The organism is uncultured Veillonella sp. (assembly GCF_937981445.1).
GTDB lineage: Bacteria > Bacillota > Negativicutes > Veillonellales > Veillonellaceae > Veillonella_A.
The window spans coordinates 1-57,671 of record NZ_CALJON010000040.1 but is presented as its reverse complement, the minus strand read 5'-3'; the positions used below and the strand labels follow the sequence as shown (position 1 = coordinate 57,671).

The following is a 57,671-nucleotide window of genomic DNA, read 5'->3' as shown; positions in this document are numbered from 1 at the left end:
GCCAGGTTGTTGTATTTGGCGATGGTTATAATGATTTATCTATGTTTAGTCCTGATTGGTTCAAAGTAGCCATGGGGAATGGGCGCGATGAATTAAAGGCAAAGGCCGATTATGTGGCGGATGATTGTAAACATGATGGCATTTATAAAGCCTGTAAGGACTTAGGCTTTATATGATGTGCTAGAGATTGTTCGTCTCAAAAGGCTGTAAGCTTCACATGAGGTATTAACAGCGTTCTCTTTTTAAAAGAATTTCAGCTTCATATGATGTACTAATAGATTGTTTTTTCAAAAGGGGTTAAGCTTTATATGAGGTGCTAACCGCTTGTTATTTTCAAAATGTGAAAATGCAAAGGGTTGGACAAAATAACTTTATATGCTATAATTAAATGTCAAGAATACCGCTCATGATTTGTGAGCGGTTTTTATATATGATATGGTGTATATTTTAGATAGAGGCAAATATGAAACGACGTAATGAGAATAAAATAGGACGTAATGAGAGACGGGCAGTGCGTAATACATCGTTTACACGATTTCGCTGGGTGATTATGGCCAGTTTATTAATTGTATTAACAGTTGTGGGCGCTTGTAGTTTTACGCAAACAGACTCTAGTGCAGCTAATACAGCTAGAGCAGAGCAAACAGAAAGCAAAGCACCTAGTTTTGATGCGACCCCTATTAAAGATCATTATGCCATTTTTGAAACATCTGAAGGTACATTTAAAGTTCGCTTATATGGCTCTAAAGCGCCCATTACGGTGAAAAATTTTGATTATTTAGTTAAATCAGGCTATTACAATGGCTTAGATTTTCATCGTGTTATTGATGATTTTATGATTCAAGGCGGCGATAATGGCAAAGGCGGCCCTGACTATACAATCCCTGATGAATCTTCTAATGATTTACATTTTAATAAAATGGGATTATTGGCCATGGCAAACCGTGGACCTAATACAGGTAATGCACAATTCTTTATTACCTTAGGGCCCACCCCTTGGTTAGATAACAAACATACAATTTTTGGTGTTGTTACCCAAGGAATGGATGTAGTGGCCAAAATCGGTAAGGTGCCAACAGATAAAAAAGACAAACCATTAACCCCAGTTACTATTAAATCTATTACATTAGAACCGCTGGGTGAGGATGGCAAATAAAGCATAAGAGTGTACGTATTAGAAAATAAGGCGAGTGCCTATGTTTAAAGTAGAGTTATGAAAGTATATTTATAATATAGTTAGAGATTATATAAAGAGAGTTTGAGTTTTAGGAGGGGGCCCATATGGAAGAGAAAAAAAGCGAACAGTATTATACCTATATGGTTGAGTGCGCTGATGGTTCTTTGTACACTGGTTGGACTATGGATTTAGACCATCGCGTGAAGGCCCATAATGGTGAAGTCCCTGGTGGTGCTAAGTATACAAGGGGGCGGCGACCGGTCACGTTGGTGTGGTATACCAGTTTTTCTAAAAAGCAAGATGCCCAATCCATGGAGTATCAAGTGAAGCGTATGCCACGGGACCAAAAAAGAGCCCTTAAGGCAGCCTTTGCAGCACAGAAAAATCCTTAAATTTCAAGCTTAAATATGGTATAATTAACTGATTGAAACATTGAGATGGAGGAACGCAATGAGGCGCGTTTTAGTAGGGCTAAAAAGCATTCAGCGTGATGCGAGTGGCAAGGATACGGTGGTGGAATTAGTATCACCGGGCGAGTATCACGAAAAAAACAATGTGAAATACATTTTATATAATGAAAGTGAAGTTACAGGCTTAGAAGGTGTACATACGACGATTAAGATTAAACCCGCGTCGATGATACTGATTCGAAATGGCAATTTGTCTATGCGTCATGAATATGTGCTAGGCGAAATGAAGCAAACTGTGGTGGAAACACCTTTCGGAGAACTTCACATGGGGATTAAAACACATGAATTAGATGTGCAAATAGAAGATGGTCTTGGCCAAGTTCATTTGGGTTATGATATTTCTGTTGGTGGAGAATGGCAATTCTACAATCAACTGGACATTACATTAGAGGAGGATACAGAGTATGGAGATGAAAGACAAGCTCAAACAAGGAATTGAAAGCGCCTTACAGGCCGCATTAGAAGCAGGCAAGTTGCCAGCTGGTGAATACCCAGAGGTAGTACTTGAAGTGCCACCACAAAAAGAATTCGGCGATTTTTCCTCTAATATTGCCATGCAATCTGCTCGTGTAGCACGCATGAGTCCAGCAGCGATTGCAGATATTATTATTGAATATATGGATTTTGATTGGCTTGACAAAGCAGAACGAGCTGGTGCGGGCTTCATTAATTTCTTTGTAAAATCAGATTTAGTATATGATACCTTGAAGAATGTATTGATTCAAGGGCCTTCCTTTGGTAATCAGGAGACTCGTGAAGACGATACTGTACAGGTAGAATATGTAAGTGCTAATCCAACGGGGCCACTTCATGTTGGTCATGGTCGTGGCGCAGCGTATGGCAGTGCCTTAGTTAATTTGCTTCGCGCTGCTGGGTACAATGTACAATCTGAATTCTACATCAATGATGCGGGCAATCAGATTGACAATTTAGCTAAATCCATCAATGCTCGTTACTTAGAGTTATTGGACCTTAAAAATGAGTTCCCTGAAAATGGCTACCATGGTCAAGACATTGTAGAAACAGCACAAAGTCTCATTAATTGGCGCGGTGATTTCTTTGCAGTGCTCAATGAAGATGAACGTTTGCCATTTTTTAAAGAATATGGCTTAACTGAAAAATTAAATGCTCTTCGTGTAACACTTCGCAATTTCCATGTCACTTTTGATAACTGGTTTAGCGAACGCTCGGTACATCGTACAGGTGAAGTAAATAAGGCGATTCAGTTCTTAAAAGATACAGGCGATGTATATGAAAAGGACGGCGCTCTTTGGTTTGCTTCGACTCGCTATGGCGATGATAAGGACCGCGTAGTGATTCGCGATAATGGGGAACCTACTTATTTAGCATCCGATATTGCGTACCATCGCAATAAATTTGAACGGGGCTTTAAGAAAATGATTAACATTTGGGGTGCTGACCATCATGGTTATATTACTCGTGTAAAAGCATCCATGCAGGCATTAGGTTATAATCCAGATCGCCTTGAAATTTTACTATTACAGATGGTGTCCTTATATCGTGATGGTGAATTGGTAAAAATGTCTAAGCGTACGGGCCAATCCGTTACACTTGATGAGTTAATCGAAGAAGTAGGTGTTGATGCAGCTCGTTATTTCTTCTTGATGCGTTCTCTTGATAGTCAATTGGATTTCGACATTAACTTAGCTAAATCTAAGAGTCATGAGAACCCAGTATACTATATTCAATATGCCTATGCGCGTATTCATAGTATTTTTGGTCAAGCTAAAGAAGCTGGCATTGCCTTTGGTGATTGGGCTAATGTAGATTTTGGCGCCTTAACTAGCGAAATCGAATTAGATATTATCAAGAAACTGGCTTCCTATCCAGAAGAAATTCGCTCCGCTGCTGAGCATCGTGCGCCACATCGCATTGCGCGCTATTTATATGATTTGGCAAGTTTATTCCATTCATTCTACAAACAAGGTCGTATTATGGGTGTAGAAAAAGAATTACAACAAGCTCGTTTAGGTCTTATTACGGCTATTTCCTTTGTGCTTTACAATGGTCTTGATATTTTAGGCATTTCTGCACCGGAAAAGATGTAATGTATAGAACGGTTTTATATTCATTTGGTTTATCGCTTTGGGAGGAATCATGGCAACAAAGTATATTTTCGTAACTGGTGGCGTTGTTAGTTCCTTAGGCAAGGGCATTACAGCCGCTTCCTTAGGACGTCTTTTAAAAAATCGTGGCCTTAATGTAACAATTCAGAAGTTTGACCCTTATATCAATATTGATCCAGGCACAATGAGCCCTTATCAACATGGCGAAGTGTTCGTTACTGATGACGGAGCCGAAACAGACCTTGACTTAGGTCATTACGAACGTTTTATTGATATTAATCTTGGTAAACGTTCTAATGTAACTGCTGGTAAAGTATACTGGTCCGTTATTAATAAAGAACGTAAAGGTGATTATCTTGGTAGCACTGTACAGGTAATTCCTCATATTACGAATGAAATCAAACAAAATGTATATCGCGTAGGTAAAGAAGACAATGCAGACGTGGTTATTACGGAAATTGGCGGTACTGTAGGTGATATTGAAAGCTTACCATTCTTAGAAGCTATCCGTCAGGTAAAAAAAGATGTGGGCCGCAATGATGTATTGTATATTCATGTAACATTAGTTCCTTATATTAATGCAGCGGGAGAACTTAAAACAAAACCAACGCAACATAGTGTAAAAGAATTACGTAGCATTGGGATTCAACCAGATATTATCGTATGTCGTACAGAAAAGCATATTTCCGATGAAATGAAGGAAAAATTGGCCTTATTCTGTGACATCGATCCAGATGCAGTCATTGAAAACCAAACTTGCAGCACGATTTACGAAGTACCTCTTATGATGCAAGAAGAAGGCTTGGATAGCATTGTAGTGAAAAAATTAAATCTTCCAGAAGTGCCAGCTGATATGACAGCTTGGAAGGAAATGGTAGACAAAATTTTACATCCAACTAAGGAAATTACCGTCGCATTAGTAGGTAAATATGTAGCTTTACATGATGCGTACCTCAGCGTTGCAGAAGCTTTAACTCATGCTGGTATTGCAGCGGATACAAAGGTTAATATTAAATGGATTGATTCCGAAGAAGTGGAAGAATCTGATTGTGATGTAGCTGAGATTTACAAAGATGTAGATGGCATCGTAGTACCTGGTGGCTTTGGTGCTCGTGGTGTAGAAGGTAAAATCCGCACTATTCAATACGCTCGTGAAAATAAAGTGCCGTATTTAGGTCTTTGCCTTGGTATGCAGACAGCAGTTATGGAATTTGCTCGTCACGTAGCAGGTCTTGATAGCGCTAATTCTACTGAGTTTGATGAAAATGGTGCTAATTCAGTGATTGACTTAATGCCAGATCAAGTAGATGTAGATAAAAAAGGTGGCACTATGCGCCTTGGCGTATATCCATGTAAGACTGTGGAAGGAACTAAAGTTCGCGAAGCTTATGGCGAAGATTTAGTATATGAACGTCATCGTCATCGCTATGAATTTAATAATGAGTTCCGTCAAATCTTAACTGATAAAGGTCTTATTATTAGTGGTACATCTCCAGATAATCGTTTAGTAGAATGTGTGGAAATCGCTGATCATCCATTCTTCGTAGGTGTTCAATTCCATCCTGAATTGAAATCTCGCCCAACAAATGCCCATCCTTTATTCAAAGGCTTTGTTAATGCGATCTTAGGCCTTAAAGGGGAATAATTAGATTAAGTAAATAGGTACTGGTAGTAGCAATTTGGTACAAGAAGACATAGTCATTTGAGTAGAGTTGCTGTGCTGATGGTTCTATTTAGGAGATAAAAGGAAGCAGATAGTCTTTAGCTATCTGCTTCTTTCCATATATACTGTGTAATATTACGATAAAAGATGAGGATAATAATTAAAAAGGTTAGGTTAAAATTAAGATAAAGAGGTGATAATGTGAGTAAGCCTAAAAGCATCAAGACAGCCCGTTATTTGCAAATTGCAGCTGATGTGGCTGGTAAAATTGTATCAGGGGGCTATGAGGAGGGGGAAAAGATTTTTGCCCGTTCTGCCTTGTCCGTTCACTATGGTGTATCGCCGGTAACATCGCGGCGCGCTATAGCCTTATTGGCTGATTTAGGTATTGTAGCTGTAACTAAGGGCAGTGGCTGCACCGTCCTATCTAAAGAAAAGGCCGAGCAATTTCGCATGCAATTTAATGATTTCGATTCCGTAGACTCTCTTCATAAAGATGTGATACAACAAATTGACGCGCAGATTGAAGGATTTAAAGAATTAAAAGATACGGTGAGTAAGCTAAATCAATTGGTATCACAGTATCAATATACAAATCCATTGCAGCCCATGAAGATGGCCATTAAAGAGAATTGTAAGTATTTAGATCAATCCATTGGCTCCTTACAATTATGGCAACACACAGGCATTACAGTAGTGGCCATTGAAGGGAAGGACAAAGCTATGACTATTTCTCCAGGTCCCTATGCGACCCTAAAAGCAGGGGAAGAGATTTATTTTGTAGGCCCTATGGAAAGTTGGGCACGCTTAAAACATTATTTATATGGTGATGAATAATATTTTGAAAGCACTTTACACTAATTAAATGCATATGACACGAATTTAATACACTATATATTAATCAAATAGGCTTCATGTTAATTAAATATATTGCTATACCATGGTGAATATCAATAAAAAGCTCCTCTAGTAAGAGGAGCTTTTTATATTTAAAATAATCGATATTTGACTAAAGTAACAACTTTATGTTATTATAAGGTTGTTGATTTTAAGAGGACTGAAATAGTTAAAGCTTAAAAACAATAATTTAATTTAGTCATTACAGGCTTTCAATGTGTCACTATAACGGTGGTACCATCTGAAAGCCTATATTATTTGGTAATTCATATGGATTGGACTTAGGGAGGTCTTATATGATTCAATTTAAAAATATTAAGAAACGCTATGGAAAAAAAGAAGTACTACATGATATAACGCTTACGATTCCAAAAGGTGAAATTGTATCCATCATTGGTGGTAGTGGTTGTGGTAAAACAACGTTACTTAAAATGATTAACCGATTAATTCCTATTTCATCAGGTCAAATTTTGGTTAATGGTGATGATGTGTATAAAATGAATCCGGTTGAATTGAGACGAAAAATTGGTTATGTAATTCAGCAAACGGGTTTATTTCCTCATTTAACGATTCGTAAGAACTTAGATTTAGTACTTGATTTACATAAATTTCCACAAGAAGGTCGTACTGAAAAAATCAATGAAATGATGGATTTAGTAGGCTTACATAGAGATTTGCTAGATCGCTATCCTGTAGAATTATCCGGTGGTCAGCAACAACGTGTTGGTGTAGCCCGCGCCTTAATTGTTGATCCGGAAGTTATTTTGATGGACGAACCATTTTCTGCTATTGACCCAATTACAAGGGTGACATTGCAAGATGAATTGCGCAGTTTACAGGAAAATGTTAAGAAGACAATCGTGTTCGTCACACATGATATGGATGAAGCGATTAAGATTTCAGATCGTATTTGTTTAATGCGTGAAGGCTATGTAGAACAATATGATACACCTGAGCAGATTTTACGTAATCCTGCTACACCTTATGTGGAAAGCTTTATCGGTAAAAACCGTATTTGGAATTCTCCTGAATTTATTAAGGCAGAGGATATCATGGTAGAGGCTAATAATTTAGCTTATCCTTCAGATAGCTTGTTACGCTGTATGAAGAAAATTAAGGATATTCCACAAGATTATCTCATTGTAGTTGATCGTTTTACCCATAATTTCCGCGGTTTAGTTAATGCCCGCATGATTCGTGAGCAAGATAGCTTACAAGGGCCTGTATCAGATATTATGGCGCAGCCTAAGGCCGTGGCACATATAGGGGATTCTCTCATTGATGTACTCAATACGATTAAAACCTTGCATCGTCCACATATGCTTGTATTAGATGAAAATGAATGCGTAGCAGGTGTGATTACGCAAAGTAGCTTATTTGCTACTTTCGGTAGTCATTATTTAGATGAAGCGGAGGTGGTGTAATATGGGTATTTTTGATTATATGATTCAAAACTACAATCAAGTCGGATCCTTGCTACTAGAACATATTCGACTCACTGCTGTAGCCGTAGGCTTAGCTATTTTAGTGGGGGTTCCTTTGGGGATTATGATTAGTTATGTAAAATCCTTAAATAAGCCTATCATGGGAGCCACTAATTTAATTCAAGCAGTGCCAAGTATGGCATTATTAGGTTTTGCTATTCCGCTATTAGGGATTGGTACTTTGCCGGCGGTTATCGTTGTATTTCTTTATTCCTTATTGCCCATCGTTAAAAATACCTATATTGGTATTAGTCAAATTAAGCCTGGCACTATTGAGGCTGCTAAGGGGATTGGTATGACTAGGGCACAAATTTTGTGGCGCGTACAATTGCCTTTAACTTTGCCAGTTCTTATGGCAGGGGTACGAATTTCAGCAGTTACTGCCGTAGGTCTTATGACGATTGCTGCCTTTATTGGTGCCGGTGGATTAGGCTTTTTAGTATTTAGTGGTATTTCCTCCGTTAATAATGGCATGATTATGGCAGGGGCTGTACCAGCCTGTATTTTAGCCCTTTTTATTGACTGGATTTTATCCTATGTGGAAGCATTAGTAACACCAGTGAGCTTACAGCCTAACCTGATTGGCAATAAAGAAAAAGTATTGAGTAGCCGTAAACGTCAAAAATGGATTGTTGGCGTAGTGGCAGCATTAGTAGTGGTATTATTAGGCACTAGCGCATATGGCGCATTGGCAAAAGATAAGAATGTTATTCGCGTAGGTAGTAAACAGTTTACAGAACAGCTTATTTTAGGTAATATGCTCAGTGAAATGATTGAAAAAAATACAGATCTTAAAGTAGAGCGTCATTTAGGTGCTGGTGGCACACAGGTTCTCTATAGTGCTATGAAGAGTGATGACTTAGATGCGTACATTGAGTATACCGGTACTGTGTATGTAGATATGCTTAAACATACACCTAAAAGTGATGCTAAGGCCGTATATGAGGAGTCTAAGGCAGAACTTGCAGATGCTGCTAATATTTCCATGCTAGAGGCCGCTCCATTTAGTAATACCTATACACTAGCAGTTAGTGAAGACTTAGCTAAAGAATATAATTTAACTAAAATGAGTGATTTAGCGCGTGTTGGCTCTAATCTAAATGCAGGGACAACATTAGAATTCTTAAATCGTGAAGATGGTTTAGCCGGTGTTAATAAAGCCTATGGCTTTACCTTTAAAGATGCTAAAGGCATTGATGGCGCGACTCGTTATGTAGCTTTAGAGAATGGTACTGTGCAAGTAGTAGATGCGTTCTCTACAGATGGCCTTTTGAAAAAATATGGTCTTACAGTACTTGAAGATGATAAACAATTCTTCCCTCCATACTATGGCGTACCATTGATTCGTGCTGAAGTTATAGAAGAACATCCAGACTTAGAACCATTAATTAACCAAATGATGGAAAAACTAGATACAAAAACAATGCAAGAACTTAACTATGAAGTCGACGTAGAACATAAAAGCCCTGAAGAAGTAGCTCATAATTATTTAGTTTCTGCAGGATTAGTTAAATAAATTACTCATTAGTCATTGAGTAAGGACGTATAGTCATAAACTAAGAGACTAGTAAATAAGAAAACATTGATTAAAGAAAAGCCCCGAGGAATACCTCGAGGCTTTTCTTTTTGTATTATAATTTTATAAATAAAAAGGCCCCTGACCATAGTCAGGGGCTTTAGTTTTACTGATTAGTTTTCAGCATTAAATTTTTTGCCCGATTCTAAATCGAAACGATCAGAAACGAAGCCATATAAAGTCCAACCGATGAAAGTAACGATGGAACCGTATGTCATAGCTTCGAAACCGGAAGCATATAGAGCATATAAGCTGTATAAGGAGCCGATGAAAGCGATGAATGTAGTAGTGCTTAATTCGCTACCTAATTTATCTGCAGATTTCATAATTACTACAAGAGCACCCATGGATAATAAGTAAGGGATGATGTTAGTAACAACGGCTAAGTTTACAAGAGTTTCGAACTGTTCGTTCAAGGAAGGGCTAATTGTCATTAAGCTCATTAAGGATTGGATAATAGTAATAGTTACCATGCCAACGATTGGAGCGTTTTTAGAAGTTACTTTGCTGAATAATTTAGGGAAGTAACCAACGTCGGAAGATTGTTTGAATACGTTAGCAATAGTGAACTGCCAGCCAAGTAAAGAACCGAAGCAGGACATAACCATAAGGCCCATTACGATTTGACCGATAGTTGGGTTGAACATTTTAGCAAATGCTAAACCGAAAGGAGCAGAGCTATTAGCAAGTTCTGGAGCTGGAACGATACCAAACATAATGTTAGTAGACAAGATGTAGATAATCGCAGCACCTAAAGTACCACCAAGTACGGCTTTTGGTACGTTCTTTTCAGGATTATCAACAGCATCAGAGTTAGCACAAGCAGATTCAAGACCAAGGAATGCCCATAATGTCATTGCGATGGAGTTAGTAGCAGCTTCACCGAAAGGCATGTTGTTAACATTCCAGTTAGCCATGTACATATCGCCAGAGAAGAAGAACCAACCAGCAGTAGAGATTACGAATACTGGTGCAATAACGCCCCATACAGTTACACTAGATACTTTACCAGTGATGCTAGCACCACCGAAGTTAAGTACAGTTGCTAACCAAAGAGTAAAAATAGTCCACATACCAGTCATGAAAGGAGAAAGGTCAGCATTCATAAATGTTGCACCATAACCTACTGCAGAGATTGCAATAGCGATATTAGCAATTAAAAGGGAAACACCATAAGTATAGTTAGCAAGGAAGTTACCAGCTTTACCGAAGGAGTATTCTGCGTAACCACCCATACCGCCGCTACGACGGCTGTACATACCACATTTTGCGAAGGCGTAAGCAAGAGCCATGGAGCCTACCGCTGTAATTAACCAAGAAACGATGGAAAGGGCACCAACTTGAGCAAGTTTAGTTGGTAGCATGATGATACCAGAGCCCATCATGTTAACTGCAGTTAAGATTGTAAGCTGCAGCACACTCATTTTATTTTTACTGTCACTCATTTTATAACCTCTTTAATAGTGAAAATTATATTATTATTTTTTTATGAAAATTACGATATTACTCTTATGAGAATAATGAATAAGCTTAAGAACAAATTGAGAAGGATCCCTCATTGATTAGCAAATCAGAATCCTTCTCAACGAACCTCATTCACTAGTTATGTAATTAGTAAATCAGATACTTATTTGGCAAGCTTACTTTCAAATTCTTTTTTCAATACGTAACCGTAAGCTTTCTTAGTTCCGTCTTCTTGAGTAGTTAAGTAAACGCCTTGGATTTCAGGAGCGAAACCAGGAAGTTTATTAATACCTTCTTCAAGAGCTAAGAAGTAGTCACGTGCAGTTTCAGACCAACGTTCGCCTGGTTGTACACAAAGTACTCCTGGAGGATAAGGTAAAGCACCTTCAAGAGCGATGCGACCTACTGCTTCGGAAAGAGCAACTAATTCGCCTTCGCCACGAACGAATGCAAAGTTTGCTTCTTGAGGAGTAGTTACATACTCAGGTAAGTATTCGTGCAAGAATAAGCGTTTTTGTAATGTGCTAACTTGACGATCTTTGTAGAAGTCATGCATTTCTTGGCAAAGTTGGCGGATGTGGTAGCCTTTGTATTTGTCGATATTGTTGTAGTAGATTGTTGGCAATACATCTTGCATTGGAGCATCTTCTTCAATCAATTGTTCGAAACGGATTAATTGAGCTACTAAGTCATCCATCTTAGTTTTGCTTTCAGCTGGAGTCATCAAGAACAAGATAGTGTTCAAGTCACATTTTTCTGGAATAATACCATGTTCACGTAGGTAGTTAGCTAAGATATTAGCATGGATACCGAAGTCTTCGTATTCACCAGTTTCAATGTTGATACCAGGAGTGATAAGCTGGAATTTGCAAGGGTCGATGAAGTATTGACCTTTACCATAGCCATCGAAGGAATGCCATTTAGCACCTGGTTCGAATGCGAAGTATGCAAGGTCGTTAGCCATTTTGCTAGTTTCGCCTTCTTGCCATTTTTTACCATGTACTACTGGAGGTACTAATGGACGAAGATATTTACAGTTGTTTAATACTGCTTTACGAGCATCGATTACTACTTCTACGCAGTCTTTCCATAATTCGATACCAGCTTTGCCTTCATGCATTTTAGCATTGATGTCAAGGGAAGCGAATAATGGGTAGAATGGGGAAGTAGACGCATGCATCATGAACGCGTTGTTTAAGCGTTTATGGTTTACATAGCGATCTTGACCCTTAATGTGGGAGTCTTTTTTATGTACTTGGGAAGTTTGGGAGAAACCAGCTTGTTGTTTGTGAACAGACTGAGTTACTAAGATACCAGGATCTTCAGGTCCAAGTTCAAGAAGCAATGGGCTGCAATCTTTCATCATAGGGATGAATTGTTCGTAGCCTACCCAAGCGGAGTCGAATAAGATGTAGTCGCAAAGGTGACCAATTTTATCAACAACTTGGCGTGCATTGTAAATAGTACCATCATAAGTACCTAATTGAATAACTGCCAAACGTACTGGGCGTTTTTCGTCAGCTTTTTCTGGAGCATGTTCGCGAATCAAATCACGGATGTATTTTTCATCGAAGCAATGTTCCAAGATACCACCAATGGAGCCGAATGGGTTACGTGCAGTTTCAAGGTAGATTGGAGTTGCACCAGCTTGTACTAATGCACCATGGCTGATGGATTTATGGTTGTTACGGTCGTAAAGAATGATATCTCCAGGAGCTAGTAACGCATTAGTTACCATTTTATTGGAAGAAGAAGTACCATTTAATACGAAGTAAGTTTTATCAGCGTTGAATACTTGTGCTGCGTGTTGTTGAGCGTCACAAGCAGGACCTTCGTGGATTAGTAAGTCACCAAGTTTAACGTCCGCATTACATAAGTCGGAGCGGAATAAATTTTCGCCGTAGAAATCGAAGAATGCACGGCCAGCTGGGTGACGAGTGAAGAATTGACCGCCTTGATGACCTGGGCAGTCGAATTGAGAGTTGCCATCACCTACATAATCAGCTAATGCGCGGAAGAATGGAGGTAACATGTCGTCTTCGTAACGATCGGCAGCTGCTGCAATTTGTTTTGTATATAATTCGTGGTTGATAGCGTTAAGATCAATTACACGATTAATTTTGCCGATGAATTCAGGTTTAATTTCTTCAGATTCAACTTTTACTAAAAATACAGGGATTTTTAGAGATTCAATCATTGGATTAGCAAGCGTGTTTTGATCAGCATCTGTAATAACAATTGCTGCTACATCAGAAAAATCTGTTGCAGTAACATCTACAACAGCGCGGTCAGTCATGCTTTCAAAGAGAGGTAACGCTTTTTCGGAGAAAGCGATTTTTAAGTGCTTCATTATAAAGCCTCCTATAATTTCCTATACACTTTTTTGCAATTAACGAGTATACCTTGTCGACAGGTTTATTCCAGGTTTAGTGTTAGCGAACCGGGAATAGCTCTCTTATATTATAACGGGTGATTCGAATTTACTCTAATTCATATTTTGTATATTGTGATAATTTTTTGTAATGCAGCTATGACTTATGTGAATAAAAACACTTTAAAAAAGTATTATTATCCTACTGATAATGCCGTAGAATCGGCGATGAATTCTATAAATTGAAAAATAAAGGTATAAGAAATGCATAATAATACATAATAAAAAGGTATGAGAAATAATCATACAGTTTAGTAAAATGTTTAATTTTTTACTAAAAGTATGCTCCAAAAAGATAGTTTTTTAGTGTCAATATACGATTTAGGGAGAAAATGGAAGATTTTAAATAATTTTTTAGCTAAGAACTTCGAATGTGGTTTGTAAAGTTTTTATTTTAAAAAAGTAATTTTTTTATTAAATATGAAATTTATGACTTATGCAAAAACATATAAGTTGAGCTAAAATATAAGAAAAAATTAGAATATAAAGGTATAGATATTGTATATATTGTATGCTATCAAATAATGCTGAAGTAAATTAATGGGAATAATTTTCAAAAATTATAAAACGAGAAATAAATTTATTAATAATTTTTGACTTATGAGAAGAATATAATAAAGGCTGTTTCGCGATTTCACAAAGAGTTGAAATTTCAAGAATATATTCTATGGAATATAAAAGACTAAATTTTAGGGTCCTATATAATGTAAGAGTTCCTTTCTTGCAATTTGAGAATAATTGTTATATTGATTTTTTTCGTTCCTTTTAGTATATTAGTCTTGTAGCAATAATCTGTTATTATTGTTAATGAATATCAATTATCCAAAAGTTTAAATAAACATATCTTGTATATTTACTTCTTATGGAGATTAGTTTGTAACATTGATTTTCACGAAAATCAATGAGTGTATTACATATAAAGGAGCGATTCTCATGGCAATTATTGGCAAAGAGTTACCGAATTTTAAATTAGAAGGATTTAAAAATCCAGAAATCGTAACAGTAACTAAAGAGGATATTGTTGGTAAATGGAGCGTATTCGTATTTTATCCAGCAGATTTTACATTTGTTTGCCCTACTGAATTAGAAGATTTACAAGATCACTATGAAGAATTCCAAAAACTCGGTGTGGAAGTATTCTCGGTGTCTGTTGATTCTGAATTTGTTCATAAAGCATGGGCTGATGCTTCTCCAGGAATTGGCCGCATTAAGTATACTATGTTAGCAGATATTAAGCATGAATTAGCTGATTTCTTTGAAACATTTAGTGAAGAAGAAGGACGTGCATTCCGTGGTAGTTTTGTAGTAAATCCAGAAGGTAAAGTTGAGACTGCTGAAATCCATAATATGGGGATTGGTCGTAGTGCAGCAGAACTTCTACGCAAAGTACAGGCTGCTCAATTTGTTGAAAAACATGGCGACAAAGTATGTCCTGCTAAATGGAAACCAGGTGCTGACACCATTACCCCTTCCTTAGATTTAGTAGGTAAACTATAAGCTAGCAGATAAACTATTAGTTTGTAGGTAGATTATAAATTAGTAGATAAATTATAAACTTAGCCCCTCTTATTATATGAACTCGGTAGTGCTCAAGGGCACTGCCGAGTTTTTTTGTGCCGCGTTTTGCTGCTAATCTTTTTATGCCGAGTTTTTTGCGAAACTTTTGCAGCGAAGTGTTAATGCCTAATTTTGGGGCAAAGACGTTGTCGAATTTTTTCATTGAGCCGTTTTGTCTACTTGTTTATCTTGAAAAATGTAAAGTATTTGTAAATTTCATATTGATATAATTAGATTTATCGATGATTTTGTTGTATAATCGTAATATAATATATGTTATATATAAAGTTATAAAGCGATATAAAATTATAAAATGGTATACAAATTATATGGTATACAAGCTATAAAGTGATATAAAATTATAAAGCCCTTTAGCATTTATATATAAGTTGTTACAGTCAGTAAAGTTATGGAGAAGGAGTATGGGTATGGGTATGGAAGTATCATACGAACGATTGGCTACAGTGTTTAAAGCTTTAAGCGATGAAACAAGACTACATATTATTGATATGCTTTCCTGCAATGAACTTTGTGCTTGTGATATATTAGCTAGTTTTAACTTGTCCCAGTCTACATTAAGCTATCATATGAAGATTTTAATTGACGCTGGTGTGGTTAACTCACAGCGTAATGGTTTATGGACCCGTTATTCAATTAATGAAAAGACTTTTGAAGATATTGTAAAAATTCTTCCTGAGTTATATAAGACTAAAGATGAATGTATTTGTGCTCAGATTAAATATTGCCGTTTAGAAGATAAGCCGGAGTAATATTATGAGACGATGGGTCATGCATGTAGATATGGATGCATTTTATGCATCTGTAGAACAACGAGATAACCCTGAATATAGAGGCCGCCCTGTAATTGTGGGTGGCCTTTCTTCGCGTGGCGTGGTAGCTACAGCTTCTTATGAGGCACGTGCATTTGGTGTTCATTCCGCAATGAGCATGGTTAAGGCCCATGCACTATGTCCTGAAGGCATATTTTTGCGACCGCGCATTGATGTGTATCGAAAGATTTCCGAAGAAATTCATCAAATTATGAGTCATTATACGCCTTATATAGAACCACTTAGCTTGGATGAAGCTTTTTTAGATATTACGGGCCTACATACTCAGTACAAGAGCCCGTATGAATTGGGGACAGCGATTAAAGAGGAGATTTTTCAGGCTACTTCACTAGTGGCGTCAGTAGGCATTGGCCCTAATAAGTATTTGGCTAAATTAGCTTCCGATTTACGAAAACCGGATGGGCTTATGATTATACCTTATGGACAGGAAGCTAAGACAATTGCTTCGTTACCAGTGAATCGCCTTTGGGGTGTAGGAAGGCGTACCGAAGAGATCTTAAAAGAGGCTGGGTATTCAAAAATTGGACATATTGCGGCACTATCGGATGAAAGCAAATTAATCCCTTTATTAGGTAGCCAGGCCAGGCGTGTGTATTTAATGGCTAAGGGCATAGATGATAGGCCTGTAGAATATGACCGCATGGTGCAGTCCATTGGTAATGAAGAGACATATTTAGACGATGTGGTAGACGCGGAAGAAATCGATCGAGAATGGTATTATTATGCTCATAAGGTAGCTAAGCGTTTGCGCCAAGCGGGCGTAAAGGGACAGACTGTATCTATAAAAATTAGATTTAATGATTTCAAAACCTTGACGCGTCAAACTAGCCTACAAATCCCTACTGATAGTGAGGAAACTCTATACCGAGTAGGTGTGATGTTGTATAATAAGGTAAAAATTACTAAACCGATTCGTTTGCTTGGTTTATCGGTCAGTGGTTTAGTAGGAGCACAAGAGCAAATGAGTCTCTTTGAAGATGTTTCAAACCATGAGGGACTGACAAAAGCTGTTGATTTATTAGAGAAAAAATTTGGTGAAGGCATTGTTATGAAGGGAGCTTTGTGGGAACGGGCTCAGAATAAACACAGAAAGAGAGACGATGAGGATGGCACATTTTGACTTAAAATATGGCAAAGGGACCTTAGGCCTAGACATGGCTGATGAGCGACTTGTTCACGTTATAGAAGGGGCGCCTTATGAAGCGCTAGATGATATTGAAGGGGCTGTGCGTCAAGCCTTAGACAATCCCATTGGAACGGCGCCATTACAAGTTTTAGTAAATGCGGGGGAAACGGTCTGTATTGTAGTATCTGATATTACGCGCGCATGGCTTCGCTATGATCTCTTCTTACCAGCAGTAGTAAATTATTTGAATGAAGCTGGCATTCCCGATGAAGATATATTCTTACTCATTGCGTATGGAGCCCATCGCTTGCAAACTGAAGCAGAGTCGCGCGCTGAGTTTGGTGATGAGATTGTGAATCGATTGCGCATTGAACATAGCAGTGGCATTAATCCAGATAGCAAATTTGTCCATTTAGGTGAGACAGCACATGGTGGACCTATTGAAATTAATGAATTAGCTGTTAAGGCGGATCGTGTAATTTTAACAGGGGCCATTATGTATCATTCAATGGCTGGCTTTGGGGGTGGTCGGAAAGCTGTATTGCCAGGAATTTCTTCTTATAAAGCCATTCAAAGTAATCACTGCCTCTGCTTAGGTCCTAATCAAGGTGATGGCATTAGTGAAGCTGCTGTTAGTGGCAATATTTCACATACAAATTTGATGCATCAAGATCAAATGGAGCATGCCGCCGCTTTAGATGCAGATTTCCTTATTAATGTGGTTTTCAATGCAGAGGATAAGATTGCTAAGCTCATGTGTGGTCATTGGGATGATGCTTGGCATGAAGGCACTGAATTGGTTGATACAATTTATGGGGTTCCTATTGATGAACTAGCGGATTGTGTCATCGTCACATCTGGTGGGTACCCTAAGGATATTAATTTATATCAGGCCTTAAAGGCTCAGGAAAATGCGATTAAAGCATGTAAGCCCGGCGGTGTAGTCATCATGCTCATGGAATTAGAAGATATTAATGAGCCTTCTGATTTTATGAAATGGTTTGACATTAAGGATTTATATGATAGAGAAAAAGCATTACGTGAAGGATTTACTGTGCCAGGCTTTGTGGCCTTATTATTTGGCGAAGCCTTAGAGCGATATCATCATATTTTAGTCACATTAGAAAAAAATAAGGTGGTAGAAAATACCCTAGGATTACCTATAGTTACCACCATAGAGGAGGCCTTAGATTTAGGGGCTAAGTACTTAGGTACAACTGATTTTACTGTTACTATTATGCCTCAAGGTAGTAGCACAATGCCTATTTTAAATAAGGAGTGAATACCATGCATAGTCGTCAAGGAATCATCAGTAAAGCTGTTATAGAATCCGTTCGCAGAGCCCTACATAATAAGTATGAAGAAGATAAACAAATAAAGCTTATGCTTGAAGAGTTTCTTACGGAAGACTTAACGGCTCAAGAAATAGAAATTACAGGACAGGCCTATGAAGAAGTAAAACAACGTTTATCTTATAGTGCCTTGCTTGATGGTTTGTGGCAGGAAATTGAAGAAACTCAGGAGTTATATGATCAACTCCATGTGTATGACTCATTAGAAGAAGAATATAGTTCTGCTAAAAATAGATTAGAACATGAGGATTTACCGATTCATAAGGTGGAATTGGAAGATATTGATGTGAATGAACAAGCTGCAACTGATGGTAGTTCGCGTGCTGTAGCTGATGCTAGCTCTGGTGTCGTAGGAGCTAATCATGAAGGTCAGGATGCTACATCACCTATGGGTGCATTAGCAGAGCGAGCCACAGGGACTATGCTGGAACGTGCTAATGGTGCTATGTTAGCACGTGAACAAGGGGCTGTAGTAGCGCGTAAGCAAGGCAATATACTAACTCGTCAGGATAACTCTATTTTGCAGCATACGGATGGCAGCGTGATGGCTCGTGTGCCTGGACCTATAGCGATTCGCCCTTTACAGAGTGTGGATGTAATCCGTAACATGCCTATCCAAGTAGGCGATTTACAATCGCAAAATAAACAAGATATGAGCTTGGCCACTAGTTCCGATTCTACCGTATGTTTGAATGAAAAGGGACATATTAAAGACGAGGGCACTGATGATGAGGTCGCAGCATTTGATAAAGATGTTGCTGAAAAGACTAAGCATATAGATAAGCAGCAAGAACGTAAAAAGCAGAACCCTAATGTACATAGTGATAAAGACGCTGATGATGAAACGCGAGGCGAATTATTCCTTAAAGATGTATTGGCTCTTATCGGTAAAGTAGAAACGCCATCAATCAGCCTTGAAGAGTTGGTTCGCAATACAGAGTGGAAAGAATTTAAAAAGTTAGCTAAAGAGGCTAAAAAGTCTTTAAAAAAGGCACGCAAGCAAGCTAAACGGGCTGCTAAAAAAGGCAGTAAAGATAGGGATCATAAAGGGGATATAGGAAGCAAGAAGGTATCAATGCCAAAAAAGTAAGCTGCCTCGATGATTCTGTGTCAATGGAATCGGCTGAGGCTACATCTAACATGGCATCTGAAGCGATATCTGAAGTATTGCCTTTGACAGATCGGCGCGGTCGTTGTCAATGCTGTGGCAATCATTGCCGCCCAGTTAGATCCAATTGTAAAAAGAGGCAAAAGGCGTTAGCTAAACTAGGATACTAGTTAGGTATATACAATATAATATAATGGTTGTGTACGAGTTAGAATATTAGGGCAGTGTATGAGCTAATCTTTTGATAAAGTACATAAAAAGACCTATGAATTTACATTCGCATATAGCAAGGTGTTGACTGCTAGCGTGTAGATTTCATAGGTCTTTTCATTTTGACCGTTATGGAATTTTAATTGAGGTAATCGCGTTGTTAACGCATAGATAGTACCGAACAGATATTACTGCATAGACATTACTGAATAGATATTACCGGATAGATAATGTTTCTGGCACGCGATTATGAAAGTAATTTACCCATAGGCGTATGGCTGGGATAATCAAGGAACGCTCATTCCAAATCATGCCAAGAACCCAGTCAATACGTGGTGTAATCGGAATTGACACAAGGCTGTCTTCGTGTAAACGGGCGCAAATTGATTGCGGTAAAATAGCCGCACCAAGGCCACTTTTTACAAGTTCTGCAATAAAGTCCCAATTATTACTTTGCGCTACAATTGGTGGCACTACACCAATTTCTTGAAAACGTCCTAAGATAATATCATATAAAGAAAAGGAATGATGAAAGAAGACGAGAGGTTCTTTTTTGATGTCTTGTAAGGTGATGACCTCCCGTTGGGCAAAGGGTGAATCAGCTGTTACTACATATTGTAAGGGCTGATGATTGAAAATATAGGTCTTCGTATCTTTATTAGTAAAATCAGGCACTGGTAAGGTAACGAAGCCGACTTGAAGCTGACCATCTTGCACGAGTTGAGCGATTTGAGGTGAGCCATATTCGCTTACTTTTAGGGAAATACGTGGATATTTGTGCATAAAGTCACGAATAATAGGGGATAAGAATGAGGTGCCAATCATAGGTGGTATGCCCAGGCTAATTTCACCTGATTCTAAATCATTGGTATGGCTCATTTGATGCTCTAATACTTCAAACTGACGAACGAGTGCTTCAATTTGCGGTAAGACAGCACAAGCCTCTTCAGTCAGTTCAATGCGATGGCCTCGGCGACGAAAGAGCTGTTTGTTCCATTCACCTTCTAAGAGACGGACTGCTTTACTTAAGGATGGTTGGCTTACATGTAAGGTTTGGGCCGCTTTAGTAAAGCTTTTTTGGCGAGCTACTTCTACAAAATATTTTAAATGTGTTATATCCATAGAAACCTCCGGTCATGGTCGAAAATATGTCTATCTATATTATAACTAAAAAGAATAATAGAGTATAGGTAAAAAATATTTTTATTTTCCTAAATAATGGTCTACAATATGTTCTAGCAAAAGAGTATATAAAAAATACCGACTAGGAATGAACCGGTTATATTCGTTCCGTGAATGAAGTTTAGATTCACAAAAGAAGACATGGAGATAATATATTGATTCCATACAATAGGGTAATAGTCGGGATGTAGGGTACTAGGGAGTGAATGAAATGAAACGATTTGCAATTATTATAGCCCAAGTGTTAGCTTTGGCATTGATTGGCGTGGCCGGCAATTATTTACAACAATGGCTTAATTTACCTTTACCAGGCACATTAGTAGGTATGTTATTATTATTTGCCTTACTCATGACGGGTGTTGTAAAACTTGAATGGGTTGAACAAGGGGCGGCCGTTCTGATTGGGGAATTACTTTTGTTCTTCATTCCATCGGCTATTGGTGTTATTCAATATACACAATTATTTGGTACTACTGGAGCCATGCTATTAGGCGTCATTGTTACGAGTGTTATTACTTTATTGGCTTCTGTTCTTATTATTACTTTAAGTATTATGAAATTACGTAGAAAGGGGTATCGATTATGGTAAACTACACAATATTCCAGATGATCAGTATTCACATTATCGAATCATTGGTAGGTACGGTATTGGTATACTTTTTATGTAAGAAATTATATGAACGATCTGGTAAAAAATTATATTTAAATCCTTTGTTGGCAGTGCCTATTGTAATTGGGTTATTCCTTGTGACTATGCATATTCCTTATGAGACATACCAAGAAGGTAGTAAATATATTTCTCTTATGTTACAGCCTGCTACAGTAGCATTTGCTGTACCTCTTTACAAATTCCGCCATGTAGTCAAAGAATATGCCACACCACTTGTGGTAGTTATTGGCATGGGCTGTTCTGTTGCATTTCTTGGGTCCATGGGCATTGCTGAACTTTTCGGATTAAGTCCTGAATTAGTACATAGTATTGCACCTCGTTCTGTTACAACTCCACTAGCTATAGCGGCATCCCACACAATTGGTGGCAATCCTACGATTACTGCTATTTTAGTTATTGCTACAGGGCTTATTGGTATGATTATGACTACTATGTTGGTAAAACGTGCTCATATTCATAATTGCTTGTTAAAAGGTATGCTATATGGCATTTCAGCACATGGGACGGGTACGGCGAAAGCCTATGAAGATGGCCCTAAAACTGGCGCTATTGCATCATTAACTATGATTATTATGGGGATTTTTACTACGATTATTGCACCGATAGTATCCTTTATGTCTGAAATGATGTAATGAGGACTCTTAAACAGATACATTGTTTTAATCAATTTGTGTTTAGACTATTAATAAAAGAATTACTGAACTGGTAACAGTTTAAAATAATTAGACTCTCGTTGGTTAGACCTGACGGGGGTCTTTTATATTAGTAGGCGTTAAATTTTATAAAAAGGTATTTTTTTACAATTAGATACAGTATACTAATCATATGATAATTCAAATTGCTTAGAATATAAGACTAGTTGTAGTTCTTCTAGGCTAACTAATAAGGAGATGACTATATGGAAAGTTCAATTTTGTCGGTATATGGAGCCATTGAATTTATACTTCTGGGGATTTTTGTAGGCGCCTTTGGCACAATTATTGGGGCTGGGGGAGGTTTTATTTTTGTGCCTGTATTTTTATATGTATTTACTGATTGGTCGCCAGGTATGATTGTTGGTACATCCTTAGCTATTGTTATGTTTAATGCTATTTCAGGCTCTATTGCGTATATACGGCAGAAAAAGGTTTTATATAGTGCGGCTATTTGGTTCACCTTATCATCTATTCCAGGATCCTATTTAGGAGCGGTGGCGTCTGACTATTTTGATATATTAGGATTTAAATTTTGGTTTGGGCTCTTCCTATTAGTTATGTCTACCTTTATTGGCTATAAAAATTATAAAAAAGGCGAACGCAAGCAAGAATCGTTAGAGTTGACCGAGATTAAATATAGTAAGTGGATTGGCTGTATTATTAGTGTTGGCGTTGGCTTTATATCCAGTGTATTTGGCATTGGCGGTGGTTTGATACATGTGGCGGCGCTCGTTTATTTATTGGGCTTTCCCACTCATGTGGCTACGGCGACGAGTCATTTTATTTTAGCTCTATCCACGGTGAGTGGCGTGGTGACTCATCAATATTTAGGTCATATTGAATGGGCTGTAGCTATTTTCTGTATCATTGGCGTAGTCTTTGGTGCCCAGATAGGGGCAGCCATTGCTAAACGATTAAAGGCACGGAGTATTTTGCTTTTATTTTCTTCTGGCATTGGACTATTGGCATTACAGCTTATTTACTCATCAGGAAAGCTATTTTAATAGTGTTAACAAGTAGAAAAAGAGTACTTAGTATTTCTAAGTACTCTTTTTTTTATGTATAGAGCATGGGTTACTAATAGATATACTATATATTTTAGTTTATAAATTTAGCTATATCAAAGTGTATTGGCCTTGTCTGTAATACATCATAGATAACATGTCATATATAATATTTTAGATAGTACATAATTTAATATAGATTATTTACGGAAAATTATTATTAATTATATTGACATCGAAATTTGTCTATGTTACAATACAAACATAGAAACGGATAATGATTATAAATTATAAAAATAAAAAATAATATATTATCTTCGGAATGTATTTATAACTGAAATAATACAGTGTGATGATAATGGGCTTAGAGTCATTATTCTTCTGTAATTGAAAATAAAATTTGATAAATGAAAATAGGAAGTATCCTAAGGAGGAACACATAATGAAAAATTTAGAATTAGTAAACAAATATTTAGCAAACTTAGCAATTTGGAATGTAAAATTACACAACTTACATTTTAATGTAGTAGGGGCGCAATTTGTACCAGCCCATGAATATTTAGAAAGCGTATATGACAATGCCTTTGAATACTATGATGCAGTGGCAGAGTTAATTAAAATGCAAGGTCAAGAACCAGTAGTTCGTTTGAATGAGTATTTAAAAATTGCATCTCTTGAAGAAGTAGATGGCTGTAATTTCAGTGTAAATGAAGCCTATGAAATTCTTCAAGCTGATTTTAACTTGATGAGTGATTTAGCTAAGGAAATTCGTTCTGGCGCTGATGAAGAAGATAATTTTGCTCTAGTATCCTTAATGGAAGATCATCTTGAATATTACAGCAAACAACTTTGGTTCTTACGCGCTACATTAGGCTAAGTTTGACGATTAAAAGTATAAAAATCCTACCCTCCCTGTGAATAAAAAAGACCTGCAGTCTTGGCTTGCGCTGAGATTGCAGGTCTTTTTTAGGTAATAGGTATATGGATTAACACTCCATACGGGCCCCTTTGCGTACGTAGAACCAGTAGGTAATGATAACCGTGAAGATAGTAAATCCTAAGATGATGTATAAAGCAGGGAGGACCATGCCAAAGGAGGCATAGGACCAACCGAAAACCTTAGGAATAAAGAAGGCGCCATAAGCCCCAATAGCAGCGGTAAAGCCTGTTACTAAGGAGCTTTGCATACCATTTGTAAAAATATAAGGAATCATGCGGAATGACGCTCCAGTTTCAAAGCCAGTCATAAAGAATAGGGCTAAGAAAGCAATGAAGAAAAGAATAAAATTATGGCTCTCAATGCCAATAATTACGAGTCCTCCTGCTAGGCACATACCAATTAGGGAAATCAATGTGACCTTAGAGCCACTATTGATTTTATCGGCTAGCCATCCGCCGATGGGGCGTACGCCAGCTCCGATAAATGGCCCTAAGAAGGCGCCATAGGCAAAGGAGATTTCAGGGAACTCTTTGCTTACTAATAAGCTAAGGGCTACGGAAAATCCTATAAAAGAACCAAAGCCGCAAGTATAAATCCAAGTCATTAGCCAAGTGTGTTTATTAGTGAAAATAGTGACCATAGCAGCTGGTTTTTGCTTTGGTAGTGGCAAATTATCCATATATTTTAAAATGAGCCCTAAGGTGATAATGATTTGGATGATGCCTACATAGCAGGTATTTTGTAAATATAAAAGAGTACCATCTTTCATAATCTGCGGACTGCCGAGGAAGGATGCACCTAAAGACATGCCCATTACAATAGGGGCTAAGAGGAAAATGATGGACACACCTAAGTTGCCAATTCCTGCATTTATACCTAAGGCTGTACCACGGCGTGCGCGAGGAAAGAAATGACCAATGTTTGCCATAGAGGACGAGAAGTTGGCCCCCGCAATACCTAGAAAGGCGACATAAATAAAGAAGGTTTCATAGGTCGTACTAGCATCTTGTAAGGCGTCCGCAAGGCCCCATAGGGGAATGAGTAAGAGGGCTGTAGAGAAGAAGGTCCAATTACGACCACCCACAAGACCTGGCATATAGGTATAAATCAAGCGCCCTGTAGCGCCGATTAGGCCAGGAATAGCAGCCAATGTAAAGAGTTGTTCATCAGTAAAGCTAAAGCCAATGCTGTTGAGTTTTACTGCGATGGTAGACCAAAGCGTCCAAACACAGAAGGAGAGGGTGAGAGCAATGGTGGATACAATTAAATTTTGATTGGCAATGCGCTTGCCATATTGTGTCCAAAATGATTCATCCTCGGGATTCCAATGAGCTAATATTTCGCTTCGCTTAGGATTAGGTCCTAATTGAGTCATAGTATGTACACACTCCTTTTGCATGTTTTTGAGCTAGACAAATATTAAAATTCTATGCCGTATCTATTTGGAGTATAAGAAATATTTTAGCCCTTGTATGTGACATTTATCACGAAGTCTGGCTTATATGCTATAATGATACTAATAAAGTTAAGGGAAAGGATGCTCTTCGGAGCATACATAGGCGGTATAAAAAAGGTGGCATCGTATGAAGTATACGTATGAAAGAGTGCAAGAATTGCGTGCCTTTAAAGATCTAGAAAAATCCGACTTTATGGACTTATTTAAATCAGTAGGCATGTTTAGTAAAAAGTTTAAAAAAGGTGCTTATATGGCCCTTTCAGAAGAAGTGGTTCCCTGTGTGAGTGTCATAGTAAGTGGCATTGTGCATATGGTGAGCGAGGACATTTGGGGGAATCGCACGATTATTGTATTTATGAATCGTGGGGACTTATTTGGTGAGTCATTTGCTTGTAGTTCCAATCAAGTGTCGCTAGTTAATTTCTATGCAGCATCTGAAGTGGAGGCTATTTATATTCCTTATGAATCTTTGCTTAAAGAAGTGAGCAAAGGGTCTTCTTCAAGTGCGGTAGCGCAGCAATTGTGGCAGAACATTATGGGATTATTGGCCGATAAAAATGTGCGCTTTGTGCAGAAACTAGAAATTGTATCGAAACGCACATTGCGGGAAAAGTTAATGACCTATTTGTCTTTTATGTCCAAAGTATATAACTCCTTAGAATTTGATTTGCCTTTAGGGCGTGTGGCCTTAAGTGAGTATCTTTGTGTTGATCGCAGTGCTTTGACGAGAGAGTTGAGTCATATGCAGCAAGATGGACTTATTCAATACGAAAAGAATCATTTTAAAATATTGGCCCCTGTTCACGAATCGTAATTAGTATGGTATGAGGGCCTAAGAACGGTAAAGCGGTTCTCTTTTTGGCTAAGCATTATGAGGTATTACGACATATTACATAGTAGAGCTGTAGTGAGTGCAGATAGAATCTGCCTGACTATGGCTCTTTTTTTCATGATGTGACATTAATCACAGAAGGGTGTACGTCCCTTTGTTATCCTAAGAATAAGATAAGGAGGGACTTAGCATGAAATCATTCTTTAAAAAATTTTCCTATGTGTCACCAGTAGCTAAAAGTAGCAATGAACATCAAGCTATATATGAAGGGGGACGCGAATGGGAAGACTTATATCGTAATCGTTGGTCCTATGATAAAGTGGTGCGCTCCACCCATGGTGTTAACTGTACTGGTTCTTGTAGTTGGAATGTTTTCGTAAAGAATGGCATTGTGACTTGGGAAAATCAAAATCATGATTATCCTGAAACAAGTCCTGACATGCCGGATTTTGAGCCACGTGGTTGCCCTCGTGGTGCTTCGTTTTCTTGGTATATGTATAGCCCATTACGTGTAAAATATCCATATATCCGCGGGGAGTTAGCAGACTTATGGCGTGCGGCTAAGAAAGAACATGCCCATGGACTAGATGCTTGGGCTTCTATTGTTACGGATCCTGAAAAGACAAAACTATATAAATCAGCCCGTGGTATGGGTGGCTTTGTGCGCTCGACTTGGGAAGAAGCCTCTGAAATTACAGCTGCTTCTTTGCTGTATACGGCAAAGACCTATGGACCAGATCGCAATTTTGGCTTTTCTCCGATTCCGGCTATGTCTATGCTCAGTTATGCAGGGGGGGCCCGTTTTATGAATCTTATGGGTGGTGCCTGCTTGAGTTTTTATGACTGGTATGCCGATTTGCCTCCAGCAAGTCCACAGGTTTGGGGGGACCAAACTGATGTGCCAGAAAGTAGTGACTGGTACAATGCTGGCTATATTATGACTTGGGGTTCCAATGTACCTCAAACGCGGACGCCAGATGCACACTTTTTGACAGAAGTTCGCTATAAAGGGACTAAGGTTATATCTGTATCTCCTGATTATGCCGAAAGTACTACGGCGGCTGATACATGGCTTAATGTAAAAGCCGGTTCTGATGGGGCCTTGGCTATGGCTATGGGGCATGTTATTTTAAATGAATATTATGTAAAAAATAAAACGCCTATGTTTGAGGCGTATGCGAAGCGCTATACGGACTTTCCTTTCCTCGTTATGCTTAAAGAGGAGAACGGTACATTGCAACCAGAACGCTTCTTAACAGCGAAGGATATGGGTGATGATGGGGACAAAAGTGAATTTAAATATTATGTTATAGATGCACAAACTAAGGATTTAGTTATTCCTAATGGTGTTATGGGACATCGTTGGACTGCTAAAGACAAATGGAATTTAAAGGCCGAAAATAGTGAAACCGGTGCGGCGTTAGATGTTGATTTATCAGTATTAGACGCGTATCAGGGACACAGTATGGAAGCAAAAATTACTGATGCTAAAGCTAATGATGGGGTGCGCTTAATTTCACTTCCTATGTTTGGCCATTTAGACGAAACCAATGTGGTAGAGCGGGCTGTACCGGTGCGGACTATTAAAACGAGTGCAGGAGACTGTTTAGTTACTACCGTATTTGACTTGATTTTAGCTAATTATGGCGTAGATCGAGGTTTAGGTGGCGAAGTGGGTCGTTCCTATGAAATGGATACACCTTTTACGCCGGCTTGGCAGGAAAAATATACAGGCATTGACCCTCAAATGGTGATTCACACTGCAAGAGAATTTGCTGATAATGCCATAGCTACAGATGGTCGCTCCATGATTATTATGGGCGGTGGTATTAACCATTGGTTCCATGCTGATGTGATTTATCGGGCCGTACTTAATTTAGTATTATTCTGTGGCTGTGAAGGTAAAAATGGGGGCGGTTGGGCTCATTACGTGGGTCAAGAAAAATTACGTCCTGCCGAAGGCTGGGGTGCCATTATGTCTGCTAAGGATTGGCAAGCAGCACCGCGCTTACAAAATAGTACATCGTTCTTCTACTTTGCTACTGACCAGTGGCGTACGGATGAAATGGATACAAAGGATTTAACTTCGCCATTAAAGTCTCCTAAATATCGTCACGCTGGTGATTATAATGTATTAGCAGCTCGCTTAGGTTGGTTGCCATCGTATCCAACATTTAATAAAAGTAGTGAACAAATTTTTAATGATGCAAAGGCGGCCGGTTGCGAATCTTTTGATAGTGTAAAGACTTTTGTGGCACAACAGCTAAAGAATAAAACCTTGCAGTTTGCCGTAGAAGATCCTGATGCGCCTGAAAATTTCCCTCGCAATCTCATTGTATGGCGTGCTAATTTAATTACGTCGTCGTCAAAGGGGCACGAATATTTTATGAAATATTTGCTCGGCACTAAGGATGGCTTGTTAGAAACACATGATTCACCAACTAAGCCAAAGGAAATTAATTGGCGAGATACGGCTGGGGAAGGCAAGCTTGATTTATTAGTGGACTTAGATTTTCGTATGGCCGGGTCTGCCTTATATTCTGATATAGTATTACCTACGGCGACTTGGTATGAAAAAACAGATTTATCTTCTACTGATATGCACCCCTTTGTACATCCCTTCCAACCAGCTGTCAATCCAGGTTGGGAGTCTAAGACAGACTGGGATATTTTTCTCACCTTAGGTAAAGCGGTATCAAAATTAGCCAAAGAAGCTAAAGTACCGGTTTATCGTGATTTAGTAGCTGTGCCATTACAGCATGATTCTGAGGCAGAAACGGCACAACCTTTTGGTAAAGTGAGAGATTGGAGTCGTGGTGAATGCGAACCGATTCCAGGCAAAACTATGCCACAATTAATTGAAATTGAGCGCGATTATACGCAAATTTATAATAAACAACGGGCCTTAGGTCCTAATTTGGCAAAAGGCTCTGTAGGGGCTCATGGTATTGCTGTTTCTATAGGCGATGAATATGAAAGTCTTAAAGTACGCAATGGCGTTATTACTGAGCGCGGTGTAGGTGAAGGGTGTCCCACTATTGAAGACTGCTATGATGCTTGTCAAGCGGTACTCACTATGAGTTCTGCTACGAATGGTGCTGTAGCTCATAAGAGCTGGGCTAAGGCTGAAGAATTAACAGGGTTAACCAATCTTACACATATGACGAGTGGTCGTGCTGGTGAAAAAATAACCTTTGAAGATATAGTGGCACAGCCACGGTTAGTGATTCCAACGCCAATTTTCACCGGTAATGGTAAAGATAATCGCCGTTATACACCATTTACTAATAATATTGAATTACTCATGCCATTCCGTACGGTTACAGGCCGTCAGTCCTATTTCTTGGATCATGAACTCATGACGGAGTGGGGCGAGCAAATGGCTACGTATAAACCGATTCTTGCGTATGCTCCAATGCGCAAGGCTTTACCGGCAGAAGGAACACCGGAGATTACATTAAAATACTTAACCCCTCATAATAAATGGAGTATTCATAGCATGTACTTTGATACTCCACAAATGCTCACCTTGTTCCGCGGTGGCCAATCCGTATGGCTTAATGAGGATGATGCTAATGAAATTGGGGTAAGAGATAATGATTGGATTGAACTTTATAATAGTAATGGCGTAGTAGCCTCTCGGGCAGTAGTCACACCTCGTATTCCGCGGGGTGTAGCCTATATGCATCATGCGCAAGACCGCCATATTAATGTGCCTGATACATCACTTACTGGTGGCCGTGGCGGCACCCATAATACTCCTACACGATTGCACATGAAGCCAACTCATATGATTGGTGGCTATGGTCAGCTTAGTTATGGTTTTAACTATTATGGGCCTACAGGAAATCAGCGCGACGTGTTAGTGGTAGTACGGAAAATGAAGGAGGTTGATTGGCTTGAAGATTAAAGCGCAAATTTCTATGGTCATGAATTTAGATAAATGTATTGGCTGTCATACCTGCTCTATTACATGTAAAAATACATGGACAAATCGCGAAGGTGCTGAATACATGTATTTTAATAATGTAGAAACAAAGCCTGGCATTGGCTATCCTCGTCACTGGGAAGATCAGAATAAGTGGAAGGGCGGCTGGATGTTAAAAGATGGTAAATTACAGCTAGCTACAGGGGCCAAGGGCAATCGTTTAATGAAACTATTTTTTCATCCTGAACAACCAGAGTTAAAAGATTACTTTGAGCCTTGGACCTATGACTATGAAACATTAATTCATTCAAAACGAAAAAACAATCAACCAGTGGCTAGACCGCGGTCATTGGTGACAAAAGAAAAAATGGAAATCGAATGGGGTCCAAACTGGGAAGATGATTTGGCTGGCGGCAGCACGGCACGGGCTGATATTAATTTAAAGAATATAGGTCAGGATATTGCGTTAGATTTCCATGATATCTTTATGAAATATGTGCCTCGTTTATGCAATCACTGTCTGAATCCCGCTTGTGTAGCAGCTTGTCCGTCTGGAGCTATTTACAAGCGTGATGAAGATGGGGTAGTGCTTATTTCGCAAGATGTATGTCGTGGTTGGCGACACTGTGTGCCTTCGTGCCCATATAAAAAAATCTATTATAATTGGCATACTAATAAGGCTGAAAAATGTGTGTTCTGCTATCCTCGCCTAGAAAATGGCTTACCACAGATTTGTGCTGATACTTGTGTAGGACGTATGCGTTACGTAGGGGTGCTGCTCTATGATATGGATAAAGTAGCAGAGGTAGCGGCCACTGAAGATCCAAAGGCTATTTATGAAGCCATGACGGAGGTAATCTTAGATCCTAGTGATGATACAGTCATTCAATTAGCTAAAGAGCAAGGAATTCCTGATAATTGGTTACAAGCAGCTAAAAAGTCACCTGTATATAAACTCGTTAAAGAGTGGAAGGTCGCCTTACCATTACATCCTGAATATCGAACGGTGCCCATGGTGTGGTATGTGCCACCTATGAGCCCAATTTTACACAAAGAGGCTGGCAGTGTGCATTTCCCTGATGCGGATTCTATGCGCATTCCTGTAGCCTATTTAGCGCAACTCTTTACGGCTGGGAATGAAGTTGTGATTCGCAAGGTGTTGCAGACTCTATTAGATTTACGTCAATATATGCAAAAGCGGACTCGGCAAGAATGTACTGCCGCATATGATGCGGTGTATGGTGAACATACTTTATATGCCATGTATCGTCTATTAGGCATCGCTAAATACCGAGATCGCTTTGTTATTCCTTCTGGGGTATCTGTGTCACAAGAGGAGCGGCGATTACGTCAAGGTGTTAATGGCTTTACAGACCATGTGTTGGGCGATGACTTACGGTCTTGTCCTGTCGGTGGATGTGCTGGCACTGGTAACACAAAGGGCTCTTCTTGTGCAAGCTGTGAAGGAGGGACTCACCATGGCTAAGATACAGAATGCACCTCAGTCTGAACAAGTAGGGACTGTAAGTACAGACACTTCATTAGGCACTGTACTAGGCTATTGCGCGTTCTTACTAACCTATCCAAGTTCGGCGTGGTGGCATGTTTTGGGAGAACTTAAAGCAACGCTGGCTCATGTAGATGAACTCGCCCATTTAGTTGATGTTATTGCATATATGGAAGCGCAAGATGCTGGTGAGTATGAGGATGAATACGTGCGCCTTTTTGATTTTAGTAGCCAAACCAATATGTATTTGACCTCTTATGATAGTACGAATGCAGAAGAACAAGCGGCTAAGTTATTGGTATATAAAGATTTTTTCCTGCGCCATGGATTTGAGGTGCAAAAAGAACTACCTGACTATGTGCCAGCTTTATTAGAGCTTTGTAGTTATTTGCCACTTGAGGATGCATTACCTATTTTATTACATATGAAACCAGCCCTAACTACACTGCGTGAGCAATTGGCAGCAGGTAAGCATATGCAGGTATTTATTATTGATACTGTATTACAATATATTGAACGAGGGGAGCGAGAGCAGCATGGATGAGTTTGTATGGGTCGCACTACCTTATATAGCTTTTACATTTTTATTTGTAGGATCGGCGGTACGTTTTGCTATATCACAGGAAACGTGGACTACTAAATCAAGTCAATTTCTAGAGAAAAAGAAATTGCGCATAGCAGGCCCTTTATTCCACTTTGCCTTGATCTTAGTGTTTCTAGGTCATGTTGGTGGTATCTTAGTGCCACAGGAAGTGACTGAATTATTTGGCATTACTGAACACTTATATCATCAAGGAGCTTTGTATATTGGCGGGTTAGCAGGGGTTCTCTTGGTAGTAGGCTTTGCTCTACTTATGTGGCGCCGTAGTACCTCTTCCTATTTAAAAGTAAATACATCACTTATGGATGTGTGGATTTTTTTATTCTTAGGGATGACCATTTTAACTGGCTTTATGGGTACTATGATGAATGCAGATGGGGCTTTTAATTATCGGCTCTACATTGGGCCGTGGTTCCGTGGATTACTTATGCTACATCCTCAACCTGAATTGATGTTACATATTCCTCTTATTTTTAAGGTCCATATGATATCGTGGATGATTGTGGCAATTTTGTTTCCTTTCTCTCGATTGGTCCACTGTTTAAGCTTTCCTTTTGTATATCTTTGGCGAAGTCCTATTGTGTATCGAAAACGATAACACTACAAGATATATGATAGAAAATATTTATTAATATAATTGATGTATTGTTAAATAAATTGGATGTTGGGAATTAATTTCAATTTACGGGATAAATTTTAATATAATAGTTCATTTCTGTTGTATTTAGTTGAATAGTAATAAATAAGAAAGGGAGTTTTACTCAAAAAAAGAGTAAACTCCCTTTTTTGAGTATACTTTTCAGTACATTTATAACTTATGTAGAAATTGTTTGTATGTATACCATATAGACAGATGTCCATATTAATAAAACGTGCATTGATAAAGAAAGTAGCATTATTATTAAGAGGAATAATAAAATATAAATAAAAACTATATGAATAATTATGCATGGTAATGGCTAAAAGCGACGAAGTGCGAGTTTCTATTTATGCATATAAAATAGGGATTTAATCTCACTTTTTGGAATTTTGCGAAACAATATCAATAAACATAAATACTTGCAAAGAATGCATGAAAATAATTTGAAAGGCGCTATAATGTGTGGTATTATTAGGACATTAGGTAAGCTCATTTAGTATTGAGGAGGTTTTGTTATGCGTACCATTAACGTGGAAACAATAACAAATGTAGTTGCACAAATGTGCAAGAATGCGGCATATTACTTGCCAGAAGACGTATATGATGCATTGAAAGCTGGTCGTGAAACTGAAAAATCCCCAGTAGGCTGTGTTGTATTAGATCAAATTATTAAAAATGCAGAAATTGCAAAAGAAGAAGATCGTCCAATTTGCCAAGATACTGGTTACACTCTTGTATTCTTAGAAGTAGGTCAAGATGTTCATTTTGAAGGTGGCGCCTTAGAAGAAGCTGTTCAAGCAGGCGTTGCTAAAGGCTATACAGAAGGCTATTTACGTAAATCTGTTGTAGCAGAACCATTATTTAATCGTAAAAATACAGGCAACAATACACCAGCGATCATTTATACTCGTATCGTGCCTGGCGACAAAGTTAAAATTGATATGGAACTTAAAGGCTTTGGTAGTGAAAACAAATCCGGTCTTAAAATGCTTGTTCCTGCTGATGGCGTTGAAGGTGTTAAAAAAGCCGTTATGGACATCATTAAACATGCAGGTCCAAATCCATGCCCTCCAATGGTAGTAGGTATCGGTATTGGTGGTACTATGGATTATGCAGCATATCTTTCCAAAAAAGCATTGCTTCGCAATACTAAAGTTCGCAATGAACATCCAGATTATGCCAAACTCGAAACTGAATTACTTGGTATGATTAATAAAACTGGTATTGGGCCACAACTTGGTGGTACTACTACAGCTTTAGCAGTAAATATTGAATGGGCTGCTACTCATATTGCTGGTCTTCCTGTAGCTGTGACAATTTGCTGCCATGCAAGCCGTCATGCTGAAGAAATTATTTAATAGGGGAGGAACTAACAATGGCTGAAACTAAACATATTACCACACCATTAACTGAAGAAGTATCCAGATCTCTTCGCGCTGGTGATAGCGTATTGATTACTGGTAAAATTTATAGTGCTCGTGATGCAGCGCATAAAGTTATGACTGAAGCATTAGCACGAGGTGAAGAACTTCCAATCGATTGGCATAACCAAATCGTATATTACTTAGGACCATCCCCAGCAAAACCAGGAGATCCAATTGGTGCTGCTGGTCCTACTACTTCTGGTCGTATGGATGCATACACCCCAACTATGCTTGATCAAGGCATTAAAGGTATGATTGGTAAAGGCTCCCGCTCTAAAGAAGTTATCGAATCCATGAAGAAAAATGGTGTAACTTACTTTGCCGCTGTAGGTGGTGCTGCGTCTTTGATTTCGAAATCCATCAAAGATTATAAAGTACTTGCTTATGAAGACTTAGGTCCAGAAGCGTTGGCAGAACTTACTGTAGTTGATTTCCCTGCTATTGTAGTTATCGATAGTGAAGGCAATAACTATTATGAAATTGGTCAAGAACCATATCGTGAAGACTAATAAGATATAATTTAATAGCTTGAATAGCGAAACTTGCTATAAAAATAAAGTTAGGGATTTATTTTGATGGTAGGGATTGTTATTCAAAGGGATTAGACATTAAAAAGGATGCAATTAATTTCGGAGATTAATTGCATCCTTTTTTACTTGAAAGTTTGGTGCTCATGTAGTATATAGTTTTGATGGATAAAATAATATTTTGATTAAAAATCTTTTTTTGCTTGACTTAAATAACGATAGATTGTTGGTTCTGACACATTCATTTTAGCTGCGATGGCGGCGACGCCACCTTTCAAATTAAAGAGTCCTTTGTCATTTAAGGTTTTTATTAGTTTAACTTTTTCTTTTGTGGATAGTTTAGATAGTGCGATTGAATACGAGGTGGATTCCTTTACGATTGTATCGATAACATCATCTATTGAGTTATGCAAATTTTCATATATTAGAAGTGCTTCGTGGTTTTCTATATCTTTTGTTTCAGTTTTTACTGGTAAATCCTCCGTATGAGATGGCAATAATTCTAATGAAGTATGGGGTGTGATTAAAAGATCGAGAAGTTGTCGTGCTTCTAAAAAATGCCCCACACTTACATTAATACAAAGACATCCTAATAATTCCCCCTCTTCACTGCGAATAAAGTAACTTGATGCTCTGCATGGGGTATTACCTTTTACCTGAGCGTTATAGTTGAGATAGGATGTGGGGAGAGCTTTTTCTTTATTTTTATTAGACGGTTTTGCTTCTTCAATCATTCGTAAAATTAAATCAGTAGAAGGGCCCCCCACTTGACGTCCACTAATATGACCATTGGCAATGGCAATAATAGATGCATCAGGATTTGTTACATCGTGGAGGACAACTTCAACTAAGGGACCTAATGCTTCTCCTAGGAAGGATACAATAGGAATATATTTTTCTAGAATGTGATTCATAAGAGAGCCTCCTTTATACTTTATCTATTGATAATATTTTATTAAAAATAATAATTTTAGGCAAATGTTAGATAAAAAATTATTAAAAATGATAAAATTATATTGAAAAAGTTGTGCAGATTTATTATAATTAAGTTACAGTAGATTATATAATTTTAATTACTTTATATTTAAAGGAGTTTTACTATGAAAACAGTTTTTTCTGAAAATGCACCAAAAGCATTGGGCCCTTACTCTCAAGCAATGGTAACTGGTAATTTATTATTTATCTCCGGTCAAGGCGGTATTGATCCTGCTACAGGAAAACTAGTTGAAGGCATTGAAGGCCAAACTAAACAAGCTATTGCTAACATTAAAGCTATTTTAACGGAAGCTGGTATTGGTTTTGAAAATGTAGTAAAGACAACTTGCTTCTTACATGAAATGAGCGATTTTGCTGCATTTAATGCTATTTATGGTGAAGCATTTATTAGTAAACCGGCACGTAGCTGTGTTGCAGTAAAAGAATTACCTGCTAATTTCTTATGTGAAATTGAAGTTATTGCTGAAATTAAGTAAGGTTTTATATTCTTATAAATTTAATAAGATATATATTGCTATTGATAAGACAATTATATAATATTCTGTATTTATATAAGCTTGAATAGCAAAATGAGGACATTAGGTGAGAATCTGATGTCCTTTTTTGTTTCTCGTTTAGAGTTTATCAATATATTTATTTAAAATGATAAAAAAACAATAGATATGAGAAAAAGTTATTACTCAGTAATAACTTTTAGAAGTTAGACTATAACCTTGACTAATGATAACATATAAGCATAGTAAATATGCATTCAACAAATAATTAAGGTGGCTTTATTTATAACGCTGTCCGCTAGTCACTAGGAGATAACCGGGGTGTTATACATAGGCGGTGTATTATTATGGAGGTTGTAATTATGAATTATCCACTTAAAACCAAAACCCCTAAATCTATGTGTTATGTTAAACGGAATATTCCGGCAGTGACTGTGGAGCAACGTGAACGAGTTTTAAAAGCTACACATTATAATGAATTTGCATTTCCAGCAGGTATGTTAACGGTAGATATGTTATCTGACTCTGGTACAACAGCGATGACTGATTTACAGTGGAGTGCCATGCTTTTGGGTGATGAAGCATATGGTCGGAATAAAGGGTATTATTGTCTGTTAGATGCTTTACGAGATGTATTTGAACGCGGCGATAATCAAAAACGTATTGTTGATTTAGTTCGTACTGGTTGTGAAGATATTGAAAAAATGATGGATGAAATGTATCTTACTGAATATGAAGGTACATTATTTAATGGCGGGGCAGCCCAAATGGAACGACCTAATACCTTTATTGTTCCTCAAGGGCGTTGTGCAGAGTCTCTTCTATTTAGTTTAGTAAGTAAAATCCTAAATGATCGTCATCCAGGGAAAAATTTTATGATTCCTTCCAATGGTCATTTTGATACTACTGAAGGGAATATTAAACAAATGGGTTCCACACCTCGAAATTGCTTTGATATGAAGCTCTTATGGGAAGTTCCTGAAGGTGGAAAGTACGACAAAAATCCATTTAAAGGTAATATGGATACAGAAAAATTGGAACGACTTATTGAAGAAGTTGGTCCAGAAAATGTGCCAATGGTTTATACTACTATTACTAACAACACGGTGTGTGGACAGCCAGTATCAATGGAAAATATTCGCACAAGTATGAAATTCCATTTATGCTAGATGCAGCACGCTGGGCAGAAAACTGTTATTTTATTAAAATGAATGAAGAAGGATATGCTGATAAGTCTATCTTTGAAATTGCAAAAGAAATGTTCTCATATTGTGATGGTTTTACAGCGAGTCTTAAAAAAGATGGACATGCCAATATGGGTGGTATCTTAGCATTTAGAGATAAAGGATACTTCTGGAAAAAATTCAGTGATTTTGACGAACAAGGAAATGTAACAACTGATATCGGTATTCTATTAAAAGTGAAACAAATTTCCTCGTATGGTAATGACTCCTATGGTGGTATGAGTGGCCGTGATATAATGGCGTTGACTGTTGGCTTATATGAAACAGGCCGTTTTGATTACTTGCATGAACGTGTATCACAATGTGAGTATTTAGCTCAAGGTTTCCATAAAGCGGGTCTTCCAGTAGTACTACCAGCTGGTGGACATGGTGTATATCTTGATATGGATAAATTCTTTGATTATAAACGTGGGCATGAAACATTTGCAGGTGAAGGGTTTAGCTTAGAATTAATTCGTCGTTATGGTATTCGTGTATCTGAATTAGGGGATTACAGTATGGAGTATGATTTAAAAACTCCAGAACAACAAAAAGAAATGGTAAATGTTGTTCGCTTTGCTGTAAACCGCGACCAATTAAATCAAGAACATTTAGACTATGTTATTGAAGCAGTTACAGAACTTTATAAAGATCGTGAATCTATTCCTAATATGCGTATTACAATGGGTCACAATCTTCCAATGCGTCATTTCCATGCATTCTTAGAACCATATAAGAATGAAGCAAAATAATATACTCTAGGTAATTAAATGTTTAGAAAGGAGCTATGAAAAACGAAAGTCTTTTATAGCTCCTTATTTTATAAGAACATGGCAATAAGGATTGAACATATAGTTTGATAAGACATTTCATCAATGCTCGGTGGGGAGCCATAAAGAGCGACCTTATGATGTATTCTTAGGTACTGTAACTTCAGTGCGTATGTTGTTCAATTAAATATTGCAGGGTTAACCTAACAACATAAGATACTTTAGTTGAATACAAATAAGGATAATGGTGAAGGGTATGAAAGAAAATGATTTGAAGCGCGGGCTAAAAGATCGGCACATTCAAATGATTGCATTAGGCTGTGCGATTGGGACGGGATTATTTTATGGTTCTGCAAGTACGATTCAGCTAGCAGGTCCAGCAGTTACTATTTCATATATTATTGGCGGTATTTTTATCTATTTAGTAGTACGTGCATTGGGCGAAATGGCTGTACATAATCCAGTATCTGGCTCTTTTAGTACCTATGCATATGATTATTGGGGAGAGTTCCCGGGCTTTTTATCAGGATGGAATTATTGGTTCAATTATATTGCTATTTCTATGGCAGAAATTTCTGTTGTAGGTGTATATGTTAATTTTTGGTTACCAGACTTACCGGTTTGGATACCAGAATTAATACTATTTATTCTAGTTAATATTATTAATTTAAGTAATGTAAAAGCCTTTGGTGAAATTGAATTCTGGGGAGCTCTAGTAAAAGTCGTAGCAATTATTGCGATGATTATATTTGGTGCTGTAATTATTTTTACTGGTTTAGGTGTTGATGGCCGTCCAGTAGGGTTTGATAATTTATTTGTTAATGGTGGTTTTTTCCCTAATGGTTTATGGGGGATTATCTTATCATTTGTTGTAATTACATTTGCTTTTGGTGGTACCGAATTAATAGGTATTACTGCAGGTGAAGCAGATGATCCATCAAAGACTATTCCTAAAGCCACTAATTTAATAATTGGGCGTATTATCATATTTTATGTGGGTTCTATGTTAGTGTTAGTTACTTTATATCCATGGAACCAAGTAGGTCTTTCAGGAAGTCCTTTTGTTGAAATTTTTATGAAACTCGGAATTTCTAGTGCTGCCTCAGTACTAAATGTAATTGTTTTGACAGCTGTATTTTCTGCATACAATAGCTGCTTGTATAGTAATGCACGTATGCTCCATGCGTTAGCGTTACAAGGTAATGCACCAGCTTTTTTGAAAAAAGTTAATAAACATGGTGTCCCATGGGCCGGTGTACTTGCATCTTCCTTTGTAGTAGGCATTGTGGTTATTTTGAATATACTAATGCCACAAAAACTATTTGTTTATGTTATGTCCGTAGCTACAATTGCAGCATTAATTAATTGGGTGATGATTTTAATCACGCAAATGAAGTTTAGAAAGAAAATAGGAACAGAGGCTGCCGAAAAGTTAGCTTATAAAATGCCTTTTTATCCGTATACTAATTATATTGCTATTGCTTACTTTGCCATGATAGCCATAGTGATGACGATAATGCCGGATTATAGAATTGCTATATTTATTGCTCCTATATGGTTGTTAATTATTTATATGGGATATCAAGTAAAAAAGAGACATCAAAAGTTGGCGATGAAAGCTAATCTTATTAGTAAGACAATTACTAATACAAAATTATAATATGAAATGAAAAACTCCTATATATAGGGATTCCTATGTATAGGAGTTTTTTGTATGCATGAAGGGAAAAGATGCATATAATTCGAGATGGCTATGATTTCTATATATTAAAAATTAAGACTAGGAAAACGGCTTATTATTGCTTATACTTGTGTAGGGGAGAAAGGTTGGAAAAATATGGAGTTACAAAATTTAAAGTATTTTTTGACTATAGCCTCTGAAGGTAGCTTTAATAAGGCCGCGACGGTACTTTATATGTCGCAGCCTAGTTTGAGTAAAGCCATTGCAAATTTAGAAAAAGAGTTAAATGTAGAATTATTTAAACGGAATCGACGTGGTGTTGAGTTAACTGAGAGTGGGAAAAAATTATATGAATATGCTAAGATTGTGATTGCGCAATTGGAGTTAATTGAAGGCCTTTCGGAACAGGATGTATCGAGCACAACCTTAACAATAGCCTCTTATCCAATGCCCGTTATATCTACTGTAGTAGCTAAACTTTATGAAATACAGTAAAGAACACATGGGACTTCGATACTATGTAGGACGTTTAGGAAAAGTATTAGAGTTAGTAAAAGAGGGAAAAAGTGAAATTGGAATTATTACATCAGATCCTGCTCAAAGCCAAAAGTTAAGTAGTATACTTAAGAATTCGGATTTGGAGGCTTCTTTACTGGGTGTCGATAGTATTTTCGTAGTTGTAGGGCCTAAAAGTCCAATTTATAATCAACAATCGGTTAATATGAAAGAGTTGATTGGCTTGCCTACAGTCCGATTTAGAGATGATTATTTTTCTAATTTATCGTATTTTCTTGAGATTGACGGTGTTAAGTTAACAGAGATAAAGCATGAAGTATTTGTGGATGACAATTTAGATATACAAAACTTTTTATTGGAAACTGATGCATTTTCATTTCAGCTTGGTATTAATCGAAACTATTTTGAAGAACGTAATTTACATAGTATACCTATTGAAAATAGCGAATTTAAGACTGAAGTATGGTGGATTAAGCAAAGAAAAACTAGACTTTCTAAACGAATGCAAGAATTAGTTGAAATGTTTAAATTGATGTATACTAACTCATAATAAAACAAATGAGGTTATTATTGAAGCTTGTTTTCTTAAAACCAATAATAGCCAATAGAACTTGTATCGAATATAATTGAATTGTAAGGGAATATGAAATTAAGTAATCAGCTGAGTTTCATATTCCTTTTTTATTCCCCTACCCCCATATTGACATTAATTATCCGTCATTTTATAATATAGTTAAGAAACATATGAACAGTTGTTCATATGTTTGATGAAGGGTGAAATGGTAGTCTAATTTAGTACAAATTGCACTATAGGTAAGTATAATTGGCGCTGTAGGTAAGCATAATTTACACTATAGGTAAGTGTAATTGGCACTGTAACGCAGTATAAAATAGCACGGTAGTAAAATCATGAGAACTGTAGCCGGCCCAGTATCAGGACTGTAAAGCAGTATAGAATAGCAGGGTAGTAAAATATAAGTTAAATTATAGTCAGGTTTAATTAGACTATAGTAAAGTATAAAGCGTGCTATATTCAGTGTGAATAATGATAGACTTTATGAGGAGAAAGGAATGTCGTATGGAACGGGTACTTCTTTTAAAAAACTTAACTTGTGCCAATTGTGCGGCCAAAATTGAAGATAAAATCAAATCCTTATATACGGTTGAGGATGCTTCGTTTTCTATTGGGACACAACAATTACGTATTAATTCCTCGATAGCAGATAATGCGAATTTAGTTAGGGATATTCAAGCGATTTGTGACTCCATAGAGGAGGGGGTGGCCGTGGAACTATATGAGCGTCCTAATAAAGGTGAATCTCATCATGAGCACAGCAGTAATCGTGGCGACATCATAGCCATTATTATTGGTATTATTGTTATGTTGGTGGATTTATTAGTGGATGGAATTCCTAAGCATATAGAGCTAGGTATGCTTGTTATTACCTATTTAATTTTAGGTTGGGAGATTTTGTTTACAGCCTTGAAAAATATAGGCTCGGGGCAGATTTTTGATGAGAATTTCCTCATGAGTGTGGCTACATTAGGGGCTCTCATTATTGGCGAAGCGCCTGAAGCTGTAGGGGTTATGCTATTTTTTAGAATTGGTGAACTCTTTGAAGAAAAGGCTACGGCCCGCAGTCGCTCCGCTATTATGGAAGCCATTGATATGAGGCCGGAGCAAGTTCGCTTAGTTGATGCTTCTGGACAGATGACGTTAGTTGATCCTAAATCAATTCGCATTGGTCAGACTGTAGAAGTGTTAGCAGGGGAACGAATTCCTCTTGATGGGACTGTGGTAGATGGGGCTACCCAAGTTGATACAGCACCGGTAACCGGTGAGCCAGTACCAGTTTTAGTAAAGCCTGGTGATTCTATTTTATCTGGCTGTATCAATGAAAGTGGTCGTATTCTGATGCGTGTAGACAAAGAGTTAAAAGATTCCATGGTGATGCGCATTTTAGAAGCTGTAGAGAATGCGTCAGCTACAAAGCCTAAATTGGATCGTTTTATTACGCGTTTTGCTCGTGTGTACACGCCTATTGTTGTAGGCATTGCTGTATTAGTTGCTTTGGTTCCATCGCTTATTACAGGTAACTGGAGTTACTGGATTTACACAGCTTTAACATTTTTAGTTATTAGTTGCCCTTGCGCTTTAGTATTAAGTGTGCCATTAGCATTTTTTGCAGGTATCGGCAAGGGCTCGCGGCATGGCATCTTATTTAAAGGTGGTTTATCCATGGAAGCGATGACGCGCATTAAAGCTGTGGCTATGGATAAAACGGGTACATTAACAACGGGCGTGTTTGCCGTTCGTGATATAAAACCTGCTATAGCCCAAGCTCAAGCGAGTGACTCCGTAAGCACTAGCCGTTCTAAGGCGCATAAGGTTTTGCAAGGGGATGAAATTTTACAGTATGCAGCGGCTCTTGAAGTACAATCTACTCATCCCGTCGCTGTGAGTGTGGTGAATGAGGCGAAGGCACGGAATCTTTCATTCACTAAGGCAACAAATCTAACAGAGCTATCTGGGCGCGGTATGACTGGCTGTGTTCAGGGTGAAGAAGTGGCCGTTGGGAATCGTCGTCTATTTAAGGAGCTGGGAATTCAGGGCATGTTGCCAGAGCCAGCTGCTTATGGCAGTGAAGTTTTCGTTGCAGTGAATGGACAGTATATAGGATCTATTTTAATTGCCGATAGTCTCAAAGAGGATACGAAAGCTGCTGTAGGGGCATTAAAATCCCGTGGACTTCAAACGATTATGCTTACTGGCGATACGAAGGCGGGCGCTCAATATATGGCTGCTGCGGCAGGTATTGATGCGGTACGAGCTGAATTATTGCCAGAGGATAAATTAGCGGTCATGCAGGAATTGCGCAGTACGTATGGGCCTACCATGTTCGTTGGCGATGGGATTAATGATGCGCCTGTTTTAGCCGGTGCTGATGTGGGTGGTGCCATGGGAAGTGGTGCTGATGCTGCCATTGAAGCGGCAGATGTGGTATATATGAGTCCGAGCATTGATTCGGTAGCACAGTCATTAGCCATAGCGAAGAATACCTTGTCCATAGCTTGGCAAAATGTAATTTTTGCATTGGGTATTAAAATTTTGATTATGCTCATCGGTCTTTTTGGCTTTGCGAATATGTGGTTAGCCGTGTTTGCCGATACTGGCGTATCAATTCTTTGTATTTTAAATTCCATTCGCATTTTATATCAGCGTTAAGTAGAAAACGTCCTGTTCTAAATGACAAATTTACACATTGTAAATTACATTAGGACAGGATGTTTTCTTTTTGTAAAATCCCTTGATTCGGCTCTTGACTTACCTTATCATTGTTGTTTATGATGAAGTATAAGATGAAATGAATGGGAGGTGGCGTATGCTCACGGTATACAAACATGAAGACGGCGAGCTTTTATCAGATACAACTGTAGCGGATGCAACAAAGGGCTCGTGGATTAACTTGGTGAATCCTGACCCCGATGAGCTAGCACTAGTCAACATCATGACGGAAATCCCTACAGATGTGCTTAAAACAGCCCTCGATATGGAAGAACGTTCGCACGTAGAAATTGAAGAAAACTATATATTTGTAGTAATTAACATACCAGCATTGCGTGGTAGCGATAGTTATGATACGGTGCCGCTGGGCATTTTCTTGACGCCGGACTTCTTTATCACAGTGTGCTTGGAAGAATCTGAAATCTTATACCCATTTTTAAACAATCAAGTGGCTACTTTTTATACATTTAAGAAAACTCGTTTCTTATTCCAGATTATGTATCGTACAGCCACTTTGTTTTTACGTTATTTGCAACAAATCAATCGTCGCAGTGATGATATTGAAATACAATTACGTCATACTACCAAGAATAAAGACTTTTTCCAATTACTTGAATTACAGAAATCCATGACATATTTTACTTCTGCCCTCAAGACGAATGGAACAGTAATGGAGCGTATTTTGCGCATTCGTCGTCATGAAGACGTACGTCATTTACTTAAGATGTATGATGAGGATGAGGATTTATTGGAAGACGTAATTATTGAAAATAAGCAGGCCATCGAGATGGTTGAGATGTACTCTAACATTTTGATGAACATGATGAATGCCTTCACGTCCATCATTTCTAATAATCTTAATATGGTCATGAAGCTCTTAGCATCTATGACAATTATTTTAGCTGTACCTACTGTTATATTTAGTTTGTGGGGGGTCAATGTGCCGGTGCCCTTCCAAGACTGGACAGGAGGCGGTGGCTTTGAAATCGTCATTGGCATTGCTGTGCTTGTAACTTGTATTGCCAGTCTATTGTTGTGGAAAAATGATTTCTTATAATTATAGGGCCTTAAGGTTACTTAGGGTGTAGTTGAATTTATTTTTCGCAGAGTTACATTTGTTTATAGCTTAGCTGTACTTTAATTACCGTTTAGTTAGTTTTTATTTATGGCGTAATAAAATAATAGCTATTATGTAGTAGAGTAAAATAATAGCTATCATGTAGTGGAGTAAAAGAATCGCTATCATTGGTAAGCGCTTTGTGCTATACTAACATCATCAATTATATATGAATACTGCCACCGGGTAGTGTGCGAAAGCATGCCACGCATATCGTTAGGTCTTAGAAGATATGTGGAGGTATGCTTTTTTGATAAATAGAGCATTATATTGTCTCTATTTGTATTCCGTGAATCAGTTACTAGTGAATCGGCTACTGGCGGATTAGTTACTGGTGAATTGGCTACTAGCGTACTGTTTACTAATTAGTTGGGAGGTATTAATATGAGTCAGTTTATTGTAGATCAATCTTTTTGGAATTTATTCCCTAATGCTAAAATCGGCGTCATAACGTTAAAAGATTTTAATAATATACAAGAGCAATTACCAGAGTTTGATAGTTTGCTCAAAGAAAGTAATGAAATGGCGGGGGCCTATTTGACTGAACCTGTATTCAGTGATAATGAAGTTATTAAGGTATATCGTGAGGCGTATAAAAAATTTAAAACTAAAAAGGGCGTTCGTTCTAGTATTGAAAATCTTTTAAAACGCTCTCAAGGGGAAAAAGCCGTTGGCAGTATTAATCCTTTAGTGGATATTTATAATGCGGCTAGTTTGTGCTATGCTCTTCCTTGTGGCGCAGAAGATATGGATACGTTTGTAGGCGATTTAAAATTAACGATTACCGATGGTGGGGATGAATTCTATTTAATCGGTGAAGAAGAGAACAATCCGACGCTGCCTAATGAACTTTGTTATAAAGATGATGTGGGCGCAGTGTGTCGTTGTTTTAATTGGCGCGATGGAGCTCGTACGATGATTACACCAAAAACAAAAAATGCTTTTTTAGTTATTGAATTGGTCGATCCAAAGCGTGAAGAGGCGTTGCGTGAAGCGCTTCATTTTGTGGCAGAAAAAGCAAAGGCAGTACTAGATGCTAAGGTAAGCCAATATATTTTGACTAAAGAATCACCAGTTATTGAACTTTAAAGATATTGTGTTAGCCCTCTTTGTTGTAGCACATAGGCAGATTGTGTTATAGCCCTATAGCTATATAGCGCTAGTTATAGAGGGATACAATTATAGGGGGCATTACTTATAGTATTGTTGTAATAGGATGTTAAAGAAACGAGGTTACATATGACAATTATTCGTAAAGCTAGAAAAGAAGATGTGGCAGACGTATTTGAATTAATGAAGGGCTTAGCAGTATTTGAAAAATATATAAATAGTTTTAATATTACCCCTGAGATTGTGTTAGAAAAAGGTTTAGATACAGATGAACCTTTATTTTATTGTTTAGTTGCTGAAGTGGACGGTAAAATTGCAGGTATGCTCGTGTATTATTATTTAATGTACACGGCACAGAATAAGCCGGCTATTTATATGAAAGAGCTTTATGTAGATGAAGCGTATCGAGGCCAAGAATTAGGAACTAAGCTCATGGCCGCATTAAAAGAAGAGGCCAAAGCACAAGGTTGCACGCAAATTAAATGGACTGTGGCAGACTGGAATGAAGCAGGTAAGAAGTTTTACAAAGGCATCTGTGCTGAAGAAAATACAGAATGGCTAAACTATGAAATCAATTTATAATAGGACGGCCCAGTAGCTTGCTCAGTATATAACTTAGTAGCTTGCTTAGTATATAACTTAGTAGCTTGCTTAGTATATATCTTAGAAGTTTGTTCAGTATATGATTTAGTAGCAGGTTCAGTATAATTAAAAAATGCTATACGCCACGTCTCCCTTTAGGTCTGGGGGGCTCATGGTGTATAGCATTTTTTACATATGAATTTGAAAATCTATTGAAGTAATTGGTTGGCTTTAAAACTTTTAAAACCTTACATTTCTTGAATAGAACATTTTAGTTATGAACTTTTTCGACGATTGGTTATAGCAAAGCCTATACCACCACCTATGAGGAGTGAGACAATGCTAATGCCAAGGAGGATAAAGAGGGATTTACGCTGTTCTTGACGTGCTATCTCAGCTTCTTCGGCTGCTTTAGCCTGCTCTAGTTCATGGCGAATACGCCAGGCTTCTTTGGCAAGATCGGAATAAACAAATTTTTTATTGCCATCAAAGCCACCAGCGATAAAAAGCTTTCTAGTTTCATTTTTTGCTGTATCCGTAATCGTTGTATTATTGACGCCTAAATATAAATTATCTGGTAGAAAAAGAACATTTTGCACGTAAAAGTATTGAGGGTTTTTGAGATATTCGATTTTTACGGCCGCTTCAATGGCTTTATTATCTAATGATTTTTTTATATCATCAGCATCAAGATACATATTGACAGAACTGTCATCGGTTGGCACTTTTACCCAATCCTCGGCTTGAGCTATGGGATTAGCTAGCAAGAGTAGAACTAAGAGGGGTAAGACTGCCTTTTTGGCTTTGCGATGGCCCACAAAGGCACCGATAAGGCCACCCACAATGAGTGGAATAACAGCGGCTATAATGGACATATAGAGCATGGCGTTTTCTTTAGCTTCTTGTTCTTCGTGCAGTGCATCTTCTTCGTCTAAGGCTACATCTTCTTGAAGTTCAAAAATCTTCGTAATTATAGGACCATTTATGGAATCATAACGCCCTGTATAAGCTGGGGTAGTACCTAAGAATTGGCCAGACTTTAAATTATAGGTTTCCGTTTTTTCAACGCGCACATATTGAGCATCTTTGAAGGCTAATAGATATTTAATAGTATAGGTGCCAGTATCTTTGTGAATCGATTTCACTCGTACAGGCATAGCATTAGGATCACTATGTTCTCTAATATCGTCCATATTAATATAGACGTTTTTTAGGTAAGAATCTTTAGGATTAATTGACACCCATTCTGTGGTATCATCAGCAGAATCGGTGTGCTTGCTAGCATTGCCGGAGGAATGTGTCCCTTTTGGTGTTGATTTCGTTGCTTTGTCGTTTTCTTTCACCTCGTTGCTTATTAATGAAGTGAAGAATTTGACAATGACTTGTGTTGGTGAAGCAGCTTCATAGGTTACAGGCTGTAAAGAAAATAAAAAAGCACCTATAATGCACAGTAGAGTAAAACGTTTCATGAAAAGAGCCTCCTTCTGAACAGAGTGAGCGTTGATAATTTTATACTTAAATAATATCATAAAATATTCTTAGGAATGAAGTTATTCATGAAAAGTTTAATTGTTTTGGTTAACTAGAGACATAATTATCATGAACATAGACGCAGATAGGGAGCAATACGTGGGAAATTTATAAATATATCTTGATTTGTTGGAGAAAAAAGAGTATTATATTATAGTACAATTTAATATGGAGAGGTGTCCGAGTGGTTTAAGGAGCTGGTCTTGAAAACCAGTGACTCCGCAAGGGGCCGTGGGTTCGAATCCCACCCTCTCCGCCATCAAAACTTAGGCTTTTGCAGATAGTTGCATTAAGTTGCAACACGTTGCAAAGCTAGATAATATAAGGGTATTTGAGAAAATAGAAGTTGTAAGTGGTTGACTGATGTTGCAACCATTTGCCCCTATCTTGCCCCTACAACTGCCCCTATGAGAAAAGAGCTCCTACAGTGTGTAGGGGCTCTTTTTTTATTTATTGGCGATAACAAGACTTATATTGTTTATAGCGTTATCTAGTTGTTGCTTCATTGCTTCTGTAACGTGAGTATAGACCGATAATGTAGTTCTTGGTTCATTGTGTCCTACACGCTCCATTATCGCTTTTAGAGGAACGTTGGCTTCTGCTAAAAGGGAAATGTGTGTATGACGAAATGTGTGTGTGCTGACGGGCTTATAAAAGCCAGTACGTTTAATGATTTTATTAATGAAATGGACATCGTATGGTTTGCCACCGTCAGTAGTGAAAATGTAGTTTTCAGGATTATATTTTTCATTAAGTACTTTACGTGTGTTGTTGGCCATAATGAAGCGGTGTAAAATTTGAATAGCTCGTAAACTTAAACTAACTGTGCGAATTGAATAAGAGTTTTTAGGTGATAGCCTAATTTCGCCATCTTTTATAGTGTAACGAGATGTTAATGTACCATTAACATCTATAGTTTTATTTTTTCTGTCAAAGTCTTGACGTCTAAGAGCCAATAGCTCGCCTATACGTAATCCAGTTAAAGATTGAAATTCACAGATTAATGAAACATAGACATTTATATTTCTTATTCGTTCAAGAATGTCAGCAAGCTCATCTTTAGTTAAGAATTTAGCCCGTTCTTTTTTTACTTCTTCTACAGTTTTTTGCGGTTTTGGCAACTCTACATTTTCAATAAATGATATTTCTTTTATGTAGCCTAATCTTTTGGCATACTTGAATGATTGATGTATCAGACAAAATAATGATCGTGTGTAACTGTATGAATTATCTTCTAAGAATTTACATAAGTTTGTTTGCAGCAGTGCGGTTGTTAATTTTGAGATTAGAATATCTTTTGGTAATAAATTATTAATAGCACGTTGTTTCTGTAAGTGGCCATGGTTAGTTGTAGGCTTAACAAACGGCTTACGTGAGTTAATAAATTCTGTCAATAAAGAATCTAGTGTTCGTTCTGCATAAATATCGGCGTTGAGAATTTTTTGTATTTTTTCTTGTAATTCAGTATAGGCTGCTTTTTCGGCTTGCCTAGAATTTTTGGAATAAGTAACAGAAACCTTTTTTAATTTACCACTATAAGGACAAGTATAGCGTTCGCTGTATTTATAACTTATAGTGCCATCTTTAGCTGTGTACGGTTCACACCACATAAAAAATCACGCTCCTTGTTAGTTAATAAGGTATGACAAACTAACCTAGAGCGTGTTATAATCAATTTGCGGATTGATGCGGTTTCGCTCTAGGAATCGTATTCAATTGTCCCTCATTATTGTTGGTAGCAATAATGGGGGATATTTTTTATTTTAAAAGGTTTTCTTTGGATGATCCTGATAGTCATAAAGGGTAAATATATCTTGACCACAGTGTTGACATTTGTATACTTCTCTTTCTTTATTTTCAGTTACTGCATGCATTATAAATTGAAACTGATTAGATGATGACTCACAATTATTACAAACTAGTTCATTATCTATATATTTTGCATTGCCAACTAATCTATTATTATAGATTGCTTTTACCTTAATATCATCTGAATCAAAGGATATTTGTAAAAGTTTTGATATTTCTTTAAGCTTCGGTTCGGCAAGGGGACCTTTTTGAAATGTTATATTTATTTTGTCTTTCATATGAATCCTTTAGTTTATAAAATTTACAACTAAAAATGCCTACTCAAATGAGTAGGCATTTATTTGTACTATCAAGTAGTACTCTCATATTGTTTAGTAACTTATTGTTACCTTATGCCTACAGTATATAAGATTAATAATATAATATCAAGAATGGAAAAAGAGGTATTAGTTATAATAACTAATACCTCTTTTAAAGTATTGTGAGCAAGTCACAAAGTCTTAATTGTATGGCGGGCAAGCCGCTAAGTTGTATAGTTATTATATCATATATATATTTATTGTCAATTCTTAGATTTTTGATAGGTAAAGAGTTTTAAGATTTCTTTATCTATTAAATCTAGTGTTTGTGGAGATAGTTTTATTTTAGATAAGGTATCTTTAGAGCGAATAGGATTAATGATACGCATTTTACTTATAGTAGTTATTTGATTAACAAGTGCAATTGAACCACTATTTAGTGTATTTAAATGAGCCATATGTGCTTTTGCTAGATTAGAGGTCTCCTCAATAAATTGTCTTTTTTCTTTTATTTCTTCGTTAGTGTGCTCTAAATTCTTTATAGATTGTTGGACTTCGTTTAGTTTTTCCTTTAATTTAGGTTCTTCTGTCTTGCGAATCGCTTCAAATTCTTCTTCACTTGAAGAATTTCGTAAAGTATTTTTGAATGTTTCATAAAAGCTTTTTGCTAGTTCTAATTTTGTTGTAGAGTCATTTGCTAAATTATTTTTTTGATTCACTAAATCATTATAAAGCTCTAATTCATTATCAAAATTTAAAAGAATTGACTTAGATTTTTCTGAAAAAATATCAATAAACTCACTACCTAAATCAATTTCTCCATATCGAGGAATATAATCTTCTGATTTTTTACTTTTCAATGGAATTATGGTAATAGTTTCTGATGATTTGGGAGTATTACTTAATACTATTGCATAATGAAGACCACCTTGTTCTGAACCTGGGTTAAAGCCTAAGTTAACATTAATGATGTCTCCTCGATTATATTTTTTTAAGTAGTTTGGATTAAATCCTTTTTCTCTGTTTAGTAATTGTTTATACTCTCTTAACCAATAAAATAATAATGCTGCTTTATGTTGATCAGTATTATTAAGGTTTAATAGCATATTTGAATAAGCATGACAGAGTTTTTTGATTTCAGAATCTAATGCAAGTTTGTTTTCAGGTTTTTTAAAGTCCATATAACACCTCGATTTAATCATTATATTAAAAAGGTTGTCTTAATTCTATAACTTTACAAATAATAGTAAATTGAACCTCATTTAAATTTTAAGCTTTCAAGTCCATTTGGAATACCGTGGCATTTAGCTAAGGCATAGAAGTTAATATCCTCATGTTCTTGTAATATACTGTCTGGAAGCAATAATTCAACGGCAAAGGTATTGGCTTGACGTTCGATTTTATCTACTGAAAATAATGTATTATTCCGTAAAAATGGTGTATTAATTTTAGGGTGTAATATTGTATGTCCCAATTCGTGAGCGCAGATAAAAGGGTGGAGTTCCTCAGGTGCGTTTTCATTGATGTGAATTGTTCGCATACGAAAGTGAGTATCACAATAACCTAATATATTTCCTAATTTTTCGTACTTAACAACAATATCTAATGCCTGGCAGATTGAAAAGGGATTATTGGTATTGTTGTTTTTTATTAATTTATTAACAGTCCCTTTAATATCCAATGGCAATCAGTCCTTCTTGTCCTTGTACTTATTAGGTGTAAATTTTTGTTTGGCTCTACTTTTTGCTAGTCGAATAGAGGATTCGAGTGAGATACGTAATAACTCTTTAGTTTCCGCGTCCATTTCTTCATCACCATTATAAAAATTTAAGGTGGCATTATCATCAAGATCATCTAGTATATTTTGTAGACGCTTTTGAATGTCACGCTCGTCTTTTTTAGTAAAAGTTGATTTTGTATTAGAACCTATAGTTACAGGTTGATTTTCATCTAATTGTTTCAATAAATCATCTAAAGAAAGTCCTATACCAACGGCTATTTGATTTAATTTATCTATAGAGGGGCTGATTGGCTGATTAGTTTTAGGGTTATATATTTTTTCTAACATTCCTATATAAGCTTTGCTCAATCCAGTAAGATTACTAAAGTCTTGCATTGATAAGCTATGTAACTCTCTATAGTTCTTAATAAATTCTCCGATATACATTTTACACCTCCTGTTAGATACATTGTATAATATATTTGACAAAATTTCAAATATATTCGTCTAAAATATTTGACAAAATGTTTTTGTCTGTTATAATAGACGATGAAAGGGGGTGAATACCAATGTACAAAGTAAAAGAGTTTAGAGAAAAAAGAAAAATTTCTCAAGAGAAATTAGCTGAAAAATCAGGTGTTTCAAGAGCAACAATTGCTTCCTTAGAAGCACCGGATAGCGAAACAACTACAACAACAAGTACTTTAATTAAAATTGCAACAGCTTTAGAGTGTAAAGTTTCAGATATTTTTTTACTTTAGCTGTCTAATATAACAGACGATTGTTGAGGGGTGAGGTAAATGCCACCAAGTAAAAAATAAAAAAGCCCTCTGATTAAGAAGGCTTTTATGATAGGATATCGGGCGTTCGTGGATAGATTATTAGTATTGCTCTGCACTATCTATGCGTTGCACCTTACAAGGTACGAAATGCAAATTCCCTTGTCTTGGCTCAGGGTTGTCCTATGCCGGTAGGAGTTTCCTTGAATTAACCCGATTTGCGATTAATGATTACTCATTAATGGGACATGGAGAATATCCTTTCTTTCTGCGAAATCACGTACGGTTGGAGCAACAGTTTGAAGAGATTCAAACGATTTTACTGCTGGCATTGTAGCTAACGCCAAGGCTCCAGCAGTTCTTGCTGCCTCAGTTGCTCGCATGAGAGGCTGTAGACCTTTCATTTGAGGAGCAACTTGATTAACACTAGAAACCACGCTTGCTAAGAAACCTTGATTATGTGGAGGAACCACCAATGTGTTAACATAAAGGCTTTTTATCCTTTATTTCTATTTGTTACCAAATAGTTCAGCATATCTCATTATCCTATCACGGTAATTATAACAGTTTATTTATTAAATTACTATTCATCTAACTTGAATTAATTATAGCATAAAGGAGTGAGGTAAATGACACCAAATAAAAGAGGAGGTGATGAGATGGATAGTTTCAGTTTAACTTTTGATATAAATGTAGAACTACCTTTTGAAGTTGCATGTTGTCCAGAAAAATTTGATTGGTGGGTAAAAAAGTTAGCAGAAATACAAAAAGAGTACAGCTGCAACTGCACTCTTTCTATTAAAGCTAATTAATAATTTTGGAAGTGAATATACAAAATATCATCGCCATAAACAACAAGGATACTTTTGCCGATGAATGTATAAAAAATACTTCCATAGGGGCAAAAATTATCAAAGTCTGTAAATTCTTGGTTATTTTCATGACATTTAATTGAAAGATATTATAGCACGAAGGAGTGAGGTTTATGCCACCAAATAAAAAAGAGCCATCTATAGAAGAGGCTCTAAAAAGTATAAATATGGATTCTTTGTTAGGGAATATAACGTACATTGCTGTATATGGAGCATTAACATCAAAAATTATTTTAGATTTATTAGATAAAAAAGGGGTTCTAACTAAAGCTGATATTGAATATCTTTTGAAAGATTCGGACTATTTAGAATCATTTAGGAAACAGCTACTTAAGAAAAAGTTTCCTTGAATAGTAGGCATAAATGAACCTGATATTAGTTTCATAGCCCCATGTTCTAGTTTTACATTACAAGGTTCGAAATAGGATGGTTTAAATTGACGAACACAATTAAAAGTAGGGGATTCATATATTTTAGCGTAAATATTTTCTGAGCCAATAGGGCCATATAATGCAGGTTGTTTTCTAATTATTCCAAGACGTAATAAATTGTTAAAAGAAGAGGCAATTCCCGCATAATCATCTTCGAATCCATCAATAAGAGTAAATGGTTCGATTGAATTAAATGGTAAATCACCTGTAGTAATTTGAAACTCTAAAAAAGGAATAAATCTTTCATGATAAAGTTTTTCTAAGATTATTGCATCTAGATGATTTAGTTGACTAACGAGAAAAGGAAACGTTGGGTGTACATCATCTTTATGGCGGTTATCAGAAGCGGTTGCCAGTAAATTAGAATACATTTCATAAATATCTTTTTTCTCAAAAGACATAAGTAAATTTTGAATAACAGAGATAGAGATAGCGTTATCAGGTTTTACTTGATGTTCTTCGGGAATTTTAGAGTATGTATGATCTAAAAAATTGGCATATTTAATTCTTAACTCTTTAGCTTTGCTTCCTACTATTGCAAAGGGTAGTGTACAAAATGCAATGGCTGATGTTATATCGGATAACATATCACCTACATTTTTTACTGATTTTTGTGCTAAGTCTTCATAGACTTTTGTGGCTAATGCAGCCGTGATTTGAGATAAACTTTTGTCTAAGGAGTCATTATTCATAAATACACCTACTTTCTTATTTTGATTATAGCATAAAGAGGAGAGGTTCATGCCACCAAATAAAAAAGCCAAGTTAGGAAAGAAGCTTTTTATGAAAATAGAATATAAAAAAAGGCAAGCAGAGCAGTGCTTACCTTTTAGTGTAAAAGTAAAAAATAAGTTGTTGGTAGAAATAAGCTTAAAAGCCTAGTTGTTTAACTACATAATCCTCCGCAGCTTTGCCTTGCATTTCTTCCCAAGATGAAAAATCAGTATGAGCAACTATATAGTTGTCCCACTCTTCATCAGGTATTGCAAGAAAGTCTTCTTCAGATTCAATAGTAAATGGAGAATTGTCTAGAAATTCATCAATACTGCTAGAGTCTGTATGATGCCTCATAAAGCTAGGTGGGAATAGTTCGTCAAATGGAATAGCTGAAGTTCCTGACAATTTTTTAGCGTTTGCACTAAGTTCATTTAAAGATTTTTCTAGGTTGTCTAATCCTTCTATTTTCATAATGCACCTCCTTTCTTGAATTAATTATAGCACGAAGGAGTGAGGTTAATGCCACCAAATAAAAAAGAGCCATCTATAGAAGAGGCTCTAAAGGAAATTAATTTAACTATATGTAAAAGCATTTTGAAGCTAGTGATCTCTTTACCATTAGTATTAGAAATTGTTTTCGCTAAATCAGATGAAGTCTTTTATTTATCATTAGTTGGTTGGATATTAGTAGTTTCACTATTATTTTTTGAGCTATTGAATAAAAAGTTTTAAAGGGCGGTGATTATATGAAGATTTCAAATTGTATGGAATCAATTTTTAGCAAAAGACGATTATTAATGTTATTAGAGGTTGAAGAACATCTAACAAAAAAAGAATATACGTTTAGTAAGGAAGAAGGGGGTTCAGAAGAATATTCAAGCCTATTGAAACAACTTGATAAGGCAATAATAGCAGAAGCTATAAATTTAATTTCGTTAAAATAAGTGAAGTCCCAATTTGCTTAACAATTTCTAAAGAAACGCTATTAGCCAATGATGCAGTTTTCTTTTTTATTGATTCATATATTTTGGGGTCTCTCACAGAGTCAAGATATTCACAACCATCATTAGTTAGTCGAAATACTTGAAATGCTAAAAAGCCAGTACAACCTTCTTGTAAGTTGGCCTCAATGAAACCAGCATCATCTAATAGTTGCAAATGGTAAAAGAAAGTTTCTAAGTTAGTATTTAATTTTTCGAATTCAGAATTACGTAATGGACTGCCTGGGATTGATTTATCTTCAATAATAAGAAGAATATCACGGATTAAGTCTAAATCACGTTTCATGGAGTCACAACCTTTCATGAATTAATGAGATATACGGGTTAGCTACCTAGTGCTGAATTTAATAATCTTTCTCCAGCCAAAGTGATAGCTTCTATTGTTAAAGGTTCTTTGGCTTTATTTAAGAATTCTTTTAATTTTTCCCAGTGGGATTTTTCGCGAATTAAATTTATATATTCATGACCTTTGACTGTAAGGTCAGGGATATAGATATCTGGAGAAAAATTTTTATCTTTATCATAAATAAGCTCTGCTTTAATACAATAATTTAAGTGGTATTTTATTTCGTCTAAAGTAAATTTTGATTCCAAATCTTTTTGATAAGCTGGCAAATCACGGTGAATAGTATCACCTAAGGCTTCACGAACTGCATTCGCCATTTCCGAAGAATCAACAAACAAAACACCATGGATAGTTGTGGATTCATTTTCAATTATTAATAATAAGTCACGGATTAATTCAAAATTGATTCGCATAAAAAACACATCCTTTCTAAATAATAATTATATCATGTGGAGGTAAAAATGAGGACAGAAGACATTACGTATGAAAGAGTTAGCCAAATTGCTAAGCGATTTAATATTGACAGAACAACTGTTTATAGAAAGCTAGAGCTAATGAGGGAAAAGGGAGTTTACAACAAAATTGTTATTGAACTTAGTCCTAAAGCAAGGCGAATAAATGTAGTTGGCTTTGAAGCTTTTATGAAAGGTTGTTATTTATCGTACTTAAAAGGATAAATAGGGTGATAACGTGTTGAAATTTATAAAGAAGAACATCAAGTTTATTTTTGGAATTATTTTAGGCATTTCAATGGCTTTTTTGTTTGGGACGATGGATGGAGCAGACGCTGGTGTAGTACCAGAATTACCAATGGAAATATATCTTGGCTGGGGAATTTTAACATCACTAGGAATGATCTCATTGATGAAATGGAATGATGCGGAAAATGAGGCGTCGTATTGGCAATTAGAACATAGACGGTTGTCTAGGCATCATGAAAAAACACTAATTGAATTATATCGGCAAAGAGAACATAAGAAAGCATATAACTATGAAAAAGAATAAAAAAGAGGCCTAACTAACGGCAATTAGTTAGGCCAAGTACAAATAAGGTTGCTAAGCGATATTTGTATTATCTTTTTCTACAGTATAGCAAATTATTGGAGGAATAACAATGAATAGAGAATATCAGAATGAGGTTAGAAGTTAATGGAATCATTTGAGCTGCTCCAATATTTACAACAAAAAAGAAAAGAATTAAGCCACGCTTTAGCAGAATCAAAAAAGCGTGGCATTGCCTTAGCTGAATCAGAACGATCTTACAAAAGGGCTAAAGCAAAATTTATTGCACAGGCTCGATTAGAAAAAATGGCGGACACGCTTATCAATGATTTAGCTAAAGGTGATGAAGAAATAAGCGATTTGAGACATCAAAGAGACGTTTCAAAAGTATTATATCTTAATGCTCAAGAAGCCATAAATGTATATAAATTAGAGTGCCGACTTGTTGAGGCACAAATAAAACGGGAGTGGGAAGATGCTTAGACGAACACCATTAAAAACTAAAACAAGGTTAAAAGCTAAAAAGCCACT

General features: G+C 36.9%; 58 protein-coding genes, 1 tRNA gene and 1 pseudogene (1 of these 60 running past the window's edge). 45 read left to right on the top strand and 15 right to left on the bottom strand.

Translation table 11 applies throughout. The features are described 5' to 3' along the window. The 9 genes from Q0376_RS06525 to Q0376_RS06485 all read left to right on the top strand — a co-directional run. Window positions 1–176, top strand: partial view of an HAD family hydrolase gene (locus Q0376_RS06525; RefSeq protein WP_298705459.1) — the 3' portion only. 598 nt of this gene lie to the left of the window's left edge; the window shows 176 of its 774 coding nt (coding positions 599–774); its start codon lies off the left edge, out of view; its stop codon occupies window positions 174–176. A gap of 287 nt (window positions 177–463) precedes the next feature. Further along, window positions 464–1,156: a peptidylprolyl isomerase gene (locus tag Q0376_RS06520; RefSeq protein WP_298705456.1), complete on the top strand. Its 693-nt coding sequence runs from the start codon at window positions 464–466 to the stop codon at window positions 1,154–1,156. A 125-nt stretch (window positions 1,157–1,281) separates the two neighbouring features. Then, complete coding sequence (locus Q0376_RS06515) at window positions 1,282–1,569, top strand: GIY-YIG nuclease family protein (protein ID WP_298705453.1); 288 nt, start codon at window positions 1,282–1,284, stop codon at window positions 1,567–1,569. A 58-nt stretch (window positions 1,570–1,627) separates the two neighbouring features. After that, window positions 1,628–2,086: a DUF1934 domain-containing protein gene (locus Q0376_RS06510; protein WP_298705450.1), complete on the top strand. Its 459-nt coding sequence runs from the start codon at window positions 1,628–1,630 to the stop codon at window positions 2,084–2,086. Next, window positions 2,052–3,716 (top strand): arginine--tRNA ligase, encoded by a 1,665-nt coding sequence (gene argS, locus Q0376_RS06505; RefSeq protein WP_298705447.1) that lies wholly within the window; start codon window positions 2,052–2,054, stop codon window positions 3,714–3,716. The genes Q0376_RS06510 and argS overlap by 35 nt, the downstream gene beginning before the upstream one ends. A gap of 49 nt (window positions 3,717–3,765) precedes the next feature. Next, entirely contained in the window at window positions 3,766–5,379 is a 1,614-nt protein-coding gene (locus Q0376_RS06500; RefSeq protein ID WP_298705444.1) for a CTP synthase, read from the top strand. 219 nt (window positions 5,380–5,598) lie between these two features. Then, a complete protein-coding gene (locus Q0376_RS06495; RefSeq protein ID WP_298705441.1) occupies window positions 5,599–6,234 on the top strand; it encodes a TrkA C-terminal domain-containing protein in 636 nt (211 codons plus the stop codon). 356 nt (window positions 6,235–6,590) lie between these two features. Continuing rightward, entirely contained in the window at window positions 6,591–7,718 is a 1,128-nt protein-coding gene (locus Q0376_RS06490) for a betaine/proline/choline family ABC transporter ATP-binding protein (protein ID WP_298705437.1), read from the top strand. A gap of 1 nt (window position 7,719) precedes the next feature. Next, the gene (locus Q0376_RS06485) at window positions 7,720–9,294 is read left to right on the top strand and encodes a glycine betaine ABC transporter substrate-binding protein (protein ID WP_298705434.1); all 1,575 of its coding nucleotides are present in this window, start codon (window positions 7,720–7,722) and stop codon (window positions 9,292–9,294) included. A gap of 173 nt (window positions 9,295–9,467) precedes the next feature. Here Q0376_RS06485 and potE read toward each other — a convergent pair whose 3' ends face one another. Next, window positions 9,468–10,799, bottom strand: a complete 1,332-nt coding sequence (potE, locus tag Q0376_RS06480; protein WP_298705431.1) for a putrescine-ornithine antiporter — start codon at window positions 10,797–10,799, stop codon at window positions 9,468–9,470. 182 nt (window positions 10,800–10,981) lie between these two features. Next, the gene (gene speF / locus Q0376_RS06475) at window positions 10,982–13,168 is read right to left on the bottom strand and encodes an ornithine decarboxylase SpeF (protein ID WP_298705428.1); all 2,187 of its coding nucleotides are present in this window, start codon (window positions 13,166–13,168) and stop codon (window positions 10,982–10,984) included. A gap of 1,014 nt (window positions 13,169–14,182) precedes the next feature. On the opposite strand from speF, the gene ahpC reads away from it, so the two are divergent. The 6 genes from ahpC (at window position 14,183) to Q0376_RS06445 (ending at window position 19,413) form a co-directional block, all read left to right on the top strand. After that, on the top strand, window positions 14,183–14,746 hold the full coding sequence (ahpC, locus tag Q0376_RS06470) for an alkyl hydroperoxide reductase subunit C (protein WP_298705424.1): 564 nt from the start codon (window positions 14,183–14,185) through the stop codon (window positions 14,744–14,746). A 494-nt stretch (window positions 14,747–15,240) separates the two neighbouring features. Then, a complete protein-coding gene (locus tag Q0376_RS06465; protein ID WP_298705421.1) occupies window positions 15,241–15,576 on the top strand; it encodes a helix-turn-helix transcriptional regulator in 336 nt (111 codons plus the stop codon). Between the two features lie 4 nt (window positions 15,577–15,580). Further along, a complete protein-coding gene (locus tag Q0376_RS06460) occupies window positions 15,581–16,777 on the top strand; it encodes a DNA polymerase IV (RefSeq protein ID WP_298705418.1) in 1,197 nt (398 codons plus the stop codon). Continuing rightward, complete coding sequence (gene larA / locus Q0376_RS06455) at window positions 16,758–18,065, top strand: nickel-dependent lactate racemase (protein ID WP_298705415.1); 1,308 nt, start codon at window positions 16,758–16,760, stop codon at window positions 18,063–18,065. The genes Q0376_RS06460 and larA overlap by 20 nt, the downstream gene beginning before the upstream one ends. A gap of 5 nt (window positions 18,066–18,070) precedes the next feature. Further along, a complete protein-coding gene (locus tag Q0376_RS06450) occupies window positions 18,071–19,225 on the top strand; it encodes a hypothetical protein (protein ID WP_298705412.1) in 1,155 nt (384 codons plus the stop codon). Window positions 19,226–19,242: 17 nt separating this feature from the next. After that, window positions 19,243–19,413: a hypothetical protein gene (locus Q0376_RS06445; RefSeq protein WP_298705409.1), complete on the top strand. Its 171-nt coding sequence runs from the start codon at window positions 19,243–19,245 to the stop codon at window positions 19,411–19,413. 256 nt (window positions 19,414–19,669) lie between these two features. Here Q0376_RS06445 and Q0376_RS06440 read toward each other — a convergent pair whose 3' ends face one another. Then, window positions 19,670–20,575: a LysR family transcriptional regulator gene (locus tag Q0376_RS06440; protein ID WP_298705406.1), complete on the bottom strand. Its 906-nt coding sequence runs from the start codon at window positions 20,573–20,575 to the stop codon at window positions 19,670–19,672. 271 nt (window positions 20,576–20,846) lie between these two features. On the opposite strand from Q0376_RS06440, the gene Q0376_RS06435 reads away from it, so the two are divergent. The 4 genes from Q0376_RS06435 (at window position 20,847) to Q0376_RS06420 (ending at window position 23,881) form a co-directional block, all read left to right on the top strand. Then, window positions 20,847–21,224, top strand: coding sequence for a CidA/LrgA family protein (locus Q0376_RS06435; RefSeq protein WP_298705403.1), 378 nt, complete (start codon window positions 20,847–20,849; stop codon window positions 21,222–21,224). A 17-nt stretch (window positions 21,225–21,241) separates the two neighbouring features. Further along, entirely contained in the window at window positions 21,242–21,937 is a 696-nt protein-coding gene (locus tag Q0376_RS06430) for an LrgB family protein (protein ID WP_298705400.1), read from the top strand. A 266-nt stretch (window positions 21,938–22,203) separates the two neighbouring features. Continuing rightward, window positions 22,204–23,004, top strand: coding sequence for a sulfite exporter TauE/SafE family protein (locus Q0376_RS06425; RefSeq protein WP_298705397.1), 801 nt, complete (start codon window positions 22,204–22,206; stop codon window positions 23,002–23,004). Between the two features lie 442 nt (window positions 23,005–23,446). Then, window positions 23,447–23,881: a DNA starvation/stationary phase protection protein gene (locus Q0376_RS06420; RefSeq protein WP_298705394.1), complete on the top strand. Its 435-nt coding sequence runs from the start codon at window positions 23,447–23,449 to the stop codon at window positions 23,879–23,881. 109 nt (window positions 23,882–23,990) lie between these two features. On the opposite strand, the gene Q0376_RS06415 is transcribed toward Q0376_RS06420, so the two are convergent. Beyond that, window positions 23,991–25,319, bottom strand: coding sequence for an MFS transporter (locus Q0376_RS06415; protein ID WP_298705391.1), 1,329 nt, complete (start codon window positions 25,317–25,319; stop codon window positions 23,991–23,993). 208 nt (window positions 25,320–25,527) lie between these two features. Between Q0376_RS06415 and Q0376_RS06410 the strand changes: the two genes are divergently transcribed. The 7 genes from Q0376_RS06410 to Q0376_RS06380 all read left to right on the top strand — a co-directional run bounded on the left by Q0376_RS06410 (window position 25,528) and on the right by Q0376_RS06380 (window position 34,841). Beyond that, on the top strand, window positions 25,528–26,214 hold the full coding sequence (locus Q0376_RS06410) for a Crp/Fnr family transcriptional regulator (RefSeq protein WP_298705388.1): 687 nt from the start codon (window positions 25,528–25,530) through the stop codon (window positions 26,212–26,214). 208 nt (window positions 26,215–26,422) lie between these two features. After that, window positions 26,423–30,142: a nitrate reductase subunit alpha gene (locus Q0376_RS06405; RefSeq protein ID WP_298705385.1), complete on the top strand. Its 3,720-nt coding sequence runs from the start codon at window positions 26,423–26,425 to the stop codon at window positions 30,140–30,142. Continuing rightward, window positions 30,132–31,646: a nitrate reductase subunit beta gene (narH, locus tag Q0376_RS06400; RefSeq protein WP_298705382.1), complete on the top strand. Its 1,515-nt coding sequence runs from the start codon at window positions 30,132–30,134 to the stop codon at window positions 31,644–31,646. Before Q0376_RS06405 ends, narH begins: the two co-directional genes overlap by 11 nt. Beyond that, on the top strand, window positions 31,639–32,211 hold the full coding sequence (locus Q0376_RS06395; RefSeq protein ID WP_298705379.1) for a nitrate reductase molybdenum cofactor assembly chaperone: 573 nt from the start codon (window positions 31,639–31,641) through the stop codon (window positions 32,209–32,211). Before narH ends, Q0376_RS06395 begins: the two co-directional genes overlap by 8 nt. Then, a complete protein-coding gene (narI, locus tag Q0376_RS06390; RefSeq protein WP_298705376.1) occupies window positions 32,204–32,866 on the top strand; it encodes a respiratory nitrate reductase subunit gamma in 663 nt (220 codons plus the stop codon). The genes Q0376_RS06395 and narI overlap by 8 nt, the downstream gene beginning before the upstream one ends. 557 nt (window positions 32,867–33,423) lie before the next feature. Next, window positions 33,424–34,266, top strand: a complete 843-nt coding sequence (locus Q0376_RS06385) for a fumarate hydratase (protein WP_298705373.1) — start codon at window positions 33,424–33,426, stop codon at window positions 34,264–34,266. Window positions 34,267–34,283: 17 nt separating this feature from the next. Then, window positions 34,284–34,841, top strand: a complete 558-nt coding sequence (locus Q0376_RS06380; RefSeq protein WP_298705370.1) for a Fe-S-containing hydro-lyase — start codon at window positions 34,284–34,286, stop codon at window positions 34,839–34,841. Between the two features lie 203 nt (window positions 34,842–35,044). Here Q0376_RS06380 and Q0376_RS06375 read toward each other — a convergent pair whose 3' ends face one another. Further along, on the bottom strand, window positions 35,045–35,773 hold the full coding sequence (locus Q0376_RS06375; protein ID WP_298705367.1) for a transcriptional regulator: 729 nt from the start codon (window positions 35,771–35,773) through the stop codon (window positions 35,045–35,047). Between the two features lie 186 nt (window positions 35,774–35,959). Here Q0376_RS06375 and Q0376_RS06370 point away from each other — a divergent pair, with 186 nt between their 5' ends. The 9 genes and pseudogenes from Q0376_RS06370 (at window position 35,960) to Q0376_RS06330 (ending at window position 46,634) form a co-directional block, all read left to right on the top strand. Continuing rightward, window positions 35,960–36,331 (top strand): Rid family detoxifying hydrolase, encoded by a 372-nt coding sequence (locus tag Q0376_RS06370; RefSeq protein ID WP_298705364.1) that lies wholly within the window; start codon window positions 35,960–35,962, stop codon window positions 36,329–36,331. A gap of 365 nt (window positions 36,332–36,696) precedes the next feature. Continuing rightward, window positions 36,697–38,324, top strand: a pseudogene (locus Q0376_RS06365) (tryptophanase). A gap of 274 nt (window positions 38,325–38,598) precedes the next feature. After that, entirely contained in the window at window positions 38,599–40,002 is a 1,404-nt protein-coding gene (locus tag Q0376_RS06360; protein WP_298705362.1) for an amino acid permease, read from the top strand. 177 nt (window positions 40,003–40,179) lie between these two features. After that, window positions 40,180–40,518: a LysR family transcriptional regulator gene (locus tag Q0376_RS06355; protein WP_298705360.1), complete on the top strand. Its 339-nt coding sequence runs from the start codon at window positions 40,180–40,182 to the stop codon at window positions 40,516–40,518. Further along, window positions 40,505–41,089 (top strand): LysR family transcriptional regulator substrate-binding protein, encoded by a 585-nt coding sequence (locus Q0376_RS06350; protein ID WP_298705358.1) that lies wholly within the window; start codon window positions 40,505–40,507, stop codon window positions 41,087–41,089. Before Q0376_RS06355 ends, Q0376_RS06350 begins: the two co-directional genes overlap by 14 nt. A gap of 528 nt (window positions 41,090–41,617) precedes the next feature. Further along, entirely contained in the window at window positions 41,618–43,765 is a 2,148-nt protein-coding gene (locus tag Q0376_RS06345; protein ID WP_298705356.1) for a heavy metal translocating P-type ATPase, read from the top strand. Between the two features lie 157 nt (window positions 43,766–43,922). After that, window positions 43,923–44,882, top strand: coding sequence for a magnesium transporter CorA family protein (locus Q0376_RS06340; protein WP_298705354.1), 960 nt, complete (start codon window positions 43,923–43,925; stop codon window positions 44,880–44,882). A 444-nt stretch (window positions 44,883–45,326) separates the two neighbouring features. Further along, complete coding sequence (locus Q0376_RS06335) at window positions 45,327–46,031, top strand: B3/4 domain-containing protein (RefSeq protein WP_298705352.1); 705 nt, start codon at window positions 45,327–45,329, stop codon at window positions 46,029–46,031. 150 nt (window positions 46,032–46,181) lie between these two features. Then, window positions 46,182–46,634: a GNAT family N-acetyltransferase gene (locus Q0376_RS06330; protein ID WP_298705350.1), complete on the top strand. Its 453-nt coding sequence runs from the start codon at window positions 46,182–46,184 to the stop codon at window positions 46,632–46,634. 275 nt (window positions 46,635–46,909) lie between these two features. On the opposite strand, the gene Q0376_RS06325 is transcribed toward Q0376_RS06330, so the two are convergent. Then, window positions 46,910–48,103 (bottom strand): hypothetical protein, encoded by a 1,194-nt coding sequence (locus tag Q0376_RS06325; RefSeq protein WP_298705348.1) that lies wholly within the window; start codon window positions 48,101–48,103, stop codon window positions 46,910–46,912. A gap of 231 nt (window positions 48,104–48,334) precedes the next feature. Between Q0376_RS06325 and Q0376_RS06320 the strand changes: the two genes are divergently transcribed. Further along, a tRNA-Ser gene (locus Q0376_RS06320) sits at window positions 48,335–48,423 on the top strand. Between the two features lie 187 nt (window positions 48,424–48,610). Here the strand turns inward: Q0376_RS06320 and Q0376_RS06315 are convergent. The 5 genes from Q0376_RS06315 to Q0376_RS06295 all read right to left on the bottom strand — a co-directional run bounded on the left by Q0376_RS06315 (window position 48,611) and on the right by Q0376_RS06295 (window position 52,439). Further along, a complete protein-coding gene (locus Q0376_RS06315) occupies window positions 48,611–49,774 on the bottom strand; it encodes a site-specific integrase (RefSeq protein WP_298705346.1) in 1,164 nt (387 codons plus the stop codon). A gap of 153 nt (window positions 49,775–49,927) precedes the next feature. Further along, window positions 49,928–50,251 carry a hypothetical protein gene (locus Q0376_RS06310; RefSeq protein WP_298705344.1) on the bottom strand — a complete coding sequence of 108 codons (324 nt, stop codon included), beginning with the start codon at window positions 50,249–50,251 and terminating at the stop codon, window positions 49,928–49,930. Window positions 50,252–50,535: 284 nt separating this feature from the next. Beyond that, window positions 50,536–51,453: a type II toxin-antitoxin system PemK/MazF family toxin gene (locus Q0376_RS06305; RefSeq protein WP_298705342.1), complete on the bottom strand. Its 918-nt coding sequence runs from the start codon at window positions 51,451–51,453 to the stop codon at window positions 50,536–50,538. A 77-nt stretch (window positions 51,454–51,530) separates the two neighbouring features. Further along, entirely contained in the window at window positions 51,531–51,959 is a 429-nt protein-coding gene (locus Q0376_RS06300) for an ImmA/IrrE family metallo-endopeptidase (protein ID WP_298705340.1), read from the bottom strand. Then, a complete protein-coding gene (locus Q0376_RS06295; protein ID WP_298705338.1) occupies window positions 51,960–52,439 on the bottom strand; it encodes a helix-turn-helix domain-containing protein in 480 nt (159 codons plus the stop codon). Window positions 52,440–52,561: 122 nt separating this feature from the next. On the opposite strand from Q0376_RS06295, the gene Q0376_RS06290 reads away from it, so the two are divergent. From Q0376_RS06290 to Q0376_RS06280, 3 genes are all read left to right on the top strand, one after another. Then, entirely contained in the window at window positions 52,562–52,753 is a 192-nt protein-coding gene (locus tag Q0376_RS06290) for a helix-turn-helix transcriptional regulator (RefSeq protein ID WP_298705336.1), read from the top strand. A 647-nt stretch (window positions 52,754–53,400) separates the two neighbouring features. Next, window positions 53,401–53,583, top strand: a complete 183-nt coding sequence (locus Q0376_RS06285) for a hypothetical protein (protein ID WP_298705334.1) — start codon at window positions 53,401–53,403, stop codon at window positions 53,581–53,583. A 173-nt stretch (window positions 53,584–53,756) separates the two neighbouring features. Then, window positions 53,757–53,993, top strand: coding sequence for a hypothetical protein (locus tag Q0376_RS06280; RefSeq protein ID WP_298705332.1), 237 nt, complete (start codon window positions 53,757–53,759; stop codon window positions 53,991–53,993). Here Q0376_RS06280 and Q0376_RS06275 read toward each other — a convergent pair. Beyond that, entirely contained in the window at window positions 53,945–54,766 is an 822-nt protein-coding gene (locus tag Q0376_RS06275; protein ID WP_298705330.1) for a DUF4393 domain-containing protein, read from the bottom strand. The genes Q0376_RS06280 and Q0376_RS06275 overlap by 49 nt on opposite strands. 49 nt (window positions 54,767–54,815) lie before the next feature. On the opposite strand from Q0376_RS06275, the gene Q0376_RS06270 reads away from it, so the two are divergent. After that, a complete protein-coding gene (locus Q0376_RS06270) occupies window positions 54,816–54,956 on the top strand; it encodes a hypothetical protein (protein ID WP_164726586.1) in 141 nt (46 codons plus the stop codon). Here the strand turns inward: Q0376_RS06270 and Q0376_RS06265 are convergent. Further along, the gene (locus tag Q0376_RS06265; RefSeq protein WP_298705327.1) at window positions 54,945–55,262 is read right to left on the bottom strand and encodes a hypothetical protein; all 318 of its coding nucleotides are present in this window, start codon (window positions 55,260–55,262) and stop codon (window positions 54,945–54,947) included. The two genes, Q0376_RS06270 and Q0376_RS06265, sit on opposite strands and share 12 nt — an antisense overlap. Window positions 55,263–55,310: 48 nt before the next feature. Between Q0376_RS06265 and Q0376_RS06260 the strand changes: the two genes are divergently transcribed. Both Q0376_RS06260 and Q0376_RS06255 read left to right on the top strand, forming a co-directional pair. After that, window positions 55,311–55,523: a hypothetical protein gene (locus Q0376_RS06260; RefSeq protein ID WP_298705325.1), complete on the top strand. Its 213-nt coding sequence runs from the start codon at window positions 55,311–55,313 to the stop codon at window positions 55,521–55,523. A gap of 14 nt (window positions 55,524–55,537) precedes the next feature. Further along, on the top strand, window positions 55,538–55,735 hold the full coding sequence (locus Q0376_RS06255; protein ID WP_298705323.1) for a hypothetical protein: 198 nt from the start codon (window positions 55,538–55,540) through the stop codon (window positions 55,733–55,735). Here the strand turns inward: Q0376_RS06255 and Q0376_RS06250 are convergent. After that, entirely contained in the window at window positions 55,710–56,078 is a 369-nt protein-coding gene (locus Q0376_RS06250; protein WP_298705320.1) for a DUF2513 domain-containing protein, read from the bottom strand. The genes Q0376_RS06255 and Q0376_RS06250 overlap by 26 nt on opposite strands. 38 nt (window positions 56,079–56,116) lie before the next feature. After that, window positions 56,117–56,551, bottom strand: coding sequence for a DUF2513 domain-containing protein (locus Q0376_RS06245; protein WP_298705317.1), 435 nt, complete (start codon window positions 56,549–56,551; stop codon window positions 56,117–56,119). 48 nt (window positions 56,552–56,599) lie between these two features. Between Q0376_RS06245 and Q0376_RS06240 the strand changes: the two genes are divergently transcribed. From Q0376_RS06240 to Q0376_RS06230, 3 genes are all read left to right on the top strand, one after another. After that, complete coding sequence (locus Q0376_RS06240; protein ID WP_298705313.1) at window positions 56,600–56,815, top strand: helix-turn-helix domain-containing protein; 216 nt, start codon at window positions 56,600–56,602, stop codon at window positions 56,813–56,815. A gap of 73 nt (window positions 56,816–56,888) precedes the next feature. After that, complete coding sequence (locus Q0376_RS06235) at window positions 56,889–57,143, top strand: hypothetical protein (RefSeq protein WP_298705312.1); 255 nt, start codon at window positions 56,889–56,891, stop codon at window positions 57,141–57,143. 144 nt (window positions 57,144–57,287) lie between these two features. Continuing rightward, window positions 57,288–57,623 carry a hypothetical protein gene (locus Q0376_RS06230; protein WP_298705310.1) on the top strand — a complete coding sequence of 112 codons (336 nt, stop codon included), beginning with the start codon at window positions 57,288–57,290 and terminating at the stop codon, window positions 57,621–57,623. Window positions 57,624–57,671 lie beyond the last annotated feature (48 nt).

Excerpts from the sequence above, each read along its gene's own strand:
- Q0376_RS06500 (WP_298705444.1), top strand. The coding sequence starts at position 3,766 with ATGGCAACAAAGTATATTTTCGTAACTGGTGGCGTTGTTAGTTCCTTA.
- Q0376_RS06355 (WP_298705360.1), top strand. The coding sequence starts at position 40,180 with ATGGAGTTACAAAATTTAAAGTATTTTTTGACTATAGCCTCTGAAGGT.
- Q0376_RS06410 (WP_298705388.1), top strand. The coding sequence starts at position 25,528 with ATGAAGTATACGTATGAAAGAGTGCAAGAATTGCGTGCCTTTAAAGAT.
- Q0376_RS06465 (WP_298705421.1), top strand. The coding sequence starts at position 15,241 with ATGGAAGTATCATACGAACGATTGGCTACAGTGTTTAAAGCTTTAAGC.
- Q0376_RS06395 (WP_298705379.1), top strand. The coding sequence starts at position 31,639 with ATGGCTAAGATACAGAATGCACCTCAGTCTGAACAAGTAGGGACTGTA.
- ahpC (WP_298705424.1), top strand. The coding sequence starts at position 14,183 with ATGGCAATTATTGGCAAAGAGTTACCGAATTTTAAATTAGAAGGATTT.
- Q0376_RS06330 (WP_298705350.1), top strand. The coding sequence starts at position 46,182 with ATGACAATTATTCGTAAAGCTAGAAAAGAAGATGTGGCAGACGTATTT.
- Q0376_RS06430 (WP_298705400.1), top strand. The coding sequence starts at position 21,242 with ATGATCAGTATTCACATTATCGAATCATTGGTAGGTACGGTATTGGTA.
- Q0376_RS06335 (WP_298705352.1), top strand. The coding sequence starts at position 45,327 with ATGAGTCAGTTTATTGTAGATCAATCTTTTTGGAATTTATTCCCTAAT.
- Q0376_RS06305 (WP_298705342.1), bottom strand. The coding sequence starts at position 51,453 with ATGGACTTTAAAAAACCTGAAAACAAACTTGCATTAGATTCTGAAATC.
- Q0376_RS06235 (WP_298705312.1), top strand. The coding sequence starts at position 56,889 with ATGGCTTTTTTGTTTGGGACGATGGATGGAGCAGACGCTGGTGTAGTA.
- Q0376_RS06490 (WP_298705437.1), top strand. The coding sequence starts at position 6,591 with ATGATTCAATTTAAAAATATTAAGAAACGCTATGGAAAAAAAGAAGTA.
- Q0376_RS06230 (WP_298705310.1), top strand. The coding sequence starts at position 57,288 with ATGGAATCATTTGAGCTGCTCCAATATTTACAACAAAAAAGAAAAGAA.
- Q0376_RS06250 (WP_298705320.1), bottom strand. The coding sequence starts at position 56,078 with ATGAAACGTGATTTAGACTTAATCCGTGATATTCTTCTTATTATTGAA.
- Q0376_RS06270 (WP_164726586.1), top strand. The coding sequence starts at position 54,816 with ATGCCACCAAATAAAAAAGCCAAGTTAGGAAAGAAGCTTTTTATGAAA.
- Q0376_RS06415 (WP_298705391.1), bottom strand. The coding sequence starts at position 25,319 with ATGACTCAATTAGGACCTAATCCTAAGCGAAGCGAAATATTAGCTCAT.
- Q0376_RS06340 (WP_298705354.1), top strand. The coding sequence starts at position 43,923 with ATGCTCACGGTATACAAACATGAAGACGGCGAGCTTTTATCAGATACA.
- larA (WP_298705415.1), top strand. The coding sequence starts at position 16,758 with ATGAGGATGGCACATTTTGACTTAAAATATGGCAAAGGGACCTTAGGC.
- Q0376_RS06405 (WP_298705385.1), top strand. The coding sequence starts at position 26,423 with ATGAAATCATTCTTTAAAAAATTTTCCTATGTGTCACCAGTAGCTAAA.
- Q0376_RS06255 (WP_298705323.1), top strand. The coding sequence starts at position 55,538 with ATGAAGATTTCAAATTGTATGGAATCAATTTTTAGCAAAAGACGATTA.
- Q0376_RS06510 (WP_298705450.1), top strand. The coding sequence starts at position 1,628 with ATGAGGCGCGTTTTAGTAGGGCTAAAAAGCATTCAGCGTGATGCGAGT.
- Q0376_RS06325 (WP_298705348.1), bottom strand. The coding sequence starts at position 48,103 with ATGAAACGTTTTACTCTACTGTGCATTATAGGTGCTTTTTTATTTTCT.
- Q0376_RS06375 (WP_298705367.1), bottom strand. The coding sequence starts at position 35,773 with ATGAATCACATTCTAGAAAAATATATTCCTATTGTATCCTTCCTAGGA.
- Q0376_RS06420 (WP_298705394.1), top strand. The coding sequence starts at position 23,447 with ATGAAAAATTTAGAATTAGTAAACAAATATTTAGCAAACTTAGCAATT.
- Q0376_RS06245 (WP_298705317.1), bottom strand. The coding sequence starts at position 56,551 with ATGCGAATCAATTTTGAATTAATCCGTGACTTATTATTAATAATTGAA.
- Q0376_RS06440 (WP_298705406.1), bottom strand. The coding sequence starts at position 20,575 with ATGGATATAACACATTTAAAATATTTTGTAGAAGTAGCTCGCCAAAAA.
- Q0376_RS06265 (WP_298705327.1), bottom strand. The coding sequence starts at position 55,262 with ATGAAAATAGAAGGATTAGACAACCTAGAAAAATCTTTAAATGAACTT.
- Q0376_RS06280 (WP_298705332.1), top strand. The coding sequence starts at position 53,757 with ATGCCACCAAATAAAAAAGAGCCATCTATAGAAGAGGCTCTAAAAAGT.
- narI (WP_298705376.1), top strand. The coding sequence starts at position 32,204 with ATGGATGAGTTTGTATGGGTCGCACTACCTTATATAGCTTTTACATTT.
- Q0376_RS06350 (WP_298705358.1), top strand. The coding sequence starts at position 40,505 with ATGAAATACAGTAAAGAACACATGGGACTTCGATACTATGTAGGACGT.
- Q0376_RS06460 (WP_298705418.1), top strand. The coding sequence starts at position 15,581 with ATGAGACGATGGGTCATGCATGTAGATATGGATGCATTTTATGCATCT.
- Q0376_RS06380 (WP_298705370.1), top strand. The coding sequence starts at position 34,284 with ATGGCTGAAACTAAACATATTACCACACCATTAACTGAAGAAGTATCC.
- Q0376_RS06485 (WP_298705434.1), top strand. The coding sequence starts at position 7,720 with ATGGGTATTTTTGATTATATGATTCAAAACTACAATCAAGTCGGATCC.
- Q0376_RS06315 (WP_298705346.1), bottom strand. The coding sequence starts at position 49,774 with ATGTGGTGTGAACCGTACACAGCTAAAGATGGCACTATAAGTTATAAA.
- potE (WP_298705431.1), bottom strand. The coding sequence starts at position 10,799 with ATGAGTGACAGTAAAAATAAAATGAGTGTGCTGCAGCTTACAATCTTA.
- Q0376_RS06435 (WP_298705403.1), top strand. The coding sequence starts at position 20,847 with ATGAAACGATTTGCAATTATTATAGCCCAAGTGTTAGCTTTGGCATTG.
- Q0376_RS06285 (WP_298705334.1), top strand. The coding sequence starts at position 53,401 with ATGACACCAAATAAAAGAGGAGGTGATGAGATGGATAGTTTCAGTTTA.
- Q0376_RS06345 (WP_298705356.1), top strand. The coding sequence starts at position 41,618 with ATGGAACGGGTACTTCTTTTAAAAAACTTAACTTGTGCCAATTGTGCG.
- Q0376_RS06275 (WP_298705330.1), bottom strand. The coding sequence starts at position 54,766 with ATGAATAATGACTCCTTAGACAAAAGTTTATCTCAAATCACGGCTGCA.
- Q0376_RS06450 (WP_298705412.1), top strand. The coding sequence starts at position 18,071 with ATGCATAGTCGTCAAGGAATCATCAGTAAAGCTGTTATAGAATCCGTT.
- Q0376_RS06520 (WP_298705456.1), top strand. The coding sequence starts at position 464 with ATGAAACGACGTAATGAGAATAAAATAGGACGTAATGAGAGACGGGCA.
- Q0376_RS06310 (WP_298705344.1), bottom strand. The coding sequence starts at position 50,251 with ATGAAAGACAAAATAAATATAACATTTCAAAAAGGTCCCCTTGCCGAA.
- Q0376_RS06290 (WP_298705336.1), top strand. The coding sequence starts at position 52,562 with ATGTACAAAGTAAAAGAGTTTAGAGAAAAAAGAAAAATTTCTCAAGAG.
- Q0376_RS06425 (WP_298705397.1), top strand. The coding sequence starts at position 22,204 with ATGGAAAGTTCAATTTTGTCGGTATATGGAGCCATTGAATTTATACTT.
- Q0376_RS06295 (WP_298705338.1), bottom strand. The coding sequence starts at position 52,439 with ATGTATATCGGAGAATTTATTAAGAACTATAGAGAGTTACATAGCTTA.
- Q0376_RS06260 (WP_298705325.1), top strand. The coding sequence starts at position 55,311 with ATGCCACCAAATAAAAAAGAGCCATCTATAGAAGAGGCTCTAAAGGAA.
- Q0376_RS06240 (WP_298705313.1), top strand. The coding sequence starts at position 56,600 with ATGAGGACAGAAGACATTACGTATGAAAGAGTTAGCCAAATTGCTAAG.
- Q0376_RS06370 (WP_298705364.1), top strand. The coding sequence starts at position 35,960 with ATGAAAACAGTTTTTTCTGAAAATGCACCAAAAGCATTGGGCCCTTAC.
- Q0376_RS06360 (WP_298705362.1), top strand. The coding sequence starts at position 38,599 with ATGAAAGAAAATGATTTGAAGCGCGGGCTAAAAGATCGGCACATTCAA.
- Q0376_RS06385 (WP_298705373.1), top strand. The coding sequence starts at position 33,424 with ATGCGTACCATTAACGTGGAAACAATAACAAATGTAGTTGCACAAATG.
- speF (WP_298705428.1), bottom strand. The coding sequence starts at position 13,168 with ATGAAGCACTTAAAAATCGCTTTCTCCGAAAAAGCGTTACCTCTCTTT.
- argS (WP_298705447.1), top strand. The coding sequence starts at position 2,052 with ATGGAGATGAAAGACAAGCTCAAACAAGGAATTGAAAGCGCCTTACAG.
- Q0376_RS06515 (WP_298705453.1), top strand. The coding sequence starts at position 1,282 with ATGGAAGAGAAAAAAAGCGAACAGTATTATACCTATATGGTTGAGTGC.